We start from the raw sequence: 55,373 nt of genomic DNA, 5'->3' as shown, positions 1-55,373 counted from the left end.
ACGGCCGACGACATCCTGTACGGCGAGGCGGGCGCGGATCAGCTGATCGGCGGCACCGGCGACGACCAGCTGTCCGGCGGCGACGACAACGACAGCCTCGACGGCGGGACGGGCAATGACACGCTCGACGGCGGCGCCGGCGCCGACGTTCTCATCGGCGGCACAGGCAACGACATCCTGCTGGCCGGAGACGGCGACGACGCCCTCGACGGCGGCACCGGCAACGACACGCTCAACGCCGGCGCCGGGGCCGACAGCCTCGTCGGCGGCACGGGCAACGACCTGCTCCTCGGCGGCGCGGACAACGACTCGCTCTTCGGCGACACGGGCAATGACACCCTGGTCGGCGGGGCGGGGGACGACGTCCTCACCGGCGGTCTCGGCAATGACGCCTTCATCATCGGACCCTCGTCCGGCGATGACCGCATCACCGACTTCCGCAACGGCGACGTCGTCGACTGGTCGGCCATGACCGCCGCCGGCTACGACGCCACGATCACGTACTCGGGCGCCGGCGTCCTCATCAGCTTCGAGGACGGTTCCTCGGTCCTCCTGGAAGGCCTCGCCCTGCGCGACCTTCGCGGCGCCTGGTACGAGGACGACGCCTCCGCCGCGACCGACTACGGCCTGTTGGCCGCCCGCAACCAGGGCGACTGGATACTGGCGGCCTGAACGCCCCGTCAGGTTCGAAACCATGGAAGGCGGTCGCTCCGGCGGCCGCCTTTTCCATGAGCGCCGCGCGCAGCAAAAAGGGCCGCCTCCCGAAGGAGACGGCCCCGCATTGCCGGCCAGGGCTTCAGCTCAGGCCTGGTACGTCCCGTGAGGGGCCGCACCCATGCGCATAGCCTCGCCCGGCTTGTGACAATGAGACATTCGACCACCTCCTTTTCGCTGTTGAACAGGACGCCGGAGATGGGGATCGAGGGGGCGTGATCAAGATGCGGGGACTTGTTCGACGCGCGGGGACGCGTCCAGATGACCGCGCCTGAGTCTCGCCGCGGACGCCCGCCGCCGTCGCCCTGACTTCACCGGAGTGCTAACGCCCGTCCCCATGCGCCGCTTCCTCGACTTCATCCTCAACATGGAGGCCCGCCGCTGGAAGGCGGCGCTGGCGACCGCGCTGCTGCTCGGCGCGACCCTCGGCCTGCTGGCCGTCGGCAAGACCCAGCTCGGTCTCGACGCCGAGGAGCGGCTCGAGGCGTGGCTGCAGGGCTATTCCGGCAGCCCGTGGGCGTTCGCGGCGACCGTCGTCCTGTTCGTCGCCTCGGCCTTCATCGGCGTGCCCCAGTTCATCCTCATCGCCGCCTGCGTCGTCGCCTTCGGGCCGAACCTGGGCTTCCTCTACAGCTGGGCGGCGACGATCGCCTCGGCCGGCGTCACCTACTGGCTGGGCCGCGGGCCCACGGCCCGGCTCATCGACCGTTTCGACAGCCGCACCCTCGACCGCCTCAAGCGCTTCGTCGGCAAGAACGCCTTCTACGCCAGCTTCATGATCCGCAACGTGCCCTCGGCGCCGTTCATCGTCGTCAACATGGCCTTCGGCGCCACCCGGGCCAATTTCTGGACCTACCTGGCCGGCTGCGCCCTCGGCGTCCTGCCCAAGACGGCCCTGGTCGCCTTCTTCGGCGGGGCGGTGGTTTCGGCGGTCAGCGGCGACGGCGTCTGGACTTCCCTGATCCTCGCCGGCGTCGCCGTGGTCTGGCTGGGCCTCATGCTGGCCGTCCGCGAGTTCGTGAAGCGCCGCGAGAAGGCCGCCGGGGTTCCGGACGACGACTGAGCGGCCGGATTAATCGCCGCATGGGCGGAAAGGGGAGGGGCGCCCGCGCGTTTCGGGAGCAGCCGCCCCCGTCTCAGGAGACGTCCCATGCTCAAGCTCTATTATTCGCCCGGCGCCTGCGCCATGGCCTCCCACATCGCGCTGGAAGAGGCCCATGCCGAATACGAACTGGTGAAGATCGACCTGCGAAAGGGCGAGCAGAAGACGCCGGACTATCTCGCCATCAACCCGGCCGGCGTCACGCCGGCCCTCGTGACCGAACTGGGCGTTCTGACCGAGAACGCCGCCATCATGGCCTGGCTGGCCCGCACCCACCCCGAAGCGAACCTCGCCGACCTCGATTCGCCGTTCCAGTTCGCCCGCATGCAGGCCTTCAACGGCTTCCTCGCCGCCTCCCTGCACCCCGCCATCGGCAAGGCGATCTTCAGCCATCCGGCGCTGGAAGGGGCGGCGAAGGTCCAGGCGGAAACCGCCGCGCTCGCCAAATACGACCTGGTCGAACACCATCTGCTCAAGGGCCCCTGGGCCATGGGCGAGCAATACACCGTCGCCGACGGCTATCTGTCGGTCTTCACCCGCTGGGCCCGCCTTAACGATCTTCTGGACCGGGAACGCTTCCCCAAGCTCAACGCCCACCTGAACCTGGTCCAGTCGCGGCCCGCGGTGATCAAGGTTCTGCACCTTGAAGGGCTGCAGCCGGCCCTGGCCTCGCACGAACCGTTGGTCGCTCATTAAGGTTTACGGCCCACGGTCCTCATCAAAGTTGGGGATGAGTGGCGTATGGATCTGCTTTCGATGGCCCGGGAACACCGCGAGCTTGTGGCCGGCGCGGCGAGTCTCAGCGGGCTGGCCTCCGCTTTGAAGACCCCCGAGGACGCGGATCAGGCGGTCGTCCAGCTGGCCGCCTTCGGCCGCCGGCTGACCGATCACCTCATCGCCGAGGACCGGGACGTCTATTCCGTCCTGATGAGTGACCCGGATCCGGGCATTCGGTCCCTCGCAGCTGACGCCTTCGGCGACGTCGGAGGCCTCGTCAGCGCTTGGCGGATGTTAAGCGCCCACTGGACCCGAACCGCCATTCTGGCGGACCCGGCGCGCTTTGCTGACGCCATGTCGAGCACCCTCGACGCCCTTATGTTGAGGATCGAACTGGAGGAGAATCTTCTCTATCCGGCGGCTCAGGCAGCGGCCCACGGGCGCAGGGCGGAGATGGCGGACGCCTGAGCCTCATCACGGGTTCGCCAGCCAAGCTTTCGAGGGCTTGTAATCGCCTTCTTACACGGGCAAACGAGCCTACGGTCAGTCAGGCGAAGACGATCAGGAGGCGGCGCGTATGGGGATGCGCGCGGCCGGGGCGTCGCCGAAACGGATCAATTTGACGCACGCCCTCAAGGCCCGAACGAACGGTATCCCGAACCCATGTTCTCCCACGTTTTCGGCGCGATCTCGAACGATATCGCCATCGACCTCGGCACCGCCAACACCCTCATCTATATGAAGGGTAAAGGCATTGTGCTGAACGAGCCGTCGGTCGTCGCCCTGCGCAACGTCGGCGGACGCAAGATCGTCCACGCCGTGGGCATCGAGGCCAAGCAGATGCTCGGCCGTACTCCGGGCCACATGGAAGCCATCCGCCCGATGCGCGACGGGGTCATCGCCGACTTCGAAGTCGCCGAAGAGATGATCAAGCACTTCATCCGCAAGGTTCATAACCGCAAGGGCTTCGTGAACCCGAAGGTCATCGTGTGCGTGCCGTCGGGCGCCACCGCCGTCGAACGCCGCGCCATCAACGATTCCTGCCTCAACGCCTCGGCCCGCCGCGTCGGCCTGATCGACGAGCCGATGGCCGCCGCGATCGGCGCCGGCCTGCCGATCCACGAGCCGACCGGCTCCATGGTCGTCGACATCGGCGGCGGCACCACCGAGGTGGCTGTCCTGTCGCTGTCGGGCATCGTCTATTCGCGTTCGGTCCGCGTCGGCGGCGACAAGATGGACGAGGCGATCATCTCGTACATGCGCCGCAACCATAACCTTCTGATCGGCGAAACCACCGCCGAGCGCATCAAGAAGGACATCGGCACCGCCCGCATCCCGGCCGACGGCGAAGGCCTGTCGATCGACGTCAAGGGCCGCGACCTCATGCAGGGCGTGCCCCGCGAGGTCCGCATCTCGGAACGTCAGGCCGCCGAAGCCCTGGCCGAGCCGGTCTCGCAGATCGTTGAGGCCGTGAAGGTCGCTCTGGAAGCCACCCCGCCGGAACTGGCCGCCGACATCGCCGACAAGGGCATCATGCTCACCGGCGGCGGCGCGCTGCTGCGCGGTCTGGACGCTGAAATCCGCGATCACACCGGCCTGCCGGTGTCGGTGGCGGACGATCCGCTGTCTTGCGTGGCCATCGGCTGCGGCCGTGTGCTCGAGCATCCGCGCTGGATGAAGGGCGTCCTCGACTCGGCTCTGTAAGGCTCAGGTCGAAAGACCGCCTCAAATCCCTGTCATTACGGCGGACCGGCCAGTTCCCAACTGGCCCGGTTTTTGCGATAGGCTCGGCGTATCGGCAGGGGGGTCCCGCTGATTCCGTTTTTAAGGAAGGCGCGCCGTGGCGTTTCGCGACGGACCGTTTGAGAACCTGAAGGTGCCGCTGGTCTGGACCTCAGCGGTGGCTGTGGTTGTGTGCGCGGTCGGCGCCATCCTCCTGCTCATCAGCGATGCGCGGGCGCAGGCCTCGCCGTACCAGCCGGCCCGCGCCGCGGTGGAGACCGTGGCCGGCCCCGTCGGCGGCGTCTTCGCCGCCCCGGTGCGCTGGTTCGGCCACGTCAGCGACTACGTCGGCGGCTATTTCTTCGCCGTCTCCGAGAACCGGCGCCTCAAGCGCGAACTGGCCGAGCTGCAGCCGTGGCGCGACCAGGCCATCGCCCTCAAGAACATCAACGCCCGCTACGAGGCCATGCTCGGCCTGCGCGCCGAGCCTGACGTCCCGATGCGCACGGCCCGTTCGGTGTCGGACTCGCGCGGTCCGTTCTCGAACGCCCGCCTGCTCGACATCGGCGCGCGCCAGGGCATCAAGGTCGGCAACCCCGTCATCAACGAGCACGGCCTCGTCGGCCGCGTCGTCGGCACGTCGGGCAGCGTCAGCCGCATGCTGCTGCTCACCGACGTCGCCAGCCGCACCCCGGTCCTCGTCGACCGCACCGACGCCCGCGCCATCCTGACCGGCGACGGCTCGGGCAATCCGCGTCTCGAGTTCGTGCGCGGCGTCGGCTCGGTTCAGCCCGGCGACCGCATCCTGACCTCGGGCGACGGCGGCGGCTTCCCGCGCGGCGTGCCCATCGGCGTCGCCGCCAAGGGCATCGACGGCACCTGGCGCGTGAAACTGTTCAGCGACCGCGGCGCCATCGACTTCGTCAAGATTCTCCTGTTCGAGGACTTCGGCCAGCTGATCGGCGCCGACGACCTGAACGCCGCGCCGCTCGCCGCGCTCGACACCCTGCCGGAAGCCACGGGCGCCCAGGCCTCGGCCATCGACGACGCCGCCGCCCGCCGCGACAGCGCCGCCCGCGCCGCCGCCGAACGCGCCCGCGCCGCCGCCGCCGCGCCGCCGCCGGTTCCGACGCCCGCGCCGGCCCAGCCGCGTCCGCAGGCCGCGCCGCCTCCGGCCCAGCCCGCCGCCTCCCCGCCGGGAGGGACCGAATGAGACGCCCCGTCGCGGTCCGCGTCGTGGGACCGACGCAGTGGATCGTCTATCCGGCCCTGATCACGGCCGCCGTCACCTTCATCCTGGCCACTCCGGTGAAGCTGTTCGGCTTCAGCCTGCCCGAGCCGGTCATCCCGATGGTGCTGGCCTTCGCCTGGCCGCTGATCCGTCCGTCGGTCATCGCGCCGCTGGTGCTGGCTACGCTGGGCCTGTTCCTCGACATCTTCTGGGGCGGCCAGATGGGCATGTGGCCCCTGTCCCTGCTGGCCATCTACGCCGTCGTGCTCGGCTCGCGCAGCTTCCTGATCGGCCAGGACACCGTCGTCCTGTTCGTCTGGTACGCCGCCTGCTGCGGCCTGGCCTTCCTGATCGCCTATCTGATCAAGACCGTCAGCGCCGGCAACGCGCCCAGCATCCTGGCCCTGATCGGCCAGGTCGTGCCGACCCTTCTGCTCTTCCCGTTCGCCGATCGCATGATCGAGCGCTTCGAGGACGGGGACGTGAGGTTCCGATGATCCTTCTTCGCCAAGGCTACGAAGGACAGGTCCCGATGTGCGCGGGGACGAAGTCCTCCGAAGCTCCCGCAGGGAGCGCAGGAGGATGAGCGCGGAACCGTCCATCATCTTCTCGGATCCTAACGAGCGTCAGGGCTCGTTCCTGCGCCGCACCTTCGTGCTGGGCGGGCTGACGACGCTCGGCGGTCTCGCCCTGACCGGCCGTCTGGCCCAGCTGCAGGTGTTCCAGGCCCAGGAATACGCGACCCTCGCCTCGAACAACCAGTTCAACTTCCGCCTCGTGCCGCCGCCGCGCGGGCGCATCCTCGACCGCCACGGCGTGGTCATCGCCGGCAACCGCCCCAGCTTCCGGGTGCTGGTCGTCCGCGACGAGACCAAGGATCTGGACCAGACGCTGGACCTGCTGGGCCGCCTGCTGCCCGACACGCTCGAGCGCCGCCGCTCCATCATCCGCGACGTAAACGCCGCCCCGCGCTTCTCGCCGGTCCCGGTCAAGAGCGACCTGACCTGGGAGGAGTTCGCCCGGGTCAACCTCTACGCCAACGAACTGCCCGGCGTGATGGCCGACATGAACGAGGCGCGCTTCTACCCGTTCGGCGGCTCGTTCGCCCACGTCATCGGCTATGTCGCCAAGCCCAACGACCGCGACATCAAGGCCATCGAGGAGCGCGGCGAGGACGTGCCGCAGATCCTCTACAACCCCGGCTTCCGCATCGGTCGTCAGGGCGTCGAAAAGGCTTTCGACAGCGACCTGCGCGGCGAGGCCGGCGGCAACCGGGTCGAGGTCGACGCCCGCGGCCGCGTCGTGGCCGAGGACATCGGCGGCTCGCGTCCCGCGATCCCCGGCAAGGACGTCGTCCTGACCCTCGACGCCGACGTCCAGAACCGCGCGCTCGAGGTCTTCGGCGACGAGTCCGGCGCCTGCGTGGTCATGGACATCCGCAACGGCGACATCCTGTGCATGGTCTCGGCGCCGTCCTTCGACGCCAACCTGTTCGTCGGCGGCGTGCCGTCCAAGGTCTACCGCGCCCTCTCGGACTACGAGCGCAAGCCGCTGCTGGACAAGACGCTGAACGGCGTCTTCCACCCAGGCTCAACGTTCAAGATGACCACCGCCCTGGCCATCCTCGACGCCGGCGTCGATCCGACCGAGCGGGTGGTCTGCACCGGCGGCTATCGCTACGGCAGCCGCGTCTTCCGTTGCTGGGAGCACGGCGGTCACGGCGCGCAGGACATGCACAACGCCATCAAGAACTCCTGCGACGTCTATTTCTACCACATGGCCAATCGCGCCGGCGTCGACCGCATTCAGGAGACGGCCAAGAAGATCGGCTTCATGCAGACCTTCGACATCGGCGTCGGCAACCAGAAGCCCGGCTCCGTGCCCAGCCGCGCCTGGAAGGCCCACTACAACCGGAACAATCCGAATCCCGAGTCGCGGGTCTGGTTCCCGGGCGAGACCCTGTCGGTCGCCATCGGCCAGGGCGACGTCAACGTCACGGCGCTGCAGCTCGCCGTCATGACCTCGCGCATCGCCAACGCCCAGAAGGCCGTGGTGCCGCGTCTGATCAAGTCCGTCGGCGGCGTCGAGCGGCCCTCGGGCGCCGCGGTCGCAGACCTGCCGTTCCCGCGCGAGCACCTCGAGATCGTCCGTCAGGGCATGATCGCCGTGGCCAACGACCGCTCCGGCACCGCCTATCGCCAGTCCCAGCTGGGCCTCGGCGACATCCAGATGGCCGGCAAGACCGGCACGGCCCAGGTCAGCAGCTATGACCGCCGCAAGTCCCGCAAGAGCGATGTCTGGGCCCTCAAGGACCACAACCTCTTCGTCGCCTTCGCCCCGATCGATGCGCCGCGCTACGCCGTGGCCGTCATCGTCGAGCACGGCGGCAAGGGCGGCGCCACCGCCGGCGCTCCGCGCGCCCGCGAGGTCATGCGCACGACCCTGCTGAAGGATCCCGAGATGCTGGCCCGCATCCAGCGTCCGCTGCCGCCCGAAGCCCTCGCGCCCGAGGCGCCCGAAGGCGTCGAGGCCGGGGCCGCGCCCGAGGATCCCGTCGCCGCCACGGCCGTCCCGGCGCCCGAGCCCGCCGCTGCGGCCCCCGCGCCGGCCGGTCCGCAACCCTATCTGCAGGCGCCGCCGCAATGACCGCCTCCGCCCTGACCCGTCCCGGCGAGCGCGACCGGCTCTCGACCAAGATCGCCGAGCTGGACTGGCGTCTGATCGGCCTGCTGTGCGTCGTCGCCGGCGTCGGCACGGCCATGCTCTATTCGATCACGGGCGGGCACTGGCAGCCGTGGGCGGCCAAGCACATCATCCGTTTCGGCGCCCTGCTGATCGTCATGCTCGGCCTGGCCATGGTCCACCCGAAATGGTGGTTCCGCGCGGCCTATCCGCTCTACGGCGTGCTGCTCTTCCTCGTCCTGCTCATCGAGTTCACCCCGCTGGGCTACACCGCCGGCGGGGCCAAGAACTGGCTGAACCTCGGCTTCATCCGCATCCAGCCGGCCGAGTTCATGAAGATCGGCCTCGTCCTGGCCCTGGCCCGCTGGTACCACAGCCACACCGCCAAGGAGGCCAGCTGGTCGTGGAAGCTGGTCTTCCCCGCCGCCATGGTCGGTCTGCCGTTCATCCTCGTCGCCAAACAGCCCGACCTCGGCTCGGCCATGGTCATCGGCCTGACCGGCGCCGTGGTCATGTTCATGGCCGGCCTCAGCTGGCGCATCATCGCCGCCTGCGGCGCGGCGGCCGTGGCCATCATCCCGCCCTTCGTCATGTTCGGCATGCACGAGTACCAGCGGAACCGCGTGCTGACCTTCCTCAGTCCGGAATCCGACCCCTCGGGTACGGGCTACAACATCATCCAGTCCAAGATCGCGCTGGGCTCCGGCGGCCTCATGGGCAAGGGCTACGGCCTCGGCAGCCAGAGCCAGCTGGAATTCCTGCCCGAGCGGCACACCGACTTCATCTTCTCCACCGTGGCCGAGGAATTCGGCTTCGTCGGCTCCTTCGCCCTGCTGGCCTGCTACGTCGCCATCATCCTCATCGCCCTGCGCATCGCCTCGCTCTCGCACAGCCATTTCGGCCGCCTCGCCGCCGCCGGCATGACCGCCTATTTCGCCCTGTTCGTGCTGATCAACGGCGCCATGGTCATGGGTCTGGCGCCGGTCGTGGGCGTGCCGATGCCGCTGCTGTCGTACGGCGGCTCGTCGATGATGACGGTCATGTTCGGCTTCGCCCTGGTGCTCGCCACCCGCGTCCACCGCTACGCCGAACTGCCCAAGGGCCACAGCCTGTTCTGATCGCGGCTCTGGCGCGTTAGGGTCGGGTCATGACCGATCAGAAGACCGCCCCCGACGTCGCGCCGAAACCCGCTCCCGAACCCGCGCCCGACGCCCCCGTCGTCGCGCCGGCGTCCATGTTCTCGGACTGTGGCGAGAAGCCCTGTCCCGAACCCGTCCTGCCCACCCATACGGCCCAGCAGGCCGCCGCCCTGACCGACGGCGTGCGCATGCGCGAAAACCCCGCCGAATGGGCCTTCGTGCGCCTGTCCAAGCTGATCGAGGACTATGAGAAGGGCCTCGACAAGGACGAGGAGGTCGGCGCCCGCATCGTCGGCCTGCCCGGCGACGGCACCATGCAGATCGAGGACGTCGGCTTCTGGGGCCCGGACTTCATCATGTTCCTCGGCAAGAATTCCGAGGGCAAGCCGGTCCGCCTGATCCAGCACTACGCCCAGATCAACGTCCTCCTCGACGCCCGCCGCAAACCCGAGGAACGCCCCGCCCGCCGCATCGGCTTCCAGCTGTCCGAGATGGTCGAAAAGACCAACCCGAAATAGGGCAGGGGGGCTGATCCTGACCCTCTCCCGATCGGAGAGGGCTTGAGCGCCCGCGAACGAAGCGATCGAACGCCGCCACTCACCTCCCCATCGCAGATGGGGAGGGGGACCATCCGAAGCCCGCAGGGCGAAGGATGGTGGAGGGGGCGTCGCCGGCGGATGTGATTTGAGCTCAACCGGACCAGGCCGGCGTCGCCCCCACCTGACCGCTTACGCGGTCTGTCCTCCCCATCGCCTCGGGGGGCGATGGGGAGGTGAATCTGTCGGCTATTTCCGGATTCTTTTCGCCAACCCGCTGACTTCCCCCGCCAAAATTCCCTCTACGCAGCGAGGTATCCGCCCGCCGCATAATCTCCGCATCCCGTCGATGGGGAAGGCGTCGGATCCACGCTTCTCGACGACGACGGGCTGTGGTCGAGCGATGAAGCCCGGGCGAAGGGTAGTCCGGGGGGCCTCGTCGGACAGCGATGGATGCTGTCCGCTTGCTCGCCGCGCATCGAAGGTGCGGACCGCTGGCTCAGCCGATGTCCCACCCACGTCGGGTCCAGCAATGGCGGCGGCGGAGATCCGTCAAGGCTCTAACAGGGCCGCCAGCCGGAGGGCGCGCGAAACCAACGACCACGCGGGGCGTCCACCTCGTCGAAACGGTAAAACACAAAGCATTCCGGGCGAGGCCCGGACGCCCCGCGCCTTCCCCTCTCTTCCAGCGGTTCCCGCCGGAAGAGGCTTCAGCGTGCGCGGTCTTTGAAATCTAGAGCGAAGCCGCCCAGTCGGTCGCCCGCACCAGGCTGTCGACGATGCCAGGCTCGCTCGAGGCGTGGCCGGCGTCCTTGACGATGTCCAGTTTCGCTTCCGGCCAGGCGCGGTGCAGGGCCCAGGCGCTGGTGATCGGGGTCACGACGTCGAAACGGCCCTGGGCGATCCAGCACGGGATGTGGCGGATGCGGCTCACGTTGTTCAGCAGCCAGCCTTCCTCGGGGAAGAAGCCGCCGTTCATGAAGTACCAGCACTCGATGCGGGCGAAGGCGACGGCGAACTCGGGCTCGGCGAATTTCTCGGGGCGGGCGTCCGGCCCCAGCACGCTGACGGTCTCGCCTTCCCAGCTCGACCAGGCCACGGCGCAGCGCTCCCGCTCCGCCTTGTCGTCGCCGGTCAGCCGCTTGTAGTAGGCGCCCATCAGGTCGTGACGCTCGGCCTCGGGGATCGGCTCCACGAACCGCTCCCAGGCGTCCGGGAAGATCTGCGAGGCGCCGTCCTGGTAGAACCAGTGCAGTTCCGGCTTGGTCAGCAGGAAGATGCCGCGCAGCAGCAGGGCGGTGACGCGGTCCGGGTGGGTGATCGCATAGGCCAGCGACAGGGTTGAACCCCAGCTGCCGCCGAACACCGCCCACCTGTCGATGCCCAGCATCTCCCGCAGGCGTTCGATGTCCTCGATCAGCGTCCAGGTGGTGTTCTCTTCCAGCGAGGCGTTCGGGCGGCTGTTGCCGCAGCCGCGCTGGTCGAACAGGACGATGCGGTATTTCGACGGGTCGAAATAGCGGCGCATGCCCGGGTTCACCGCGCCGCCGGGACCGCCGTGCAGCACGACGACCGGCAGACCCTCGGGGTTGCCGCATTCCTCGTAATAAACCTCGTGGATCCCGCCCGTTTGCATGAAGCCGGTGTTGAACGGCTCGATCTCGGGGAACAGGTCGCGGCGGGGCGTTTCGGGCGCGGGGAAGGCCATACTCAATCGGGTCTTTTCTGCGGGACGGTCAGGCGTTGTCAGGTCGTGTCCGCAATGCGGCAAAGGCGAGCAAAAGCCAAGCCGCGATCATCAGAACGCCGCCGATCGGCGCCACCGCTCCCATCGCCCTCAGCCCCAGAAGCCCGATCGACGACAGCGCCAGCGCGAAGATCAGCCCGCCGATAGATCCCAGCCAGCCCGCGACGGTCACCAGCTTCCCCCGCGCCGGCCACAGGGCGCAGGCCAGGGCCAGCAGGGCGTGGGTGATCTGGTAGTGAGCCCCCGTCGTCAGCAGGGTCTTGATCGCCGGACCCGCGCCATGGGCGGCGAAGGCGCCGACGGCGACGGCCATGGCCCCGTTCAGGGCGGCGAAGGCGGCGAGGGAGCGATTCACGGTCATCCGGCCACGCTAGCCGACAGAATCCCCGCCGTCTGCTATGGGCCGCCATGAACTCCGCCCGGCGCATGGCCCTGCAGTACATCCTGCTCTTCGGAGCCAGCGGCGTGTCCCTGCCGTTCGCCGGATTGTGGTTCCGGGCCCAGGGTCTCAGCGGCGCCCAGATCGGCGTCCTGCTCGCCGCGCCCATGCTCGGCCGCATCGTCACCGGCCCGCTGCTCGCGGTCTGGGCCGACGGCTTCCGCACCCGTCGCGCCCCCATCGCCCTGCTGGGCCTGGTCATGGCGTTCGGCTACGGCGGGGCGGGACTGACGGACCTCTTCGCCGTCCAGGCTGTCTGCTGGTTCGTCGGCGCCACCGCCGCCGCCGCCCTGATCCCGCTGACCGACGTCATGACCATGCGTCTGGCCGCCCGCGACGGTTTCACCTTCGCCCTGCCGCGCGGCTTCGGCTCCGCCGCCTTCGTCGCCGTCAACGTCGGCATGGGGGCCTGGCTGCTGACCGCGCCGATCGACGTCATCGTCGTCTGGCTCACGGTCATGGGCGCTCTCATCGGCGTCGTCGCCGCCCTGGCCCTGCCGCGCGAGCCCGTCGGCGACGGCGCGCCGCTCAGGAAACGCGATCGCTTCCGCGGCCTCGGCCGGCTGGTCGTCGATCCGGTCTTCATGACCGCCATCTTCGCCGTCGGCGCGGTCCAGGCCGCCCACGCCTTCCAGTACGGCTTCTCCGCCATCCTCTGGAAGACGCAAGGCATCTCCGAAGCCGTCACCGGCCAGCTCTGGGCCTTCGGCGTCGTCGTCGAGATCGGCCTGATGTGGCTGTTCGAGCCGTGGCGCCGCCGCGTCGGCATCGGTCCATGGAGCATGCTCGTCGTCGGCTCCATCGCCGCCGTGATCCGCTGGACCGCCATGGCCTTCGCCCCGCCGCTCTGGCTGCTCTGGCCGCTGCAGGCGCTCCACGCCCTGACCTTCGCCGCCACCTTCCTGGCCGGGGTCCAGATCGTCGAGAAGCTCGCCCCCCGCGACAGCCAGACGGCCGCCCAGACGCTCAGCTCGGTCCTCTCGGCCGGCGCTCTGATCGGTCTGGCCACGGCGGCGTCGGGTCCGCTCTACGACCGCTTCGGCGCCGGCGGCTATGCGGCGATGGCGGTCATGTCGGCCGTGGGCCTGCTGGCCGCGCTGCCGCTGCGGTCGCGTCTGGCCTAGACGGCGCGCGAGCGGGGCAGGGGCGCCATCTGCCGCGCCATCGCCTGGGCCGCGGTCTTCACCGCCCGCTGCACGGCGGCGTCCGGCTCATTCTCCGGTGCCCGCAACAGGCCGATGGCCGGCGTATCGGCGCCGTCCGGCAGATTGGCCAGGATGCGATACAGCAGATAGCTGCCGGCATCCTCCTCGGCGTCGGACGTCGCCCCGGCGGCCATTCCGGCCTCCCGCAAAGCGCGCACCATCTCGGCGACCGGGGCGGTGGCGCGGGCCACGCCCGGCCCGTCCTCGGTCTGGCGATGCTCGCCGTCCAGCGACCGGTTCTCGGCCCGCATCTGCAGACGGAAGCCGTCGCTGCGCCGCGTCCGTCCGACCAGCAACAGCGCCCGGCAGCGCTGGTCGCGCAAATGGTCGGTCAGGGTCGATGCGAGGGCTTCGGGATCGGCTGACGCCACCGCCACGGTGCGGGCCCCGTTCGGGCTCCACGGCTCGCCGGACAGGTCCTCGATCGGGTCCCAGCCGGTCTCGCCCGCGTCCCAGGCGCAGATCACGATCCCGGGGCGAGCGTCGGAAGGCGACGGAGCGATGTCAGCCATGGCTCGGACCTCACGTGTGACGGTTACATGACGAGAGCGGCGAACGGTGTCGCCATCCCCCGCGGCGCGTCAAGCTGAATCGCGATCAGGAACCGCGATTCACCCGGTGCGCGAACGCCTCAGGACAGATCGCCGATGGCGGCGTCCAGCAGCATGAACGCCCGTCCGCCGTCGGAGGTCAGCCGGCCCAGCACCGCCGGTCCGTCGCCCGAGCTCGCATGGGCGGCCAGCTCCCGGCCGAACGCCCGCACATAGCTCTCGGCGTCGGCGCGCAGGGCCGGATCGGTCAGCACCCGGCGCGAAACGCTGCGCACGGCCGCCGGGGCGACGCGACGCACGATCTGGCGCGCCCGGTCCGGATCGCGGTCGGTCACCGCCTGGGCGGCCTCCTCGACCCGCGAGCGGGGCAGCAGGGCGTTCGGATCCACGCCCATCCGACGGATGGCCGCGACTACGCGCTGGCCCAGCTCCTCGGTCGCGGCGGGATCGGCGGCCGGCATCACCGGGGTGTCGAGATCCAGCGGCGGTTCGCCCGGGCCGCCGTCGTCGACCAGGTCGGCCCAGTCCAGTCCGGCCGGAGGCGGCGTCGGTCCGCCGGGCGCCGGCTCCAGCTTCAGCCGGCCACGCAGGCCGAAGCCGCGCGGCTCGTCCGAACGTCCTGCCCGCGGCGCTTCCGGCTCGGGGGGCGGGGTCGCGATCGGTTCCCGGCGACGCGTCGTCGTCGGCGTATCGCCCGACACCACGCCCATCAGGCGTACTGCCTCGGTCAGCATGTCGTAGTTGCGGCGCACCCGCTCCTGGAAGCCGGCGTCCAGCGCCTCGGTGTCCGCTGCGGCCTTCTGCGACGCGGCCGACAAGGCGGCCAGGCCTTCCTCGACCGAGCTGCGCACCGCATCGACCCGCTTGCGGGCCTCCTCCGGCAGGCGGGCGGAGCGTTCGTCCAGATCGCCGATGTTCTCGTCGATCCGGGACAGGGCGGCGTCCATGCGCTCGACCATCAGCTCGAGACGTTCCAGCGCGCGTTCGCCGGCCTCGTCGATCAGGCCGCCTGTCTCCTGGACGATGCGGCGGGCGCTGTCGACGCGGGCGTCGGCGGCCTGGTCAGCCTTCTGCGCGGCGTCGAACAGGGACTCGCCCAGCCGGTCGGCGCGCACCTGCGCCTGCTCCGTGGCCTCGGCGGCGGCGATGCGGGATTCCTCGGCGGTGGCCTGCAGGGCGCTGAGCGCGCGGCGGGTCTCCTCCACCAGGGCGTCGCGCGCCTCGGCGGCCAGCGCCTCGAACCGGTCCAGCGCCACCTTGGTCGCCGCGTCGAAGCCGTCGGCCTCGCGTTGGGACATTTCGACGAGGGCGCGGAACTGGTCGGTGGCGGCCTCGACCAGATCCTTCACGGTCTCGGTCGTGCGGTTGGAGGTCTCGCCCAGTTCGCCCGCGGCGGTGCGGGCGGCGGACAGTTGCTCGCTCAACTGCGCACGCTGGCTCTCGACCTGGGCGGAGAAGTCCTCCTGGTCGGTGCGCAGGGCGTAGGCGGCGGTGACCAGGGCGGCGCGCTGCTGGCCCAGGCCTTCCTCGACCGACTGGATCTGCTCGGCGACGCCCGATCCGGCGTTCTCAAGCCGCAGCGTCTGCCGCGACAGGTCGTCGGCGGCGACGCGGGCGGCGTCCTGCGCCTCGCCGGCGGCGGCGGCCAGGTCGGCGGCGCGGGCGGCCAGGGCGGCCTCGGCTTCGCGCAACTGCGTCTGGGCCAGGTCGGAGGCGTCGACCACCATGCGCGACTGACGCTCCACGGCGTCGATCACGCCGGTGGCCTGATCGTCCAGCTGGGCGCCCAGCACGGTCATCTGCTCGCGCTCGCTGCCCAGCTGTTCGGCCAGACGGCGGGCGGTGCGGCCGGCGTTTTCCGCGGCCTCGTTAAGGCGGGTGGTCTCCTGCGCCAGCGCCTCGCGCAGCAGGGCCATGTCGTTGCGGGCGCGCTCGGCCGCCAGCGACGCCTGGTCGATGTCGACCCGCAGGCTCTGCAGCACCTCTCCGGTCTGCTGGGCGGCCAGGGCGGTCGGGGCGATCAGCGCTTCCGACAGCTCACGGGCCCGTCGGGTCTCGGCGGCAAGGCCGGCCCCCTGACGCACCGCATGCGCCAGCATGATCGCCAGACCGGCCGGGGCCAGGGCGATCAGCGCGTAGACGGCCAGCCGCAGCGGATCCAGCTCCATCGATCCCGCGCCGAACTCGAACGCGGCCCAGGCGGCGACGCCGGCGATCCACAGTGTCGCGGCCATGCCGGCCAGCAGATAGGCGTGCCGGCCGGACGGAGGGGGCGTGGCGCTGCGCGAACGCACGGCGGGTGCGGGCGGTGGCGAATAAGGAGCGGGCGACGTGTCTGCAGTCTCGGCCAGGGGCGCGGGCTGTGCGACCGGGGTCTCCATCACGGCGTGGATGCGGAGGGTGTCACCCGCGGCGGCGCGCTCGGCGGCCATGCGCTGCTCCTCGGCGAGGCGCCGACGGCGGCGTTCGGACATTGGACGCTCGGTCGAAGGCGCGGACTCCGGGTCGACCTCGGGGGCGACCTCAGACGGGGTCCCGATCTCTTCGGCCAGCGTTACCGGCGGCTCCGGAGCGGGCTCGGTCAGATCCAGAGGGGGCCGTTGGCGGGGAGGCTTCATCAGGCGGCGATCTCGTCTCGGAACGGCGTCATTTGGCGCACGCGTAGGGGCATGACGACCCTAGCGGCTCAATCGCGACGCGCAAAGGCGATCCGGACGATTCACGGTGGACGTCCCCGAAGGGATCAGCAGTCCTGCTTGCGCTCGGACGTCACGGCCAGCATCGACGCGGAGGCGTTGTCGCCGCCGCAATCGCGGACGCGGTGAATCTCACGCTGGGGCTTCTGCGGCGCGTCCATGTCCAGGCCGAACTGCGACAGGGCCGCAGCGGCGAGCATGGCTACAAAGCCGGCGATGATTTCGATCAGCGCCTGCATTCGCCGATCACTCCCCTGTCCATATGACGGCGGACATAATGCGCCGAAACCCGGTGCATAACAATGCGCCGCCGCATGAAGAAAGCGTCACCATTGACCGTCACGTGCAACGCATGGAACGGAAAGGGGCGGCGCGCGTCTCCTGAACGGGGAGGCGCATGTCGTCGTCACGCGAATCGGTCAGGCCGGACGGCATGAAAGACCAGAGCGATAATCTGTTTGCGCCCGGCCGGAACTGCTGGCGGGTCGAAACCGCGGGCCGGTTCGCCGTGCTCATGGAGAACGCAGCCTATTTCGCCGCCTTGCGGTCGGCCCTCGACAAGGCGCAGCAGTCGGTCGTCGTGCTCGGCTGGCAATTCGATCCGCGCACCCGCCTGCACCCCGAGGCCCCCGGCTACGGCCCCGCCGACGAGATCGGCCACCTGCTGCGCATGATGGTGAAGACCCGGCCAGAGCTGGACGTCCGCCTGCTGATCTGGAAATCGCCGCTGCTGATCGCCGCGTCCCAGGGCTTCTTCCCCCAGCGCGCCCAGGGCTGGTTCCGCAAGCGGATGGTCGAGTTCCGGCTCGACTCCCCCGCCGCGATGGGCGCCTGCCACCATCAGAAGGTGGTCATCATCGACGACGCCGTCGCCTTCTGCGGCGGCGGCGACATCTCGGTCGATCGCTGGGACTCGCCAGAGCACCACAGCGACGACCCCCGTCGCTGCATGCCCTCGGGCCTGATCGCGTCGCCCCGGCACGAGGTCATGTGCGTGATGGACGGCCCCGCCGCCCGGGCGCTGGGCGATCTGGCGCGCGAGCGCTGGTACCGCGCCACCGGCGAGCGCACGGTCGTCGAGACGGCGCCAGGCGACCCGTGGCCCGACGACGTCCCGCCGGATCTTCTCGACACCCCTGTGGCCATCGCCCGCACCGAGCCGAGGGAGGGCGCCCGCGCGGACATCCGCGAGAACGAGGCCCTGCATCTGGATGCGATCCGCCGTGCGAAGCGGCTGATCTATCTTGAGAACCAGTATTTCACCTCGCCGGTGATCGCCGCCGCCCTGGCCGAACGTCTCGGCGAGGAGGACGGGCCGGAGATCGTTCTGGTGTCCACCGGCGCCAGCCCCAGCTGGTTCGACAAGATGGCCATGGACACGGCCCGGTCCGAGGTCCTGTTTCGGCTGGAGCAGGCTGACCGGCACAATCGCTTCTTCGCCTTCGCCCCGCATACGCGATCGGGCGAGCGCATCATCGTCCACGCCAAGATGTCGATCTACGACGACGAAATCCTGCGCATCGGCTCGACCAATCTGAACAACCGGTCGCTGGGCTTCGACACCGAGTGCGATATCGCCGCCGAGCCGGGAACCGAGGCGGGGCGCGAGGCGATCCGCCGCTTCCGCCATCGGACCATCGGTCACTGGATCGGCGTGTCGGCGGAAAGTTACGCCGCCGCCGAGGCCCTCAGCGGATCGGTCGGCGAGGCGATCCAGCGTTTCGACAGCGGCCGGATGCAGGTTCTGGGCGCGACGCCGCCGTCGCACATCGAACAGCTGATCGCCGAGTTCCAGCTGGGCGACCCGATCTCTCCGGACGATGCGTTCCGTCCATGGAAGCGGCGGCTGACGTCGCACCGCCGCAGGGCGCTCACGCCCCCCTGACCTCGAAGTCCACGATCAGGGGCAGGTGGTCAGACGCCATCCGGGCCAGGGGCGAGAACGGCGCCTTCACCCCCGTCACGACCACTTCGGGGCTGGTGAAGCAGTGATCGATGCGGATGGCGGGGAAGCTGGACGGGAAGGTCTTCACCGACGGCTTCAGCCCGAGCGTGCGCTGACAATCGGCCAGCTTCCGGACGAGTGTCTGATACGGCCGGGTCACCGAGGTGGCGTTGAAGTCGCCGGTCAGCAGGGTCGGTCCCGTGCAGTCGGGATGGCCCAGCCACTGGTCGCCGACCAGCGCCGCCGCCTGCAGCCGCTGCTCACGGGGAACGAGCCCCAGGTGGGTGTTGAAGACGTTCAGCTTCGCCGCGCCGATCTCGATCTCCACCCACAGGGCGCCGCGCGGCTCCAGACCGGGCACGCCGCGCACGGACGGCAGGGGGCCTGAGCGAACCAGACGCTCGGGAAGGTGGGTCAGGATAGCGTCGCCGTACAGCTCCGCCTCGACCTGCATGGCCGCGTGGAAGTGGAAGGTCATCGACAGCTGTTTGGCGATCGAGCTGGCCTGATCCACGAACCCTGTTCGCGCGCGACCGACGTCCAGCTCCTGCAGACAGACGATATCCGGCTCATGCTCGGCGATGACGCCGGCGATGCGCGCGACATCGACGCGACGGTCCATGCCTGCGCATCGGTGCACGTTATAGGTAAGCAGGCGTGGCATGGGGCTCCGGGCGGCCGCGGGGGCGTGCAGGTCTTTCGTCCCTGAATGCGACCCCAAAGGGGCGCGGACCGGGCGCTCAGATGATGACCAGCTTGTCCTCGATCTCGTTGACGTCGCGTTCAGCGGGCGGGAAATGCTCGGCCAGCACTGCGCCGCACAGGGCGACGGCGGCCTCGAACCCGGCGGCGGAATCGCCCCGCTTCATGCCGCGCGACAGCGCCTCGACCGCATCCCCCCACACGGACTGGTCGACCCGCGAATGGATGCCCTTGTCGGCGATCACCTCCACCTGGTGATCGGCCAGCGAAGCGAACAGCAACACGCCGGTCCTGGCCTCGGTCACATGCAGGCCATGCGCCAGGAACTGCCGCATGGCCGCCTTGCGGACCCGGGCTCGTCGCACGCTGCGTGGCGTCACCATCCGCTGGATCGGCGGGATCGAGGTCAGCAGGAAGACGACTACGAATATCGCCGCCTGGATCAGGGCGTAGGCCGTCAGTGCATGGCCGATCGTGGCTTCGCGCGCCGCCAGATGCGCCGCCTCCCAGCCGGCGCCCAGGCCCGGAATCCAGCCCGGCTCGAAGCCCAGCGGGATCAGGGCCATCGGCAGGATCAACGCCGCCGCGGCGGCCCAGGCCAGCGACACGTCGCGATAGGGCGACACCTTCTTGGCCAGGACGCAGAAGATCTCGCCCGAGGTCCGGGTTTCCGCCTCGGCGATCGCCTTGGCGATGCGGGCGTGGGCGTTGGAATCGTGCCGTATCACCATCCGCCCGATGCGCCTCCGCCGCCGAAACTTCCGCCGCCGCCGCCGAAGCCGCCGCCACCCCCGCCGCCCCACGACGAGCCGCCTCCGCGCCCGCTGTTACGCAGCGCCTCGGAGGCCGCCCAGATCAGGATGGGAGCCACGCCATCGCCGCGCCGACGTCGTCCGCCGGCGATCCGCCCCATCAGGCCCAGGGCCAGGAAGACGAAGACCGCGATGATCAGCAGGGCTGGGCCTATCGGAGCTTCCGCCTGCGGCTGTTCGGCGGCCACGGCGCGCGCCTGCGCCTCGGCGGGATCCAGCCTCAGCTGCTCCTCGATGGCTGTGACGCCCTGTTCGATGCCCTGGTCATACCGGCCTTCGCGGAAGGGCGGCAGGATCTGATTGTGAATGATCACGGCGGACAGGGCGTCCGTCAGAACGCCCTCCAGGCCGTAGCCGACCTCGATCCGCACCTTTCGCTCGGTGGGCGCGACGATCAGCAGGGCGCCGTTGTTCTTGCCGGCCTGCCCGATGCCCCACGCCCGACCCAGCTGGTAGCCGTATTCCTCGATCTCGTACCCCTGCAGGTCCGGCACGGTGACGACGACCAACTGGTTCGTCGTGTCACGCTCCAGCGTCTCCAGCCGCGTGTTCAGCGCGGCCTCCTGGTCCGGGGTGAGCAGGTTGGCCTGATCCACCACGCGACCGGTCAGCTGCGGGAAGATCGGGGCGGCCATCGCCGGCGTCGCCGCCAGCCAGACGGCCGTCAGCAGCACGACGATCAGCGCCGCCGCGCGGCTTCCGAGGCTTGCCTGGGAGTGACGGATCACTGGGCCGGCGCGGCCGGCGGTGCGGAACCGGGCGCGGCCGATGGGGCCACCCCGCCCGGAGCAGCGCCGGGGGCAGCGGGGTTCAGGGCGTCGAAATTGACGTTCGGAGCGGTCTGGGCGGCCTCGGTGGCGCTGAACAGCTGCATCGGCTGCGAGCCGCCGTGGATCGTCTTGGCCCAGATCACCGTCGGGAAGGTCCGCAGCGAGGTGTTGTAGTCGCGAACGGCCTCATTGTAGTCGCGGCGCGCCACGGCGATGCGGTTCTCGGTCCCCTCCAGCTGCGACTGCAGGGCGAGGAAATTCTGGTTGGACTGCAGCTGCGGATAGTTCTCGACCACCATCAGCAGGCGGGACAAGGCCTGGGAAAGCTCGCCCTGCGCGGCCTGGAAGCGTTGGAAGGCCTGAGGATCGTTCAGCGTTTCAGGGGTGACCTGCACGCTGGTGGCGCGGGCGCGGGCCTCGACCACGGCGGTCAGGGTGGTGCGTTCCTGGATCGCCGCGCCCTGCACGGTCTGCACCAGGTTCGGAATCAGGTCCGAGCGCCGCTGGTACTGCGACTGTACGTCGGCCCAGCGGGCCTTTGCGGCCTCTTCCTTGGTGGGAATGCTGTTGATCCCGCAGCCGGCGACGGCGGGGGTCATCACAAGCACGGTGGCGAATGCCGCGGCGCGGGGCGAGAACCGGATCATGGACGTCTCCTGACAGCGTTACCCGACTATTGGGCGCGGACGCCCAACGGTTCAAGCGTCCAACGGTTCAGGTTCGATTCCGGCGGCGCGGCAGGCGGCCGTGTAGGTGTTGGCCAGCAGGCAGGCGATGGTCATCGGACCGACCCCCCCCGGCACCGGCGTGATGCGTCCGGCGACGGCCGCGGCCTCCTCGAAGGCCACATCGCCGACCACGCGGGTCTTGCCCTCGGCGGCCTTGACCGGATCGCGGGACGGCACGCGGTTGATGCCCACGTCGATCACGGTCGCACCCGGCTTCACCCAGTCGCCGCGGATCATCTCCGGTCGACCCACCGCCGCCACCAGAATATCGGCCGTCCGGAACAGGGACGGCAGGTCGCGGGTGCGCGAATGGGCGATCGTCACGGTGCAGCTTTCGCCGAGCAGCAGTTGCGCCATCGGCTTGCCGACGATGTTCGAGCGGCCGACGACCACGGCGTTCAGGCCGGACAGGTCGCCCAACTCGGCCTTCAGCAGCATCAGGCAGCCCAGCGGCGTGCACGGGACCATGCCCGGAACCCCGACCGACAGGCGGCCGACGTTGACCACGTGGAACCCGTCCACGTCCTTGTCCGGATCGATCGCGGCCAGGACGGCGGCGCTGTCGATGTGGGCGGGCAGGGGCAGCTGGACCAGAATCCCGTGAATGCCTGAGTCGGCGTTCAGGGCGGCGATCAGCGCCAGCAGTTCGGCCTCGCTCGTATTGTCGGACAGTCGATGGGTGTCGGACCGCATGCCGGCGCGCTGGGTCGTCTCGCCCTTGTTGCGCACGTAAATCTGGCTCGCAGGGTCCTCGCCGACGATCACGACCGCCAGTCCCGGCTTCACGCCGTGGGCGGCTTCCAGCCGGCCGGAGGCGGCGGCGACGCGGTCTACAAGGCCGGCGGCGAAGGCCTTGCCGTCGATTATGGTCGCGCGTGGGGGGGCGGCCGTCATGGTTTCGGCTCCGGTCGTCAGGAATCGTGCGGTCCGCGCGATTTACAGAGGGCGGGGTTCGGCGTCTATGATCCCTGTCGACTCCAGGGGATCCGCATGCGCCGTCAGACCGTACTCGCCGCCGTCAGCAGTCTGGCGCTTGTCGCCGCAGCGGCGGGACCCGTTCTGGCCCAGGAGGCGACGCCTCTCGCCGTCGGAGACAGCGTCGAGGGCGAAATCGCCGACGGTGATTCCACGGCCGCCGACAACGCCTGGCGCTTCGACAGCTACGCCGTCAGCGCCGTGGCCGGGCAGCGGCTGGAAGCCGTGATGCGCTCTGACGCCTTCGATACGGTGCTCGAGGTTCTGACAACCGCCGACGGCGAGCCGATCGCCACCGACGATGACGGCCTGGGCGACGGCACCAACTCGCGCCTGCGCTTCACTGCCGACCACGACGGCGTCTACATCCTGCGCGCCCGCAATCTGTCGGGGCTGGAAGGCGGGGCCTATACGCTCAGCCTCGCCCAGCGCGACGCCGCGCCCGCCGCGCCACAGCCGTCGTCGATTCGCCTCGGGCAGACCGTCCAGGGCGAACTCGGCGCCGACGACGCCGAGGCCGACGACGGCCGTCCGTACGATGCCTGGACCTTCACCGCCCGGCGGGGCGATCGCGTTTCGATCTCGCTCGACAGCGAGGCTTTCGACCCCGTGCTGCGCGTCGGCCGGATGGAAGGCGACGTGTTCACGGAGCTGGAGACCAATGACGACGGCGATGGCGCGGGTCTGAACTCCCGTCTGGTCTTCACCGCCGCTGACGGCGGCGACTACGTGATCCGCGCCACGGCGCTGAACACCGCTTCGGCCGGCGCCTATTCGCTGTCGCTCGGGGAAGGCCCCGCGCCCGTGGCCGCCCGCTCGATCCGAATCGGCGACACGGTCGAGGGCGAACTGACCGACGGCGACGGCAAGAGCGCCGCCGGCATGCCGGCGGACGCCTACCGCTTCACGGGCCGTGAAGGTCAGCGTGTCCGGATCGACATGAGCTCGGACGACTTCGACACCTTCCTGGAGCTGTTCGACGACAACCGGACCAGCCTCGCCAATGACGATGACGGCGGGCCCGAAGGCACCGACTCGCGCCTGATCTTCACCCTGCCGCGCGACGGCTCCTATGTGATCGAGGCCCGGGCCTTCGCGACGGCGACCGGCGATTATTCGCTGTCGGTCAGCGAGGTCGCGCCCGAGAAGCCGCCGGTGGCCATCCCGTTCGGCCGTCTGGTCCAGGGCGAGATCGCCGAGGCCGACAGCCGCGACAACGACGACCGCGGCTTCGACGGCTACGTCTTCACCGGCGTCGAGGGCCAGCGCGTCCAGGCCATCATGCGCTCGGGCGATTTCGACACCTATCTGCAGGTCGGCCGGGTCGGAACGGAGTTCACGGCCCTGGGCTCCGACGACGACGGCCTCGGCGAGGGCACGGACTCGCGCCTGAACTTCACCCTGCCCGAAAGCGGTCAGTACGTGCTGCGCGCCTCGCCCCTGGCGTCTGAAGGCAAGGGCCTCTACTCGCTGGAACTCATCGACCGCGGCCCTCAGCCCCGTCCGGGCAGCCTGCTGGTCGGCTCCACCGCCCGCGGGACCCTGACCGAGTCCGACGCCGCCGCCGACGACAACAGCTTCTACGACGCCTACCGGGTCACGCTGAAGGAAGACGAGAAGCTGGTGATCATCATGGTCTCCAACGAGGTCGACAGCTTCCTGAGCGTCGGGCGCGAGAAGGACGAGGGCGAGTTCGAGGCGCTGGCCTCGGACGACGACAGCCTGTCGGACACCCACGCCCGCCTCGAATGGACCGCGCCGTCGGACGGCGTGTACGAAATCCGCGCAGGCACGTTCCAGCAAGGCCAGACCGGGGCCTACGCCCTGATCGTCGAGAAGCAACCGTAGGACAGCGATGGCCGACATTGTCTCCCGCAAGGACCAGCATCTGGATGTGATCCTGGCGGGCAAGGCGCGGCACGGCCTCGACAGCGGTTTCGACGCGGTGCGCTTCGTCCACGAGGCGCTGCCGGACCTGGACTACGGCAAGATCGATCTCGGCGCCGATTTCCTCGGCCGGCGGCTCAAGGCCCCGATGCTGATCAGCGCCATGACCGGCGGTCCGGCGCGGGCCGAAGCGATCAACGCCCGCCTGGCCGAGGCGGCCCAGCATCTGGGCATAGCGCTCGCCGTCGGTTCGCAGCGCGCGGCGCTGGAGCAGGGCGGGGCGCCCGGCCTCGACATGGCCCTGCGCCTGCGCGCGCCGGACACGCCGATCCTCGCCAATATCGGCGCCGCCCAGCTGACCCGCGGCTTCGGCGTCGACGAGGCGCGGCGGATCATCGACATGGTCGCGGCCGACGCCCTGGTCGTGCACCTGAACCCGCTCCAGGAAGCCTGTCAGCCCGAGGGCGATCGCGACTGGTGGGGCGTCGGCGCGTCGCTGGAGGCGCTGGTGAAGGCCCTCGATGCCCCTGTGGTGGTCAAGGAGACCGGCGCAGGCATCTCCGGCCCGACCGCGCGGCGGCTGGCCGACATGGGCGTCGCCGCCATCGACGTCGCCGGCGCGGGAGGCTCCAACTGGGCCCTGGTCGAGGGCGAACGCTCCGAAAGCGAGCTCGACAAGGTTCACGCCTCGGCCTTCGGCGACTGGGGCCTGTCGACGGCCCGCGCCATCGTTGAGGCCCGCGCCGCCTGTCCGCGCACCCTGATCATCGGTTCGGGCGGCGTCCGCGACGGCATCGACGTCGCCCGCGCCCTGCGGCTGGGCGCCGACATGGTCGGTCAGGCGGCGGGCGTGCTGACCGCCGCCACGGTCTCGACCGAAGCCGTCGTGGCCCACTTCCAGACCGTCATCCGCCAGCTGCGCACCGTCTGCTTCTGCACCGGCTCGGCCAATCTGACGGCGCTGAGACGGGCCCCGCTACAGAGCTGAACCTCAGGCCGAGGGCAGAAGATCCTTCGCGAACGCCCGATACCGCCCGGCGCGCACGCCAGCCGTGGCCTTCTCGATGTCCGGCGCGAAATAGTGGTCCGAAGTGTAGGGGGCGGCGGCCTCGCGCACGATGGCGAAGACCTTCTCCAGATCGTCCGAGGTCTTCATCGGGCGGTGGAACTCTATCCCCTGGGCGGCGGCCAGCAGTTCGATGCCGACCACGGCGGCCGTGTTCTCGGCCATGTCCAGCAGACGGCGGGCGCCGTGGGTGGCCATGGAGACGTGGTCTTCCTGGTTGGCGCTGGTCGGCACAGTGTCGATGACGCACGGATGGGCCACCATCCGGTTTTCGGCGACGAGGGCGGCGGCGGTCACCTGGGCGATCATGAAGCCGGAGTTCAGACCGCTCTCCTTCACGAGGAAGGCGGGCAGCTCGCTCATCTTCGGGTCGACCAGGATCGAGGTGCGGCGCTCGGAGATATTGCCGATCTCGCACAGGGTCATGGCGATCTGATCTGCTGCATAAGCAACGGGTTCGGCGTGGAAGTTGCCGCCCGAGATGACATCGCCGTCGTCGATGAAGACCAGCGGATTGTCGGTCACGGCGTTGGCTTCGCGCTCCAGCGTCGCGGCGGCGTTGCGCAGCACGTCCAGGGTCGCGCCCATGACCTGCGGCTGGCAGCGCAGGGAGTAGGGGTCCTGCACCTTGGCGCAGTCCTCGCGGTGGCTCTCGCGGATCGCGGACCCGGCGATCAGGCCGCGCAGGCGGGCGGCGACATCGATCTGGCCGGGCTGGCCGCGCAGGGCGTGGATGCGGTGGTCGAACGGGGCGTCGGAGCCTTTCAGCGCGTCCACCGACAGGGCGCCGGCGGCGACGGCGGCGGCGAACACGGCCTCGCTCGCGAACAGGCCGGCCAGGGCCAGCGCCGTCGAGCACTGGGTGCCGTTCAGCAGGGCGAGGCCTTCCTTGGGCCCCAGCACCAGCGGCTTCAGGCCGATCCCGGCCAGCGCGGCCTCGGCGGCCAGCGTCTCACCCTTCGCCCGGGCCTCGCCGACGCCGATCAGGACGCAGGACATGTGCGCCAGCGGGGCCAGATCGCCCGAGGCCCCGACCGAACCCTTGGACGGGATGCACGGCAGGACTTCGTTATTCACCAGCGCGATCAGCGTCTCCAGCGTCTCGCGGCGGATGCCCGAGGCGCCCTTCGACAGCGAGGCGATCTTCAGCACCATCAGCAGGCGGGTGACGTCCTCGGACAGCAGAGCGCCGACGCCGCAGGCGTGGCTGAGCACCAGGTTCTTCTGAAGGGTTTCAAGGTCTTCCGGCGCAATGCTGGTGTTGGCCAGCAGGCCGAAGCCGGTGTTGATGCCATAGACCGTGCGGCCCTCGGCGAGGATGGCGGCGACGACGGCGGCGCCCTTCTCGACATTGGCCCAGGCGGCCTCGGTCAGGGAGACGGTGACCGGTCCTTCAAGAACGGCGCGCAGCTGGGCGAGCGTGAGCGGGGCGGCCCCGATGGTGATCGTGGTCATCTTCAGTCTTCCATGCTCGGCAGGTTGAGGCCGTTCGCGCGCGCGGCCTCCTTCGCGATCTCATAGCCGGCGTCGGCGTGGCGCATGACGCCGGTGGCGGGGTCGTTCCACAGCACGCGCTCGAGGCGGGCCGCGGCTTCCGGCGTGCCGTCGGCGACGATGACCACGCCCGAGTGTTGGCTGTAGCCCATGCCGACGCCGCCGCCGTGGTGCAGCGACACCCAGCTGGCGCCCGAGGCGGTGTTCAGCAGGGCGTTCAGCAGCGGCCAGTCCGACACGGCGTCCGAGCCGTCCATCATGGCCTCGGTTTCGCGGTTGGGGCTGGCGACCGAACCCGAGTCGAGGTGGTCGCGGCCGATGACTATCGGGCCGGACAGTTCGCCCGAGGCGACCATCTCATTGAACATCAGGCCGGCGCGGTGGCGATCGCCCAGGCCGATCCAGCAGATGCGGGCGGGCAGGCCCTGGAAGGCGATGCGCTCGCCGGCCATGTCCAGCCAGCGATGCAGGCCGGCGTTGTCCGGGAACAGCTTTTTCATCGCCGCGTCGGTCTTGCGGATGTCCTCCGGATCGCCGGTCAGCGAGGCCCAGCGGAACGGGCCGACGCCGCGGCAGAACAGCGGGCGGATGTAGGCCGGGACGAAGCCGGGGAAGTCGAAGGCGTTGGCCACGCCCTGGTCGAAGGCGACCTGGCGGATGTTGTTGCCGTAGTCGGTGACCGGGATGCCCATCTTCTGGAAATCGAGCATGGCCTGGACGTGGACGGCGCACGACTGACGGGCCGCGGCCTCGACGGCGGCGGGGTCGGAGACGCGCTTGTCCTCCCATTCGGCGACGGTCCAGCCCTGGGGCAGGTAGCCGTTGATCAGGTCGTGGGCGCTGGTCTGGTCGGTGACCAGATCGGGCCGCACGCCGCGCTTGACCAGTTCAGGCAGAACATCCGCCGCATTGCCCAACAGGCCGACAGAAATAGGTTTTTTGTCCGCATTGGCCTTCTCGATCAGGGCCAGGGCCTCGTCGAGAGTTTCGGCCATGACGTCGAGGTAGCGGGTCTTCAGGCGCATCTCGATGCGGCTGCGCTGGCACTCGACCGCGAGGCAGGAGGCGCCCGCCATGGTCGCCGCCAGGGTCTGGGCCCCGCCCATGCCGCCGAGGCCGGCGGTCACGATCCATTTGCCCGACCAGTCGCCGCCGTAGTGCTGGCGCCCGGCCTCCATGAAGGTCTCGTAGGTGCCCTGAACGATGCCCTGGGTGCCGATGTAGATCCACGAGCCGGCCGTCATCTGGCCGTACATCATGAGACCCTTGCGATCGAGCTCGTTGAAATGCTCCCAGGTCGCCCATTTGGGCACCAGGTTGGAGTTGGCGATCAGCACGCGCGGGGCGTCGGCGTGGGTGCGGAAGACGCCGACCGGCTTGCCCGACTGAACCAGCAGGGTCTCGTCGGCTTCCAGCTTGCGCAGCTCCTCGACGATGCGATCGAAGGCCTGCCAGTTGCGGGCCGCCTTGCCGATGCCGCCGTAGACGACGAGGTCCTCGGGACGCTCGGCGACCTCGGGGTCGAGGTTGTTCATCAGCATGCGCAGCGCCGCCTCGGCGGCCCAGGTCTTCGCGGTCATTTCCGTTCCGCGGGGGCTGCGGACGACGCGTGTGTTGGGGGTGGTGCTCATGAGGGACCTCGCGACGGATGCGGTTCAGCGAGCGGCATCATTATGTCTAGACATAAGTCGAGGCAAGCGGGATAGTTCGGCATGGACATGGTCATCCACCGGCGCATCGAGAGCGACATCGAGCGGCGCATCCTGTCGGGCGAATGGCGTCCGGGGCATCGCCTGCCGACCGAGAGCGAGCTGATGGCCGAGTACGGCTGCGCCCGCATGACGGCGTCAAAGGCCATGTCCGGCCTGGCTGCGCGCGGTCTGGTGACGCGACGCCGCAGGGCAGGGACCATCGTCGCCCATCCGCCGCTGCATTCGGCCGCCCTGGTCGCCATCCCCGACATCCAGACCGAGGTCGAGGGACGGGGGCACGCCTATGAGCATCGCCTGCTGGCGCGGCGGGTGCGCCCCGCGGAAGATGTCGAGGCCTGGCTGGCCGGGGCGGGTCGGGTGATCCAGCTGGAGACCGTCCACCTCGCCGACGGCGCGCCCTTCGCCCACGAACGGCGGGTGATCTCGCTGGACGCGGCGCCCGAGGCCGAAGCCGCTGACTTCGCCGCCCAGCCCGCGGGCAGCTGGCTGCTGGCCCATACGCCGTGGACCGAGGCCGAGCACCGGATCTCGGCTGTGGGCGCCGACGTCGTCATGGCCCGTCATCTGCTGTTGCCGCCGGGCGCGGCATGCCTGAGGCTGGAGCGCCGCACCTGGCGCGACGGGCAGGGCGTGACCTGGGCCTTCCAGACCTTCCCCGGCGACGCCTACGATCTGGTCGCCCGCTTCCAGCCGACGAAAGCCTGAGCATGAGCACCCCTCCTTCGGAAGCGCTGTCCTGGCGCTCGATCGCCGACCTGGTCGGAAACCGTCCGGACGCGCCGGTCGCCATCGTCGGCGCCGGGGTCAACGAGCGCTCGCTGACGCCGGGTCGCTGCGACCTTGGACCGAAGGCGTTTCGCGCCGTCCTGCCGCGCTTCTCGACCTATGACGTGGAGACGGGCAGCGAGCTGTCGACCCTGGTCCACGACGCCGGCGATGTCGCGGTGAAGGCCCTGTCGCCCGCCGCCGCCTTCCAGCCGATCCGCGACGCCGTGGCGGCCCAGGCGAAGCGTGGCCTGACCGTCCTGATCGGCGGCAGCAACGCCATCACCCGGCCGGGCGTGCACGCCCTGGGGCTTGAACGGGTCGGCGTACTGACCCTCGACGCCCATTTCGATCTGCGCGACACCGATCAGGGCCTGACCAACGGCAATCCGATCCAGGCGCTGCTGGACGACGGCATGGACGGCAAGCGGATCAGCCAGGTCGGCCTGGCGCCCTTCGCCAACACGAAGCGCGCCCACGACAAGGCGAAGGCGGCGGGCATCTCGGTCCGCACCGCCCGCGAATGCCGCCAGCAGGGCCTGGCCGCCGTGGTGGCCGAGGAACTCGCGCGGCTCTCGGCCCTTGCGGACGTCATCTACGTCGACTTCGACATCGACGTCATCGACCGCAGCCAGTGGCCCGCCTCGCCAGGCGCGCGCCCGGGCGGCGTATCGGCCGAAGCCTTCTTCGACGCCACGCGTGTGATCGGCGCCCATCCGAAGGTGAAGGCCGTCGACCTGACCGAATACGACCCGTCGCTTGAAATCGGCGACCTTGGTTCCCTGACGGCGGGGCGGTGGTTCTGCGAACTGCTGGCCGGGTTCGAGAGCAGGTGAACTCCCCCTTCCGCTCATCCCCGCGAAAGCGGGGACCCAGTGATTTCGGGGAAACACTGGCGGGCGGGATGACTGTTAACGCGTGCTCGGTTGCACCGATCACCCAAAGGACTGGGTCCCCGCTTTCGCGGGGATGAGCGGATAAAATGATTCAGGCCGACAAACTCATCACCGACTGCCGCCTGGCCACCATGGTCGAGGGCGGAGAGCCGTACGGCGCCATCGAGGATGGGGCGATCCTGATCGCCGACGGCCGCATCGTCTGGGCCGGCGCGCGCGCCGATTTGCCTCCGCATGAGGCCATAGAGGCCGATCGCCTCGACGGCCGCTGGGTCACGCCGGGGCTGGTCGACTGCCACACCCACCTCGTCTTCGGCGGCGACCGTTCGGGCGAGTTCGAACAGCGGCTACAGGGCGTGACGTATGAAGAGATCGCCCGCGCCGGCGGCGGCATCGTCTCGACCATGGCGGCCACCCGGACGGCGTCGGAAGACGACCTCTACGCCTCGGCCATCGCGCGTCTCGCGGGCCTGAAGGCCACGGGCGTCACGACGGTCGAGATCAAGTCGGGCTACGGCCTCGACCGCGACAGCGAACTGAAGATGCTGCGCGTCGCCCGGCGCATAGGGCGTGAGGCGGGTGTGCGCGTGCGCACCAGCTATCTGGGCCTGCATGCCGTCCCGCCCGAGCATCGGGCGGAGCGCGGCGCCTATGTCGATCTGGCCATCGACGACATCCTGCCCGCCGCGGCATCCGACGGCCTGGTCGATGCCGTCGACGCCTATTGCGAGCCCATCGCCTTCTCGGGCGACGAGGTCTCCCGTCTGTTCGAGCGGGCGGAAGCGCTGGGCCTGCCGGTCAAACTGCACGCCGACCAGCTTTCGGACGGCGGCGGCGCGGCGCTCGCGGCGAAATACGGCGCCCTTTCGGCGGACCATGTCGAACACACGACCGAGGCCGGGGCCCGGGCGATGGGCGAGGCGGGCGTCGTCGCCGTTCTGCTGCCGGGCGCCTTCCTGATGCTGCGCGAGACCACCCCGCCGCCGATCGCGATGTTCCGCAAGCACGGGGTGGCCATGGCCGTGGCGACCGACTGCAACCCCGGCACCTCGCCGGTGGCGTCGATGACCGCCGCGCTGAACCTCGCCTGCGTGCAGTTCCGCCTCACGCCGGAGGAGGCCCTGGCCGGAGCCACGCGCATCGCGGCGAAGGCCCTGGGTCTGCAGGACGAGGTCGGGACCATCGAGGTCGGCAAGGTCGCCGATCTGGCGGTCTGGGACATCCAGCGCCCGGCCGAGCTCTGCTACTGGCTGGGCAAGCCGCTGCTGGCGCGGCGCTATGTCGGCGGTCGGGCGGCTTAATCGTCAGATAACGCGAATCTGCGCATCCTCACGGGCATGCGTCAGACCCATGACCTGATCGACGACCTGTTCATCGCCGCCATCGTGCTGGTGAGCCTGGCGTTCGTCGTCGCTGTCGGCTTCCAGATCGAGGCGATCCTGACTCAGGGCCGGTAGGTCGTCAGGCCGGCCAGGTCCGGCCGCGGCCGCTCCAGCGGCGCCTCTGCCAGACTGCCGATGTGGATGAAGCCCGCCACCCGCTCGTCCTCGCCGACCTCATACATCGCCAGCGCCTTGCGGTCGTAGCTGTACCAGTCGGTGATCCAGCTGGAGGCGTAGCCCAGCGCCGCCGCCGCGTGCTCGATGTTCATGCACACCGCGCCGGCGGACAGCCGCTGCTCCCACTTCGGGACCTTGTGGCCGGCGATGGGCGTCGAGACGACCAGAATGGTCACCGGCGCGGCGGTCAGCTTGGACAGCACCTTGTCCGCCTTGCCGGGGTCGGGCTGGTGCTTCGCCAGCACGGCCAGGTCTTCGGCGAGCCTTGCGCGCGATTGCGGCCCCATGACCACGAACCGCCACGGGAACAGCTTGCCGTGATCCGGCGTGCGCGCGCCCAGCTCCAGGATGCGTTCGATCTCCGCCTTCGACGGACCTGGCTCCGTCAGCGCCTGGGCGGGCGCCGAGCGGCGGGTGGCGAGGCGATGCTGCAGCTCGGCGGAGGCGGTCGGGAGGGGGAGGGCGGATCCCAGGTCGGCGTCGGTCATGCAGCCTAGCTAGTCGTCCGATCCCTCCGGCGCCATACCCGACGCATGACCGACTCCCGCGCTGACTTCGACGCCGACCGCCCGCTGCCCTCATGGGACGACGGAAGCAACCGCCCGCCGCCGTGGCAGGACGCCGGCCACAGCGTCTTCTTCGAAAGCCCGTGGATGCGCCTGACGCGCCACGACGCCACCGCCCCGACCGGGCACAAGGCGGACTACATGGTCATGCGGCCGCAGAACATGTCGGTCGGCGTCCTGCCCCTGCACGCCGACGGAACCGTCACCCTGGTCGGCCAGCAGCGCTTCGCCCTGATGAACTGGTCGTGGGAGATGCCCGAAGGCGGCGCCCCTTTCAACGAAGACCCGCTGGACGGCGCCAAGCGCGAACTGGCCGAGGAGGCCGGTCTGGCCGCGGCGCAATGGCGGTTGGCCTACAAGGCCGAGATGTCGAACTCGATCACCGACGAGCGCGCCATCGCCTGGCTGGCGTGGGACTTCACCCAGGTTCCGATCGCGCCGGACGAGACCGAGATCATCCGCGTCATCCGCGTGCCGTTCGGCGATCTGCTGCGCGAGGTCGCGCGCGGATCGATCCGGGACATGTTCACCCTGGCGACGGTTCTGCGCGCCTACCATATGGCGAAGGAGGGCGAACTGCCCGCCGATCTGTCCAAAGCCATGCTGGCGGGCGTATGATCGCCGCCTGATGGAGCCCTTGATGCCCAAGCTCGAAGTCGTCGCCGCTGAACCCGCCCCGGACCTGGGCGCCTGGTCGCTGTTGCGCGCCGCCGCCGAGGAGGCCGCGCGGGCCGAGCCGCATCTGGCCACCCAGATGAATGCGGTGATCCTGTCGCACAACGATCTGGCCTCGGCCCTCAGCTTCCAGCTGGCCCGCAAGCTGGGCGACGCCGAGCTGGGCGCCATGTCGGTGCGCGAGATCTGCCGCGACGCCTACGACGCCGATCCCGCCATCGTCGCGGCCGCCGAAGCGGACCTGCATGCGGTGTCGGAGCGTGATCCCGCCATCCGTTCGCTGTTGCAGCCCTTCCTCTACTTCAAGGGCTACCAGGCGCTGCAGGGCCATCGCGTGGCCCACTGGCTGTGGACGCAAGGGCGCGAGACCCTGGCCTTCCATCTGCAGAGTCGCATGTCGGAGCTGTTCCAGATCGACATCCACCCGGCCGCCCGGATGGGCTCGGGCCTGTTCCTCGACCACGGCACCGGCATCGTCATCGGCGAGACGGCGGTGGTCGGCGACGGCGTCTCCATGCTGCACGGCGTCACCCTGGGCGGCACCGGCGCTGATCGCGGCGACCGCCATCCCAAGATCGGCAACGGCGTCCTGCTGGGCGCGGGCGCCAAGGTGCTGGGCAACATCAAGGTCGGCGACTTCGCCAAGGTGGCCTCAGGCTCCGTCGTGCTGAAGGCCGTTCCCGCCGGTTGCACCGTCGCCGGCGTCCCGGCGCGCCTGGTCAACTGCCCGACCGAGCCCGCTCCGGCCCGCACGATGGATCATACCCTCGCTGACATCGTGTACGACTTCGTCATCTAGGGTTCCCCTGGCGGCGCCGTTTCTCTAGGGTCCGCCGCGAAATTCAGCCTGAGGTCCCCCCAATGAACACCGCCGACATGAAGCGCGTCGAGACGCACCTGAAGCGCACTTTCAACACCGGCGGCATCATCCTGAAGCCGCGCGGCAAGCCCAGCGACTCGGCTGAGGTCTACGTCGGCGACGAGTTCATCGGCGTCGTCTTCGAGGACGAGGATGAGGCGGGCAGCTTCATGTTCGAGATGGCGATCCTGGCCGAAGATCTGCCGGAATAGTTTTGCTGTAGAGCGCGCATGAGAAAGCCCCGGAGGAACGATCCTCCGGGGCTTCTTCATTTCAGGTCTGGTCGGACCCGGTGCTTACTTCTTGCCGAAGATCGCGCGGTCGAGCCAGGCGAAGAAGCCCTTGCTCTCGGCCGGCTTGGCGGCGGCGGGAGCCGGCGCGGGAGCCACGGCGGGCTTCGGCGCAGCGACCGGAGCGGCGGCGACCGGAGCCACGACCGGCTTCGGAGCCACGACCGGCGCGGCGGCCTTCGGAGCAGCAGCCTTCGGAGCGGCCTTGGGAGCCGCGGCCTTCGGAGCAACCTTGGGGGCGGCCGGTTTGGCGGCGGCCTTCGGAGCGGCCTTGGCGGCGGGCTTCGCAGCCGCCTTCGGAGCAGCCTTGGGAGCCGCGGTCTTCGCAGCGGCCGGCTTGGCGGCGGCCTTCGGAGCAGCGGCCTTCTTCGGAGCCGCAGCCTTCGGCGCGGCGGCCTTGGCGGGGGCGACGACCTTGGTCGCGGGCTTGGCGGCGGCCTTGGGAGCCACAGCCTTCACAGCAGGTTTTGCAGTCGCGGTCTTCGCGGCGCTCGACTTCGGCGCTGCTTTAGGCTTGGAAGCGGCGGTGGCCGCTTTCGGCTTTGCGGTACTCGACTTGGATGGTGCTTTAGCCATGAATTCCCCGACCCCTCGGATGATAAGTTTGCTGGCGAAAGAGAGCACGCCAGCGCGTGTCTCGATTCGTGATCTTAGCGGTGTTTGAGAAATGTCCGAGTCCGCTGTTCAAATAATCGCGCGTGGCCCGCGCTTTATCGCCGAGACCGCCGCCGAGGCCCTCGACGCCGACCCCATGCTGGAGGGTGCGACCTACTCGATCCTCGAGGAAGACGAGGATCGCGGCATCTGGCGCATCGACGCCTTCCCGACCACGGACGAGGAAGCCGAGGGGGTCGAGGCGACCCTGAAGGCGCACGACGGTCTGTCCGTCACCGTCGAGAAACTGGCCGACGCTGACTGGCTGGCCATGTCCCTGTCGGGCCTGCCGCCGGTGCGCGCCGGCCGCTTCTTCGTCTACGGCGCCCACGACCAGGGCCGGGTCCCGCGCAACACCGTGAACCTGAAGATCGACGCCGGCGCCGCCTTCGGCACCGGCCACCACGGCACCACGGTCGGTTGCCTGCAGGCCTTCGACGAACTGCTGAAGCGCGAACGTTTCGAGCGCGTGCTCGACGTCGGCTGCGGTACGGGCATCCTCGCCATCGCCGCGGCGAAGAGCGGATCGAAGGTCGCCGTCGGCACCGACATCGACGCGCCCTCGGTCCGCATCGCCAACGAGAACGCGAAGCTGAACATGGCCGACGCCCGCTTCGTCCACGCCTCGGGCCTGAACGATCGCAAGGTGCGCGGGCAGGGGCCCTACGATCTGGTGTTCGCCAACATCCTCGCTCCGCCGCTGGTCAGCCTGTCCCAGGACATCAAGGAGGCGCTGCACATCGGCGGCGTCGCCATCCTGTCCGGCCTGCTGCGCACCCAGGAGCGCCGCGTCACCGCCGCCTATCTGTCGCGCGGCTTCGTGCTGGAGCGCCGCATCCACCGCGACGCCTGGAGCGCCCTGGTTCTGAGACGGATGGGCTAGGCGGAACGGCGCGCGAGCGGGGCCGTTCCTAAGGGGTAACCCGGAGGAGCCCGCAGTGACGTACGATCCCAATATCGATCCCCAACGCCCGCATGTAACGACGACCGAGACGGTCGAGACCGTCGTCGTGCGCGAATCCAACACCGGATGGTGGATCGCCGGCATCCTCGGGGGACTGGCGCTGATCGCCGTCCTCTGGATTCTGTTCGCGCGCGGCTCCGGCCCGCAGACCGACGAGGCGCTGCTGCAGGCCCAGGCCGATGCGGCCGCCGCCCAGGCCCAGGCCGACCAGGCGGTGATCGCCGGCCAGGTCGCCGGCGCCCAGGCCAGCGTCGACATCGCCCGCGCCGACGCCGCCCGCTCCCAGGCCGACGCCGTCCGCGCCGCCAGCGAGGCCCGCGCCGCCGAGGCCAGGGCGGTTCAGCCCAGCCCGATCGTGATCGAACGCGAGGTCCAGCCGCCGCCGCGTCCCGCGCCGGGCGAAACGGTTTCACCGACGCCGCCGCAGGGCTGACGCGCTTCCTTCTCCCGATGGGAGAAGGTGGCGGGGCGGAGCCCCGTCGGATGAGGGTCGGGTGGCGATGATTTACGCGCTGCCGACCCTCACCCTTTCGCGCCAGGACGAGCGCGATGCGCTCGTGCGCTCAAGCCCTCTCCCATCGGGAGAGGGATGCTCTCCACAAGGCGGTCGTGGGGATGCTAAGCCTCCCCCATGCGCCAGACCTACGACGAAACCACCGATCCGTCCTTCGGGGCCAAACACCTTCCCCGCGTCCGCGCGAAGATGGCCGAGCAGGGCCTCGACGGCCTGCTGGTCCCTCACGAGGACGAGCACCAGAACGAATATCTTCCCGCCGCCAATGACCGGCTGGCCTGGGTCAGCGGCTTCACCGGCTCGGCCGGCGCCGGGGTGGTGATGAAGGACCGCGCAGCGGTCTTCGCCGATGGCCGCTACACGGTTCAGGTCCGCGCCCAGGTCGACCCGGCGCAGTTCGAGATTCTCGATCTCGTCGAGGGCGGCGTCCCCGCCTACCTCGAGCGCGCGCCGAAGGGCTCGGTCATCGGCTACGACCCCCGCCTGCACAGCCCCGATGCGCTCGCGACGTTGAAGCGCGCGGCGAAGAAGGCCGGCGCCGAACTGAAGCCCGTCGACGTCAATCCGCTGGACCTGGCCTGGGCCGAGGATCGTCCCGGCCAGCCGACCGCGCCCGTCGTGCCGCACGAGGATCGCTACACGGGCGAGACCAGCGCCGCGAAACGCGCCCGCATCGGCGAGGCGGTGGCCAAGGCCGGCGCCGACGCCACCGTCCTGACTGCCCCGGCCTCGATCGCCTGGCTGTTCAACATTCGCGGCGGCGACGTCATCCGCACGCCCTTGCCGCTGGCCCAGGCCGTCGTGAAGAGCGACGGTTCGGCGCGGCTGTTCCTCGACCCGCGCAAGGTCACCAACGAGCTGCCCGCCTGGCTGGGCGATGCGGTGACCCTGGAGTCGCCGGACGCTCTCGAAGGCGCCCTCGACGCCCTGTCCGGTCAGAAGGTGCTGGTCGACCCGGGCCAGTCCTCGGCCTGGTATTTCGACCGCCTCCAGAACGCCGGCGCCGCCGTCGTTCGCGGCATGGACCCCTGCACCCTGCCGCGCGCGTCCAAGAACCCGGTCGAGATCGAGGGCACGCGCCAGGCCCACATCCGCGACGGCGCGGCCCTGACCCGTTTCCTGCACTGGGTCGACACCGTCGCCCAGGAGACCCTGCCCAGCGAGCGTGAGGTCGCCGAGGCGCTGGAGCGTTTCCGCGAGGAGACCGGCGCGCTCAAGGACCTCAGCTTCGACACCATCGCCGGCGCCGGTCCGAACGGGGCCCTGCCGCACTACAAGCCGGTGACGCGCACCATCCGCCGCATCGAGAAGGGCTCGCTGCTGCTCGTCGACGGCGGCGGCCAGTATCTGGACGGCACCACCGACGTCACCCGCACCATGGCCGTCGGCGAGGCCACCGCCGACCAGCGCCGCATGTTCACCCTCGTGCTCAAGGGCCACATCGCCATGGCGACCGTGCGCTTCCCGGCCGGCACGACCGGGCACCAGCTGGACGCGCTGGCGCGCCTGCCGCTGTGGATGCAGGGCTTCGACTACGACCACGGCACCGGCCACGGCGTCGGCAGCTACCTCGGCGTCCACGAGGGCCCGCAGCGCATCGCCAAGGCGGTGAACACCCAGCCGCTGCTGACCGGCATGATTCTGTCCAACGAGCCCGGCTACTACCGTGAGGGCCACTGGGGCATCCGCATCGAGACCCTGCAGGTGGTTACCGCGCCGACCGCCATCCCGGGCGGCGAGCGCCCCATGCATGGCTTCGAACAGCTGACCTTCGCGCCGCTGGACCGCAAACTGATCGACGTCGATCTGCTGACCCCGGACGAGCGCGCCTACGTCGACGCCTACCACGCCGAGACCTGGGCCAAGGTCGGTCCGCTGCTGGACGGCGAGTCGAAGGCCTGGCTGGAGACCGCCTGCGCGCCCTTGAAATAAGGCGGAACGGCGCCCATCTCCTGTGAGCCGGCGGGACGACCGCCGGCTTCCTCACATTTCAGGAGACGCGCAGATGAAGACGCGCAAGCTGGGTCGTTCGGGCCCTGAGGTTTCGGCCATCGGTCTCGGCTGCATGGGCATGAGCGCCTTCTATGGCGACAAGCTCGACATGGCGGGCGGCGCCGAGGTCATCCATCGCGCCCTCGATCTGGGCGTCACCTTCCTCGACACGGCCGAGATGTACGGCCCCCACACCAACGAGGAACTGCTCGGCGAGGCGCTCAAGGGCCGTCGCGACCAGGCCTTCATCGCCACCAAATTCGGCATCGGCTACAACGCCGAGCGCACCGCCCTGACCGTCGATGGTTCGCCCGCCAATGTGCGTCGCGCCATCGAGGGCAGCCTGAAGCGGCTGCAGGTCGACCACGTCGATCTCTATTATCTGCACCGCGTCGACCCGAACACGCCGATCGAGGAGACGGTCGGGGCGATGGGCGAGCTGGTGAAGGAGGGCAAGGTCCGCTTCCTCGGCCTGTCGGAAGCCGCGCCGGAGACCCTGCGTCGCGGCCACGCCACCCATCCGATCACCGCCCTGCAGACCGAGTACTCCCTGTGGAGCCGCGAGCCGGAGGACGAACTGCTGGCCACCTGTGAGGAACTGGGCATCGGCTTCGTGCCCTACAGCCCGTTGGGCCGCGGCTTCCTGTCGGGCGAGATCCGCTCCATCGACGACCTCGCCGCCGACGACTTCCGCCGCACCAACCCGCGCTTCACCGGCGAGAATTTCCAGAAGAACCTCGACCTGGTCGAGGCGGTCACGGCCATCGCCGATGACAAGGGCGTCACTGCGGCCCAACTCGCGCTGGCCTGGGTGCTGGCGCAGGGTGAACACTTGGTCCCGATCCCCGGCACCCGCCGTATCCGCACTCTGGAAGACAATGCCGCCGCCGCCGACATCATGCTGACGGCCGACGACCTCGCGCGTATCGAGGCGGTCTTCCCCAAGGGCGCCGCGTCGGGTCACCGCTATGCGGAAACCGCCCGGGCGGCGCTGAACCGCTAGGCCTTGGCGCGCTCACGGTTCTCCCGCGCCCTGACCTTCGCCATGTCGGAGATCAGGGCGTAGGGGACCGGCCGGTTCTTCGGGAACTGCGCGGCCGATTTCGACACCCTGTACGACGCCAGTTCGTTCCTGAAGCCGTCGAAAAACGGCGGCGGGCAGGACAGGCTGTAGTGGTTCGCGTGCGCCGAAATGTAGAACAGCCAGCCATCCGATTTGTAGGCCGGGATCTGGTAGCTGATCACGGACTCCGCGCCCGGAACGGCGTCCAGGATCGCCGCCTGCATCGCCAGCAGGACTTCGCGCTCCTCCGGCGAACGCGAGGCGAAATAATCCTCGACGGTGCGGAAGTCGGTCTTCGCCATCGCCCTAGGGCACGCGCGTCCAGGTCTGGGTCCGGCACAGCGGCGCGACCACGCAGCCGCGCAGTTGCAGGGTGTTGTCGCCCTGCATGGTGATGGTCCCGCGATAGGTCCGGCCGTCGGCGGGGTTGTAGACGCTGCCGCCGGTCCATTCCGTCGGCCCGCCGGTGAAGCCGCGCAGCAGGGGCAGGTTGCGCAGCGGCCGGGTGCGCAGGGAACGGTCCTGATTGTTCACGTCCAGCTCGCCCGGATTGGCGCGGATGGTGGCCGAGGTCACCAGCACGCCGCACAGCGCCTGGCCGCATCGGCTGATGCGCACCTGTCCGCCGTTGGTCGGGGTCTGCCACAAGCCGGTCGGATCGCCGGCGAGGGCGGGGGCGGCGAGGGCGGCGACGGCCGTTACGACGGCGGCGAAAAGGGCGGGACGCATCGATTGCTCCGGTCTGGATATCAGCCGCCGATCAGGGCCAGCCATTCGTCTTCAGTCAAAATCACAACGCCGTGCTTCTGCGCATCGGCCATCTTCGATCCCGCGCCCGGACCGGCGACCAGATAGTCGGTCTTCTTCGAAACCGATCCCGACACCTTGGCGCCCAGGCTCTCCGCCCGCGCCTTGGCCTCGTCGCGGGTGAACCGCTCCAGCGCGCCGGTGAAGACCACAGTCTTGCCGGCCACGGCGGTGTCGGTCTTCGGCCGTTCGGCGTCCTCGACCCTGTCCAGCTGTTCGATCAGCGCGTCGACGACCGCGCGGTTGTGCGGCTCGTGGAAGAACTGGGCCAGCGCCCGCGCCGCCACTGGCCCCACGCCCGCGATGCCCGCGATCTCGCCCAGCGTCATGGACGGCCCTTCCTCGCGCGCCACCTGCGCCAGCCGCACGATCGCCGGCCAGTCCGGGGCCAGCAGCGCCAGGGCCCGGCGGGCAGGGGAGGCGACGCCCGGGAAGGCCAGCGCCAGCTTCTGGTCCAGCGGTGCCTCGGGCCACGGATCGTCGGCGGGCGGCGTGGCGGCGGCGAGCACGGACAGGGTGCGCTCGGACACCCCATGCCCCTCGGCCAGCTGCGTCCACTCCGCCGAGGGAATTCCTTCCGCGGCGTCGAGGCATGCCGCATGGAAGGCGGCCCAAGTCCCGAAATGCCGCGACAGCAGGATCGAGGTCTGCTCGCCGATCTCGCGGATGCCGAGGGCGAAGATCAGCCGGTCCAGCGCGATCGTCCGCCGCGCGTCGATCCCGGCGACCAGGTTGCGCACGCTGGCTTCGCCATAGCCTTCCTCGGTCCGCAGCTCGGACAGCCGCGTTTCGTCGCGCGCCAGACGGAAGATATCCGCCGGCTCTTTCAGCCAGCCGCGTTCGTGGAAGGCGGTCAGCTGCTTCTCGCCCAGGCCTTCGATATCGAAGGCGCGGCGGCCGACGAAATGCTTCAGCCGCTCGACCAGCTGGGCGTTGCAGATCAGCCCCCCGGTGCAGCGCCGCCGCACCTCGCCGTCCTCGCGCACGGCCTCGGAGTCGCACACCGGGCAGCGCGTCGGAAACACATACGGCGCCGCATCCGCCGGCCGCTTCTCCGGCACGATGCCGAGGATCTGGGGGATCACGTCGCCGGCGCGCTGCAGGATCACCGTGTCGCCGATGCGCACGTCCTTGCGGGCGATCTCATCCTCGTTGTGCAGGGTCGCGTTGCGCACCACCACGCCGCCGACCGTCACCGGATGCAGCCGCGCCACCGGCGTCAGCGAGCCCGTCCGGCCGACCTGGATGTCGATCCCCTCCAGCACCGTCTGCGCCTGCTGCGCCGGGAATTTGTGCGCGATGGCCCAGCGCGGGGTGCGGGCGACGAAGCCCAGCCGCGCCTGCCAGTCCAGTCGGTCGACCTTGTAGACCACGCCGTCGATATCGTAGCCGAGCCCCGCCCGGTCGGTCTGCAGCCCGTCGTAGAGGGCGATCAGCCCCGCCGCATCCTCGACCCGCTTGGACCGCGCATTGACCTTGAAGCCCCAGGCCTTCAGCGCATCCAGCGCATGCGCCTGGGTGTCCGCGAACGGCGCCGACACCTCGCCCCACGCATAGGCGAAGAACCGCAGCGGCCGCGTCGCCGTGATCGCCGGATCCTTCTGCCGCAGCGACCCAGCCGCGAAATTGCGCGGGTTGGCGTAGGTGCGTCCGCCCTCGGCCTCCGCTGCGGCGTTGAAGGCGTCGAACTCGTCGTTGGGCGCATAGACCTCGCCCCGCACCTCGATCACCTCGGGCCAGCCCGAGCCGGACAGGGTCTGCGGAATGTCGGCGATGGTGCGCAGGTTGGCGGTGACGTCCTCGCCGGTCCGCCCGTCGCCGCGCGTCGCGCCGCGCACCAGCACGCCGTTTTCGTAGCGCAGGCTGGCCGACAGGCCGTCGATCTTGGGCTCGGCGACGAAGGCGACATGCTCGTCCGCCGGCAGTTTCAGGAAGCGCCGGATCCGCGCCTCGAAGTCAGTCACCTCGTCCGTCGAGAAGGCGTTGTCCAGCGACAGCATCGGCACGCCGTGGCGCACCGGCGCGAACTGGCTGGACGCCGCTGATCCGACGACCTGAGACGGCGACTCCGGGGAAGTCAGGTCGGGGAACGTGTCCTCAATCTCCAGCGCCCGGCGCTTCAGCGCATCGTAGTCGGCGTCCGAAATCTCCGGCGCGTCCTGCTGGTGATACAGGGCGTCGTGCCGCGCCAGTTCGGCCGCCAGCCGGTCCAGCTCGGCGCGGGCGTCGCTTTCGCTCAGCTGATCGACGGGAAGGTCGGACATGGGGGACTCCGGAATCGGTCCGCCGTTCTAGCATCCCGGCCGCGCGCCGCGAGCCGCCCATGACACAGAGTTAAACTGACGCCGCCGCAACGACCCGCTAGCGTCGCCGCGAATCCCGAGGAAGCTCCCATGATCCCGTTCCGCCGCCTGGCCCTGTCGTCCGCCGCCGCCGGCCTGCTGCTGTCCGCCTGCGTCACCGACGGCGCGACGCCCGTCGCAACGCCCGTGGCGCAACCGCCCGCCGCCTTCCAGGCCCAACTGCTGGAAGATGTCCGCATCCTCGCTTCCGACGAGATGCAGGGCCGCGACACCGGCGCCCCCGGCGGCGAGATGGCGCGCAACTACATCGTCGGCCGTCTGGACGCGCTGGGCGTCGGCGCCCCCATGATGGGCCGGCTGCAGCCGTGGGAGATGACCGGCCGCACCCGCGAGGGGCCCAAGACCTTCAACGGCGTCAACATCATCGGCGTCATCCCCGGCACGCGGGTCAGCGACAAATACATCGTCGTCACCGCCCACTACGACCACGTCGGCGTTTCGAACGGCCAGATCTACAACGGCGCCGACGACAACGCCTCGGGCGTCGCCACCATGCTGGCCCTGGCCGCCGATCTGAAGCGCCAGGCTCCCGAACACAGCGTCCTGATCGTCGCCCTCGACGGCGAGGAGCGCGGTCTGCTGGGCGCCAAGCATTTCGTCGAGGCCCCGCCGGTGCCGCTCGAATCCATCGCCATGAACCTCAATTTCGACATGACCGCCCGCGCCGAGACCGACGGCAAGCTGTGGGTCACCGGCACCTGGCAGAACCCGCAGTTCCGCCCGGTCCTCGACCGCATTCCGGCTGACGGCGCGGTCGCCCTGGCCTTCGGCAAGGACACCCCGCAGGACATCGGCGAGGACAACTGGGTCGAGTCCTCCGACCACGCCGCCTTCTACAAGGCGCAGATTCCGTTCCTGTATCTCGGCGTGAACTACCACCCCGACTATCACCGCCCCTCGGATGATTTCGAGCGCATCACGCCCTCGGTCTTCGTCAGCGCCACCAATCTTTCGATCGCCTCATTCCGGGCGTTGGATCAGTCGCTGGATCGCTAGGGCGGGCGCGCAAACAAACCGGTTGCAACGGGGCGCGACGCGGACGATCCATTCGTCGTCCGGAGTTCAGTCATGACCACAGCCAGTTTCGATCTGCAGCGCGTTCAGAAGATCCGCAAAGCCGTCATGGGAGTCGGCATCCTCGCCGTCGTCACCGTGGCCGTCCTGACCCGTTCCGCCTGGGGTACGGGCGAGTTGCACGAAGGGCTTGAGGCGTTGGGCCTCGGCATGATCGCGCTGTGCATCGTCGGTCGGGCGTGGTGCTCGCTCTACATCGGCGGGCGCAAGAAGGCCGAGATCGTCGACCGCGGACCGTATTCGGTCAGCCGCAATCCGCTGTATGTGTTCAGCTTCATCGGTGCCTTCGGCGTCGGCGCCCAGACGGGCAGCCTCTCGCTGGCGCTCCTGTTCCTCGCGCTGACTGTCGTGGTCTTCTGGTTCACGGTTCGCCGTGAAGAGGCCTGGTTGAACGAGGCCTTCGGAGCGGAATACGCTTCCTATCGCGCGCGCACCCCGCGTTTCGGTCTGGACTTTTCGAAATGGCGCGATGACGGCATGCTCGAGGTTCGTCCCCGCTTCTTCCTGACCACCATTCGTGATGGTCTGGTCTTCCTGCTGGCTGTTCCGCTGTTCGAATCCGTGGAGCATCTCCAGAACATCGGTTGGCTGGCCCCGCTCCTTCACCTTCCCTGAGGTTGCCCATGCGTCGTCGCGTTCTCGCCACCGCCTTCGCGGCGCTCGCCGTCTTCGGCCTGTCTTCCTGCGATGGTCCTTCAGAGCCGTCGAAAGGCGCCGACGCGCCGCCGGCCGCCGCCGCGTCCGTCTACGCCGCCAGCGGCGATCTCTCCGGCTACTACATGCCGCTGGATCCGGTCCGCGTCGGCAACTGGTCGCTCGACCATCTCTTCATCGGCCAGGCGGCCGAGTTCCAGTCCTGGCAGGGCGGCGAGCGCAGCGCGACCTTCGGCCCGGTCATGCTGCAGTTCGACGACGTCAACAGCCCGATGGTCAGGACCGAGATCGGCGAGGCCCACAGCATCACGGCCCGCGTGCTGCCGACCTCGTACACCGTCAACGACGCCCAGGTCCGCTTCGAGGGCCGTTCGCCGGAGCTGGGTCGTGTGATCTTCGACGGCCGTCTGGATCAGGGCGCGCTGGCCACGTCGCGGCGCAATCTCGGCGACGAGGGCGTGGTCCTGACCGGCTCGCTCAAGGTCGGCGACGCCCCGGCCCAGGCCGTGCGCCTGCGCTGGTGGATGGGCGACTGAGCTCACGCCACGGCATTTGATCCGCTCATCCCCGCGAAAGCGGGGACCCAGTTCTGTCGCTTGAGCGCCGGCGTTTCCGGGCAGCGGACGGGCCATCACGGCTTGCACCGATCACCCAAAGTACTTGGTCCCCGCTTTCGCGGGGATGAGCGGTGGAGGACGTCACTCCCGTCCCGCGATCTCCAGCTTCAGCCCCATCGCCTCGGCCAGCGCCTTGCCGCGCCGGCGGGTCTGTTCGCCCAGCAGCACGTCCGCATAGCCCTCGGCCGCGGTCAGCCCCAGCACGCCGTCCTTCACCGACGCCCGGGCGTTGACCAGCAACTGCGGCGACCGGCCCGACAGATCGCAGGCCAGGCGGATCGCCAGCCCCAGGGCGCGTCCACCCTTGCGCTGCTCCTCGGTTAGCAGCCGGCTGATGGTCGCGGGCTCGGGCGTGGCCGACGAGCCGCCGTAGCGCGCGTTCACCGCTGTCGCCAGATAGGCCCGCTCGGCGTGGGTCTGCCCCGCCACCGGCGCGCGCAGCACCTGGTCGAACGCCAGCTCGATGCGGTGATCCGGATGTAGACGCGCGCCCAGATCGGCCAGCCGGCAGGCGGCGTCGGCCAGCACGGCGTCGCGCTCCTTGCCGAACGAGGCGGGCAGGGCGCCGACCACCGGATCGATCCACGCCCTGAGCGCCCCGGGAAGCGTCGGTGAAATGCCCTGGCGCGCCCCCAGTGCGGAGCTGCCCGCCAGCAGGGGGTCGGTGATCGCCGTCTCGGCGTCCAGCGCCTCATAGACCAGGCCCTCGCGCACGCCCCAGGCCGACAGCATGACCCGCTTCAGGCCCAGCCGTTCGATCAGGCCCTCCAGCACCAGGGCCGCGTGCGGCAGGGTCTCGGCGCGCTTCTTCGACAGGCCGGGCCATTTCTCCAGCGAGGCCTTCGACTGCCGCGCGATCAGCCGGGCCGTCTCGCGCACATCGGCTGCGCTCATTGCGTACTGGTGCACCACGTGCAGGGGATAGCCGGTGACATCCATATGCACCTGCGCCAGCGTCCGCCAGGCGCCGCCGACGGCGTACAGGGTGTCGGTCCGGTAGGCGTTCGCCGGTTCCAGTCGGCTGGCGATGGCGGCCCGCCGGCGGTCGGTGTCGTCGCCCTTCTGGTCGCCCATGGCGAACGGACCCAGCGGCAGGGTCACGCCCCGCCCGACCGTACCGCCCTCGACGCGCGTCAGCTCCAGGCTGGAGCCGCCCAGGTCGGCCACCACGCCTTCGGCGTCGGGAATGCCGGCCAGCACGCCCAGCGCCGCGTACCGGGCCTCTTCCTCGCCCGACAGGATGCGGATGCGCAGTCCGGTCTCCGCCGCCACGCGGTCGCAGAAGGCTCGACCGTCTTCGGCCTCCCGCACGGCGGCGGTGGCGGCGACGAAGGTGTGCGCCGGCTGCACGCCGTCGATCACCGCCGCGAACCGCTTCAGGGCGGTCAGCGCCTGCGCCGCGCCTTCGACGGACAGTTTGCCGGTCGCGGCCAGATCGCGGCCCAGACCGGCCAGGACCTTCTCGTTGAACACGGTCCAGATCGCCCGGCCTTCCAGCCGGTACAGCACCAGACGCACGGAGTTTGAGCCGATATCGATCGCCGCGACGTCGCGTGGCGCGCCGATCGCAGACAGCAGGGCCTCGGGCATCAGTGCTTTTTCCGCTCGGGGCGATCGTAGCTGAGGTGACCGGGCAGGGTTTTCACCTTGCGGCCGCGGCCGGACAGACTCGGGTTGGTCATGAAGTAGCGGTGCGCCGAGAACGGCCGTTCGGCGTCGGCGGGCGCGACGCGGCGATAGCCGCCGTCCGCCGCCAGCACCCAGCTCTGGGCGTCGTCCTTGAGATTGGCGACCATGATCTGGTCCAGCACCTGGTCGTGCACCGTCGCGTTGCGCACCGGGGTCATCAACTCGACCCGGCGATCAAGGTTGCGCGGCATCCAGTCGGCCGAGGAAATGAACAGTTTCGCCTTGTTGTTGGGCAGGTCATGGCCGTTGGCGAAGGCCACGATCCGGCTGTGTTCCAGGAAGCGGCCGACGATCGACTTGACCCGGATGTTCTCGCTCAGCCCGGGCACGCCCGGACGCAGGCAGCAGATGCCGCGGATAACCAGCTCGATGCGCACGCCCCACTGGCTGGCGCGATACAGGGCGTCGATGATCTCCGGGTCGACCAGGGCGTTCATCTTGGCCCAGATCGCCGCCGGCTTGCCCTGGGCCGCCGCCGTCATCTCCTTGCCGATCAGGTCGATCAGCGTCCGCTTCATGTTCAGCGGCGAAACGACCAGCGCCTCCAACTCGTCGGGCTGGGCATAGCCGGTGATGTAGTTGAACACGCGCGAAGCGTCCCGGGCCAGCACGGGGTCGCAGCTGAACAGGCTCAGGTCCGTGTAGATGCGCGCGGTGAACGGATGATAGTTGCCGGTGCCGAAATGGCAGTAGGTCTTCAGCCCGTCGCCCTCGCGCCGCACCACGACGCTGAGCTTCGCGTGGGTCTTCCACTCGACGAAGCCGAACACGACATGGACCCCGGCGCGCTCCATGGCGCGGGCCCATTTCAGGTTTGCCTCCTCGTCGAAGCGCGCCTTGATCTCGACCAGGGCGGTGACGTTCTTGCCGTTCTCGGCCGCCTCGATCAGGGCGGCCACGATCGGACTGTCCTTCGACGTCCGGTACAGCGTCTGCTTGATGGCGATGACGTTCGGATCGCGCGCCGCCTGGCGCAGGAACTGGACCACCACGTCGAAGCTCTCGAACGGGTGGTGGATCAGCATGTCCTTCTCGCGGACCGCCGCGAAGATGTCGCCGCCGTTGTCGCGCACCCGCTCGGGATAGCGCGGCTCGTAGCCGGGGAATTTCAGCTCCGGGTGGCCGGTGGGGATCAGTTCGGCCACCTGCGCCAGACCCAGCATGCCGTCGATCAGAACCGTGTCCTGCGGCGCGGCGTCCAGCTCGTCGGTGATGAAGGTGCGCAGATCGTCGGGCATCGACGCCTCGATCTTGATGCGCACCACCGAGCCCAGGCGACGCTGCTTCAGCGCCTCCTCGAACTCCATGACCAGGTCCTCGGCCTCTTCCTCGATCTCGATGTCGGAGTCGCGGATCAGGCGGAACACGCCGCGCTCCATCACCTCGCACCCGGGGAACAGGTGGTCGATGAAGAGCATCAGCAGGCTCTCCAGCGTGATGTAGCGCTTCCGCCCCGGCGAGGAGCGGCCGTCGGTCGCCAGCGGCCAGAACCGCTTCACCTGCGTCGGCACGGGCACCAGGGCGTACAGCGTCCGCCGGTCGGACTTCCGCTTCAGCTTCAGCGCCAGCGAGAAGCCCAGGTTGGGCAGGAAGGGGAAGGGGTGGGCCGGGTCGATCGCCATCGGCGTCAGCACGGCGAACAGCTGGTTCAGGAACTCGGGCTCCAGCCGCTCGCGCTCGGTCTTGGTGATCTTCGACGGATCGACGACCTCGATCCCGGCGACCGCCAGCTCCTTGCGCAGCTTGCGCCAGCGGCGCTGCTGCTCGGCCATCAGGCCGCCGGCGGCGACATTGACCCGCTCCAGCGTCTCGGCGGGCGTCAGGCCGTCGGCCGACACCACCCGCACCCGCTCGCGCACCTGGCCCTTCAGGCCGGCGACGCGGGTCATGAAGAACTCATCCAGGTTGTTGGCCGAGATCGACAGGAAGCGCAGGCGCTCCAGCAGCGGGTGGGCCGGGTTGGCGGCTTCCTCCAGCACTCGCCCGTTGAAGGCCAGCCACGAGGTCTCGCGGTTGAAGAACCGTTCGGGCGAGGCCATCAGCTCTTCGGACAACTGCAGCTGGGGCGCGCGGGAGGAGGAGATCTCCTCGCCGGTGGTGCTGTCGCTGATTACCGGATCCGTCATCCTCCGGTTCTGGCCCGACCCGGCGGCGGCTGCAACCTCGCCTTTGCGACAGCGAAACGCCGGCCGCTGCGTACAGCGACCGGCGTCAGGCATTTCAGACGTTCGGACCTACCAGGACCAGGCGTCGTAGATGACCTCGATGATGTAGCCGTCGTAGGCGTCGATCAGATAGATCTGGTTGTCGACAAGCACCCAGCGCGTCCCGGCCGGCGGATAGCCGAGGCCGAAGGTGCGCCAGTCGTTCAGCTGGTAGCGCCAGAAGATCGACGGCAGGTACTCGCCCACTTGCCAGCGCTGACCCCAGTAGTTGCGGGGAACGCTGTAGTAGCCGTAGCCGGGCGCGAAATAGAAGCCGATCCGCACGCCGCTGTAGTCCCGGAAGCGCCGGTCATGACGCCACCAGCCGTCGCCGTGGCGGCGGTTCCAGTCGCGTCTCCATTGCTCGCCGTTGAAGCGCCGGCGGAAGTCGTCGCGATCTCGGTCGCGGTCACGATCCCGTCCGCGATAGTCGCCCCGGTCACCGCGATCCCCACGGTCACCCCGGTCACCACGATCACCCCGGTCTCCGCGATCACCACGGTCTCCGGTCCAGCCGCCCGGCCGGCCGGGCGTGCCCGGACGATCAGGGCGGCCGCCACCGTCGGGACGACCAGGCCGATCGGGTCGGCCGGGCTGATCAGGACGGCCCGGCTGGTCGGGACGATCGCCGCCGCCGGGACGCCCGGGACGATCCGGCCGCTCGCCGCCGGGGCGATCCGGGCGGTTCGGCTGATCCGATCCGCCTGGCCGGTCCGGACGATCCGGCCGGTTGGGGCGCGGGGTCGTCGGCGTGTCCGGACGGTCGGAGTCCGACGTCTCCGGGCGCGGCTGGTTCGGCCGCGACGGACGCGGCGTGTCCGGCCGCGGCCGTTCGACGCGGGGCGTGTCGGAACTGCTGGAGCCGCTGTTCGAGCTGGAGCCGCCGCTGCTTGAGCCGCTCCGGCCGGATCCCCCCCGGGACCCTTCATTGCTCTCGGGTCGCGAGGCTCCCGGACGGCGCCGGCTTTCCGACACCCCGTCCTGCGCCGCCGCCACGACCGGCGCGACGGCCGGCACGACGAAGGACGCCACCGCGACCGCGACCATAAATGATCGTTTCATTCTCGTTTCTCTCCGCACGCCCCTGTCAGGCGGCTTGTCGGCAAGGTCGCGCCGTTAACCTGAACCGTGACTGAACGAACGACGTCTCACGTTTTGCGATTTTGCGCCCATGAAAAACGCCCTGCAAACCGAAGTCCGCAGGGCGTCGTTCACATCTGAAGCGCCGGATCAGAACACGTCGTACAGCACGCTCGCGATCAGGCCCGTGGCGACGGCGATCATGACGATGTCGTCGCCGGCGTAGACATAGCGATAGCCGCGCGGGGCAGGGCGCAGGCCGTACACGTACGGATCACGGACGTAGTAGCTGCGATAGGCGTACGGCAGATATCCGCCCCGCTGCCAGCGATAGCCGGAGTAGCGCGGCTCGACCCGGTAGTAGCCGTAGCTCGGCGCATACCAGTAGCCGCTGCGGTATCCGCGATAGTCGTTGAAGTCGTCCCGGCCGCGCCACCAGTCGCGGTTGCTGCGGCTCCAGCGTTGGGGGCGATAGTTGTCACTGCGCTCCGAACGATAGTCGCGGCGGTCGTCCCGATAGTCACGACGGTCGTCGCGGCGGTCACGGTCACGGCGGTAGTCCCGGTCGTCGTCGCGGCGGTCCTGGCGGTACTCCCGGCCCCGGTCGTCGCGGCGGTCGCCCCGGCTCTGCGCCTCGGCGGCCAGCGGCGCGGCCGTCGCGGCCAGCACCAGGCCCATCAAGGCGGCTTTGGTGAAGCGGTTCATGTTCAGTCTCCCTGCTCCCGGCGACGCCCTGTCCGCGTCCCGTTAAACATGCGGCCACGCTCAACCCTGGTGCATGAACCGCTTCTGAACATTCCTGTCAGGTTCGCCGTTGCGCGAGGACGTCGGCGGGGCCACCTGCCATGAAGCGTCGCAGGAGCCCGCATGACCCGCCCGATCGAACTCTGGTACTGGCCCACGCCCAACGGCTGGAAGATCTCCATCGCGCTGGAGGAGATGGGCCTGCCCTATGAGATGAAGCCGGTGAACATCGGCGTCGGCGAGCAATTCACGCCCGCCTTCCAGGCCATCAGCCCCAACGGCCGCATGCCCGCCATCGTCGATCCGGACGGCCCCGACGGCATGCCCCTGTCGATCTTCGAGTCCGGCGCCATCCTGCAGTACCTCGGCGCCAAGACCGGCAAATTCTATCCGCACGACCTGCGCGGCAAGGCCGAGGTCGACCAGTGGCTGTTCTGGCAGGTCGGCGGCCTCGGCCCCATGGCCGGGCAGACGCACCACTTCCGCCAGTACGCGCCCGCCCTCACGAAGGACCAGCGCCACCTGGCCTATGGCGTGCGCCGCTACACCAATGAGACAAACCGCCTGTACGGCGTCATGGACCGCCGCCTGGCCGACCGTCCCTACCTCGCCGGCGACTATTCCATCGCCGACATGGCCGCCTGGCCCTGGGTCCTGCCCGAGCATCAGGGACAGGACCTCGCCGACTTCCCGCACCTCAAGGCCTGGCATGAGCGGGTAGGGAGCAGGCCCGCCGTCATCGCCGGCCGCGCCCTCGGCGACGACCTGCGCCGCAACCTGGCCGCCTCTGGCAAGGAGGCCGAAGAAGCGCGCAAGGTGCTGTTCGGACAACGCGCCCGGTAACCGTTCGTAAGCTTCCGGGTGAGGTTTCGTTAGTCCCTCTGAATCAGGGATTTCCAAACTATTTCAGAGGTCTGAAGGAAGGTCCGAAAGTTCATCGGGCCTTTACACAAAAGGTCTTCCGGGCCCTCTGCTGTTAACTTTAACTTCAAACCGCGGGTATTTCATTCGGGTCAGAGAGCGGGGCCAGAAAGGCTCCGGATCCGGGAGATACGGTGATGAACGCGCAAGAAATGGCGCCTGACATGGTCGAGGAGGCTCTGCCCCTGCCGACCGCTGACATGGACGGCTCGGACCTGTTCCGCCTCGGCATGTCCTATTCGACCGGGCAGAACGGCTGCCCGATGGACCGGGTCTCGGCCCACATGATCTTCAACCTGGCCGCCATGAAGGGCTCCATTGAGGCGCGCGTCTATCGCCGCGAAATGAGCCAGGAGATGGATCAGGACGAAATCTGCGAAGCCCAGAAGGCCGCCCGCCGCTGGATCGACGCCGGCGTGGTCAAGCTCGCGGCGTAGGAGATCGGACGCCGCCTTCGGATATCGAGCGTGGCAAGTGATTAGTGGCTAGTGACTAGTGGTTGCCTGGGGCGCCGTTCCTGCGACGGGTCAGCGACCCGGAGAGCGCCACCAGCATCCGGCTGATGTCTCGCGAGGCGGTGAGAAGAGCGGTCGCGTCGGCCGCGGGCAAATAGCCCAGTCGCTGGGACAGAATGAGCTGGGTTTCGGCTTCGGCGAGAGATCCGCGAGCCATTCCCACGAACTGAAGAAATTCCCCCGTGCTGCGGCGAGCCGCTCCCTCGGCGATGTTTGAGGCGACAGAGACGGCGGCCCGTAGGATTTGCGCTATGAGGCCAAACCGCTCATCGCGTGGCCAATGCGCCGTCGCTTCGTAGATGGCCTCTGCCCAGTCGAGGGCCTGGCGCCAGACCTGAAGGTCTCGATAGTTCGTAACGCCCTCGGTCATAGGCTGCCCCCTGCGACCCAGCTCCGGTGCAATCACTAACCACTAGCCACTAATCACTTCGCAGGCAGGGCGCCTCCGACGACGCGCCGCTAGAACGACTGATACTGCCCGCCAATGGCGTAGCTGAAGCCGATCGGCAGGGCCAACCGGAACTGGGTCACCCATTCCGCGACCTCGCCGATGACCGTCAGCGGCACGAAGACGATGTCGCCCCGCCGCAGGGCCACGATCTCGCGGTCGTTGGGGCTCAGGTCCACCGCCCGCAGCATGCGCGAACCGCCCGGACCGCGCCGGACCAGCGCCACCTGGTCGCGCTTGGCTGACGGCGTGAAGCCGCCCGCCTGGATCACCGCCTGCCAGGCATCGATGTCGCCCGGCATGTCGTAGACGCCCGGCGTCCGCACCTGGCCGTCGACCCATACCTTCAGCGGTCCGGCCGTCTTCAGCGTCACCTCGACCACGGGCCGGCGCAGCTGGCTGGCGTAGGCGGCCGAGGCGTCGGCCTCCAGCTCCGCGATGGTCCGGTCCGCCGCCATGATCTGTCCGACCAGCGGCAGCGAGATACGCCCGTCCGGGCCGATCTTCTGGGTCCGCGTCAGTTCGCTGGCGGTCGGGGTGGCGATCTCGATCTCGTCGCCGGGGTACAGCACATATTCCGGCTCGGCGTCGCTCCAGTCCGAGAAGCCGATGTCCTGGAAATACTGCGGCGGCACGGTCTGGATCCGTCCGGGACCCGCCTCCGTGATTCTGAGGTTCCGGGCCTCACGGTCGCCGTTGGCGCAGCCGCTGGCCATGGCGCCGCCGATCCCGCACAGACCCAGCAGCATCAGGCGACGGTCGATGGACATGGCGGAATCGTTCCCGGAAGCGGTTTCGAGAGCAGGGTGGGGGCTTATGGGTAACCCATGGTTAACGCGGGCGCCCCAAGGCTGAGCTGGTTAGTCCTGTTCGATGGAATCACCCCGCCCGCATGCGCACGACGGCGTACACGACAGTCCGACCGCGCTACGGCTTCTTCGATGTCGTCGGCCTGCTGTTCCGCGAACTGGTGCTGATGATCGTCATCTTCCTGGCGGTGTTCGCCATCGGCGCGGCCGCCGTGCTGATGCTCCAGAAATCCTACACCGCCACCGCCAGCGTCTATGCCGGCGTCGGGCAGGAGTACGTCTACCAGCCCCGCGTCGGCGTCACTGACCGCAGCGGCCAGCCGCTTGAGGCCGACGCCGTCGCTCAATCCGAAGCCGCCATCCTCGGCAGCCTCGAGGTCAAGCGCCGCACCGTCGACGCCCTCGGCCCCGACGCCATCCTCGGTCCCGGCCGCGGCACGGCCGGCGAGCGCAAGACCGCCGCCCTCAAGGCTTTGGACGCCGGTCTCGGCGTCGGCGTGACGCCGGGCAGCGCCATCATCTCCGTCTCCTTCCAGTCGAATGACCCGCAGCGCGCCGCCAAGGTGCTGAACGCCGTCGTCGACCAGTATCTGATCCAGCGCCGCGCCGTGTTCCGCGACCGCGCCAGTCCGGCCTTCGCCGCCCAGCGCCTCGCCTTCGAGAACGAACTGGCCCAGGCCGACGACGCCTATGAGGCCTTCCTGCAGTCGAACAACCTTGGCGACTTCGCCACCGCCAAGGCGACTTTGGCGGCCACCTACCAGACCGTCTTCACCGAAACCCTGTCCGTCCGCGCCCAGCTGAACCAGGCCAGCCAGCGCCTCGCCACGCTCGAGGCCCAGCTGGCGCAACAGCCTGCCGAGGTCGTCCTCCAGCAGGACCTCAACATCTCCGCCCAGGACCAGATCCTGCAACTGCGCACCGAGCGCGAGAACCTGCTGTCCCGCTACACCGAGGACGCCCAGCCGATCCGCGACATCGACGAACGCATCGCCGCCCTCCAGGCCTTCGTCGCCACCGGCACCGCCGTCGGCGCCAAGGAGGTCCGCACCGGCCCCAGCACCATCTTCACCGAGATCGAGACCGCGCGCATCAACGCCGCCGCCGACCGCGACGCCCTGGCCGCCCGCCTGTCGGTGCTCGAAGGCCAGCTGAACCAGCTGCGCAGCCGTCAGGCCGAACTGACCCGTCTGGAATCGACCAACGCCACCCTGGCCGGCAATCGCGAGAACCTCACCGCCGCCGTCCGTGAGTTCCAGCAGCGCGAAAGCCAGTCGCGCGCCGACAGCGCCCTGGTCGCCGCCGGCGCCGACAACGTCACCGTCATCGAGCGGGCCGAGGCCCCCACGCGCGGCAAGAGCCTGAAGGCGCCGCTTCTGGCGGCCGTCTTCCTGTTCGCCGGCTTCACCGCCCTGTGCATCGGCCTGTTGCGGGTCTTCACGCGCCGCGGCTTCGTCACCCCGGCCTCCACCGGCCGCACCCTCGACATGCCCGTGCTCGCCGTCGCCCCCATGAAGGGGCGGTGAGCGGCCCGTGTTAGCGTACGCCCTGGTGATTGGCGCGTAGCGATTCGATGGTCGATCTGACGTCCGAAATGGCAGCCCTCTGGGCGGCGCTGGGTCCAGCGCCGGGCCATCGCGGCCGCGTGGTCCAGATCGCCGCCGCCAATACGGGGGAGGGGGTCTCCACCGTCGCCCGCGAGTACGCCCGTCTGGCTGCCGTCCGCGCCCGCCGCCCCGTCTGGCTGATCGACGCCGACCTCGCCCAGCAGGGGCAGTTCGACGCCGCTGCGGCCGAGCCCGAGCGCTTCGGCGGCGTCGGCAAGGCCGCCATGGCCACGCCCGACGGCTCCATCTTCTTCGCCGTCACTCCGCGCGTGCTCGATCGTCAGGGCAACCCGGTGCATCCGGCCCGCCTGATCACCGCCCGGCCATTCCTCGGCGGCCGCCTGTGGGTCACGCGTTTCGCCGGTGAAAGTCTGCGTTCAGGCCAGCGCGCCGAGGTCGTCGGCGACGCCCGCTACTGGGACGTCCTGCGCCGCCACGCGGATACTGTGGTCATCGACTCGCCCGCGGCCGA

The 55,373-nt window shown here is 69.5% G+C and carries 54 protein-coding genes (2 of these 54 only partly in view); 31 read left to right on the top strand and 23 right to left on the bottom strand.

Going from position 1 to position 55,373, the window contains the following annotated elements; translation table 11 throughout:
- The 10 genes from GGR12_RS11110 to GGR12_RS11065 form a co-directional block, all read left to right on the top strand.
- Positions 1 to 672: the 3' portion of a M10 family metallopeptidase C-terminal domain-containing protein gene (locus GGR12_RS11110; RefSeq protein WP_183204460.1), read on the top strand. It extends 2,028 nt beyond the left edge of the window; only the last 672 of its 2,700 coding nucleotides appear in the window; its start codon lies beyond the left edge, outside the window; it ends in the stop codon at positions 670 to 672.
- Between the two features lie 379 nt (positions 673 to 1,051).
- Positions 1,052 to 1,777, top strand: coding sequence for a TVP38/TMEM64 family protein (locus GGR12_RS11105; protein WP_183204459.1), 726 nt, complete (start codon positions 1,052 to 1,054; stop codon positions 1,775 to 1,777).
- Between the two features lie 87 nt (positions 1,778 to 1,864).
- Entirely contained in the window at positions 1,865 to 2,512 is a 648-nt protein-coding gene (locus GGR12_RS11100) for a glutathione S-transferase family protein (protein ID WP_183204458.1), read from the top strand.
- Positions 2,513 to 2,557: 45 nt separating this feature from the next.
- A complete protein-coding gene (locus GGR12_RS11095) occupies positions 2,558 to 3,001 on the top strand; it encodes a hemerythrin domain-containing protein (protein WP_183204457.1) in 444 nt (147 codons plus the stop codon).
- Positions 3,002 to 3,196: 195 nt separating this feature from the next.
- The gene (locus GGR12_RS11090) at positions 3,197 to 4,237 is read left to right on the top strand and encodes a rod shape-determining protein (protein ID WP_092310269.1); all 1,041 of its coding nucleotides are present in this window, start codon (positions 3,197 to 3,199) and stop codon (positions 4,235 to 4,237) included.
- A 136-nt stretch (positions 4,238 to 4,373) separates the two neighbouring features.
- Complete coding sequence (gene mreC, locus GGR12_RS11085) at positions 4,374 to 5,468, top strand: rod shape-determining protein MreC (protein WP_183204456.1); 1,095 nt, start codon at positions 4,374 to 4,376, stop codon at positions 5,466 to 5,468.
- Entirely contained in the window at positions 5,465 to 5,983 is a 519-nt protein-coding gene (locus GGR12_RS11080) for a hypothetical protein (protein ID WP_183204455.1), read from the top strand. Before mreC ends, GGR12_RS11080 begins: the two co-directional genes overlap by 4 nt.
- 85 nt (positions 5,984 to 6,068) lie before the next feature.
- Entirely contained in the window at positions 6,069 to 8,132 is a 2,064-nt protein-coding gene (gene mrdA, locus GGR12_RS11075; RefSeq protein WP_183204454.1) for a penicillin-binding protein 2, read from the top strand.
- Positions 8,129 to 9,286 carry a rod shape-determining protein RodA gene (gene rodA, locus GGR12_RS11070; protein WP_183204453.1) on the top strand — a complete coding sequence of 386 codons (1,158 nt, stop codon included), beginning with the start codon at positions 8,129 to 8,131 and terminating at the stop codon, positions 9,284 to 9,286. Before mrdA ends, rodA begins: the two co-directional genes overlap by 4 nt.
- Before the next feature lie 29 nt (positions 9,287 to 9,315).
- Positions 9,316 to 9,825 (top strand): DUF6173 family protein, encoded by a 510-nt coding sequence (locus tag GGR12_RS11065; protein ID WP_221212316.1) that lies wholly within the window; start codon positions 9,316 to 9,318, stop codon positions 9,823 to 9,825.
- A gap of 751 nt (positions 9,826 to 10,576) precedes the next feature.
- On the opposite strand, the gene pip is transcribed toward GGR12_RS11065, so the two are convergent.
- Complete coding sequence (gene pip, locus GGR12_RS11060; protein ID WP_183204902.1) at positions 10,577 to 11,551, bottom strand: prolyl aminopeptidase; 975 nt, start codon at positions 11,549 to 11,551, stop codon at positions 10,577 to 10,579.
- Between the two features lie 28 nt (positions 11,552 to 11,579).
- Positions 11,580 to 11,951, bottom strand: coding sequence for a DUF423 domain-containing protein (locus tag GGR12_RS11055; RefSeq protein WP_183204452.1), 372 nt, complete (start codon positions 11,949 to 11,951; stop codon positions 11,580 to 11,582).
- Positions 11,952 to 11,998: 47 nt separating this feature from the next.
- Between GGR12_RS11055 and GGR12_RS11050 the strand changes: the two genes are divergently transcribed.
- Positions 11,999 to 13,153, top strand: a complete 1,155-nt coding sequence (locus GGR12_RS11050) for an MFS transporter (protein WP_183204451.1) — start codon at positions 11,999 to 12,001, stop codon at positions 13,151 to 13,153.
- Here GGR12_RS11050 and GGR12_RS11045 read toward each other — a convergent pair.
- From GGR12_RS11045 to GGR12_RS11035, 3 genes are all read right to left on the bottom strand, one after another.
- Positions 13,150 to 13,746 carry a C15 family peptidase gene (locus GGR12_RS11045; RefSeq protein ID WP_183204450.1) on the bottom strand — a complete coding sequence of 199 codons (597 nt, stop codon included), beginning with the start codon at positions 13,744 to 13,746 and terminating at the stop codon, positions 13,150 to 13,152. The genes GGR12_RS11050 and GGR12_RS11045 overlap by 4 nt on opposite strands.
- A 119-nt stretch (positions 13,747 to 13,865) precedes the next feature.
- Positions 13,866 to 16,259 (bottom strand): coiled-coil domain-containing protein, encoded by a 2,394-nt coding sequence (locus GGR12_RS11040; protein WP_246328853.1) that lies wholly within the window; start codon positions 16,257 to 16,259, stop codon positions 13,866 to 13,868.
- 269 nt (positions 16,260 to 16,528) lie between these two features.
- Complete coding sequence (locus GGR12_RS11035; RefSeq protein ID WP_183204448.1) at positions 16,529 to 16,720, bottom strand: hypothetical protein; 192 nt, start codon at positions 16,718 to 16,720, stop codon at positions 16,529 to 16,531.
- A gap of 194 nt (positions 16,721 to 16,914) precedes the next feature.
- Between GGR12_RS11035 and GGR12_RS11030 the strand changes: the two genes are divergently transcribed.
- Entirely contained in the window at positions 16,915 to 18,366 is a 1,452-nt protein-coding gene (locus tag GGR12_RS11030; RefSeq protein ID WP_246328852.1) for a phospholipase D-like domain-containing protein, read from the top strand.
- Here GGR12_RS11030 and GGR12_RS11025 read toward each other — a convergent pair.
- From GGR12_RS11025 to folD, 5 genes are all read right to left on the bottom strand, one after another.
- On the bottom strand, positions 18,353 to 19,048 hold the full coding sequence (locus GGR12_RS11025; RefSeq protein WP_425486217.1) for an endonuclease/exonuclease/phosphatase family protein: 696 nt from the start codon (positions 19,046 to 19,048) through the stop codon (positions 18,353 to 18,355). The genes GGR12_RS11030 and GGR12_RS11025 overlap by 14 nt on opposite strands.
- Positions 19,049 to 19,166: 118 nt before the next feature.
- Positions 19,167 to 19,859, bottom strand: coding sequence for a TPM domain-containing protein (locus tag GGR12_RS11020; protein ID WP_183204446.1), 693 nt, complete (start codon positions 19,857 to 19,859; stop codon positions 19,167 to 19,169).
- Positions 19,853 to 20,668, bottom strand: coding sequence for a TPM domain-containing protein (locus GGR12_RS11015; RefSeq protein WP_343053217.1), 816 nt, complete (start codon positions 20,666 to 20,668; stop codon positions 19,853 to 19,855). The genes GGR12_RS11020 and GGR12_RS11015 overlap by 7 nt, the downstream gene beginning before the upstream one ends.
- Complete coding sequence (locus tag GGR12_RS11010) at positions 20,665 to 21,357, bottom strand: LemA family protein (RefSeq protein WP_183204445.1); 693 nt, start codon at positions 21,355 to 21,357, stop codon at positions 20,665 to 20,667. The genes GGR12_RS11015 and GGR12_RS11010 overlap by 4 nt, the downstream gene beginning before the upstream one ends.
- A gap of 51 nt (positions 21,358 to 21,408) precedes the next feature.
- A complete protein-coding gene (gene folD / locus GGR12_RS11005; protein ID WP_183204444.1) occupies positions 21,409 to 22,332 on the bottom strand; it encodes a bifunctional methylenetetrahydrofolate dehydrogenase/methenyltetrahydrofolate cyclohydrolase FolD in 924 nt (307 codons plus the stop codon).
- Positions 22,333 to 22,428: 96 nt separating this feature from the next.
- On the opposite strand from folD, the gene GGR12_RS11000 reads away from it, so the two are divergent.
- Together GGR12_RS11000 and fni are read left to right on the top strand one after the other, a co-directional pair.
- Positions 22,429 to 24,261, top strand: a complete 1,833-nt coding sequence (locus tag GGR12_RS11000) for a PPC domain-containing protein (RefSeq protein WP_183204443.1) — start codon at positions 22,429 to 22,431, stop codon at positions 24,259 to 24,261.
- Between the two features lie 7 nt (positions 24,262 to 24,268).
- Complete coding sequence (fni, locus tag GGR12_RS10995; protein WP_183204442.1) at positions 24,269 to 25,288, top strand: type 2 isopentenyl-diphosphate Delta-isomerase; 1,020 nt, start codon at positions 24,269 to 24,271, stop codon at positions 25,286 to 25,288.
- Positions 25,289 to 25,291: 3 nt separating this feature from the next.
- Here fni and hutH read toward each other — a convergent pair whose 3' ends face one another.
- Entirely contained in the window at positions 25,292 to 26,821 is a 1,530-nt protein-coding gene (gene hutH, locus GGR12_RS10990) for a histidine ammonia-lyase (RefSeq protein ID WP_183204441.1), read from the bottom strand.
- A gap of 2 nt (positions 26,822 to 26,823) precedes the next feature.
- Positions 26,824 to 28,491, bottom strand: a complete 1,668-nt coding sequence (gene hutU, locus GGR12_RS10985) for a urocanate hydratase (RefSeq protein ID WP_183204440.1) — start codon at positions 28,489 to 28,491, stop codon at positions 26,824 to 26,826.
- A gap of 81 nt (positions 28,492 to 28,572) precedes the next feature.
- Here hutU and GGR12_RS10980 point away from each other — a divergent pair, with 81 nt between their 5' ends.
- From GGR12_RS10980 to hutI, 3 genes are all read left to right on the top strand, one after another.
- On the top strand, positions 28,573 to 29,277 hold the full coding sequence (locus tag GGR12_RS10980) for a histidine utilization transcriptional repressor HutC (protein WP_183204439.1): 705 nt from the start codon (positions 28,573 to 28,575) through the stop codon (positions 29,275 to 29,277).
- A gap of 2 nt (positions 29,278 to 29,279) precedes the next feature.
- The gene (locus tag GGR12_RS10975) at positions 29,280 to 30,173 is read left to right on the top strand and encodes an agmatinase family protein (protein WP_246328851.1); all 894 of its coding nucleotides are present in this window, start codon (positions 29,280 to 29,282) and stop codon (positions 30,171 to 30,173) included.
- Between the two features lie 149 nt (positions 30,174 to 30,322).
- Positions 30,323 to 31,534 (top strand): imidazolonepropionase, encoded by a 1,212-nt coding sequence (gene hutI, locus GGR12_RS10970; protein ID WP_343053250.1) that lies wholly within the window; start codon positions 30,323 to 30,325, stop codon positions 31,532 to 31,534.
- Between the two features lie 143 nt (positions 31,535 to 31,677).
- On the opposite strand, the gene GGR12_RS10965 is transcribed toward hutI, so the two are convergent.
- A complete protein-coding gene (locus GGR12_RS10965) occupies positions 31,678 to 32,280 on the bottom strand; it encodes a nitroreductase family protein (RefSeq protein WP_183204437.1) in 603 nt (200 codons plus the stop codon).
- Positions 32,281 to 32,325: 45 nt separating this feature from the next.
- Between GGR12_RS10965 and GGR12_RS10960 the strand changes: the two genes are divergently transcribed.
- From GGR12_RS10960 to GGR12_RS10950, 3 genes are all read left to right on the top strand, one after another.
- On the top strand, positions 32,326 to 32,976 hold the full coding sequence (locus GGR12_RS10960) for an NUDIX domain-containing protein (RefSeq protein WP_183204436.1): 651 nt from the start codon (positions 32,326 to 32,328) through the stop codon (positions 32,974 to 32,976).
- A gap of 22 nt (positions 32,977 to 32,998) precedes the next feature.
- Positions 32,999 to 33,832 (top strand): serine O-acetyltransferase, encoded by an 834-nt coding sequence (gene cysE / locus GGR12_RS10955; RefSeq protein WP_183204435.1) that lies wholly within the window; start codon positions 32,999 to 33,001, stop codon positions 33,830 to 33,832.
- A gap of 62 nt (positions 33,833 to 33,894) precedes the next feature.
- Entirely contained in the window at positions 33,895 to 34,104 is a 210-nt protein-coding gene (locus tag GGR12_RS10950; protein WP_056449995.1) for a DUF3126 family protein, read from the top strand.
- 84 nt (positions 34,105 to 34,188) lie between these two features.
- Here GGR12_RS10950 and GGR12_RS10945 read toward each other — a convergent pair whose 3' ends face one another.
- Entirely contained in the window at positions 34,189 to 34,632 is a 444-nt protein-coding gene (locus GGR12_RS10945; RefSeq protein ID WP_183204434.1) for a hypothetical protein, read from the bottom strand.
- A 217-nt stretch (positions 34,633 to 34,849) separates the two neighbouring features.
- Here GGR12_RS10945 and GGR12_RS10940 point away from each other — a divergent pair, with 217 nt between their 5' ends.
- The 4 genes from GGR12_RS10940 (at position 34,850) to GGR12_RS10925 (ending at position 39,309) form a co-directional block, all read left to right on the top strand.
- Positions 34,850 to 35,719, top strand: a complete 870-nt coding sequence (locus tag GGR12_RS10940) for a 50S ribosomal protein L11 methyltransferase (RefSeq protein ID WP_183204433.1) — start codon at positions 34,850 to 34,852, stop codon at positions 35,717 to 35,719.
- A gap of 55 nt (positions 35,720 to 35,774) precedes the next feature.
- Positions 35,775 to 36,233 (top strand): hypothetical protein, encoded by a 459-nt coding sequence (locus GGR12_RS10935; protein ID WP_183204432.1) that lies wholly within the window; start codon positions 35,775 to 35,777, stop codon positions 36,231 to 36,233.
- A 198-nt stretch (positions 36,234 to 36,431) separates the two neighbouring features.
- On the top strand, positions 36,432 to 38,246 hold the full coding sequence (locus GGR12_RS10930) for an aminopeptidase P family protein (protein WP_183204431.1): 1,815 nt from the start codon (positions 36,432 to 36,434) through the stop codon (positions 38,244 to 38,246).
- Positions 38,247 to 38,319: 73 nt separating this feature from the next.
- On the top strand, positions 38,320 to 39,309 hold the full coding sequence (locus GGR12_RS10925) for an aldo/keto reductase (RefSeq protein WP_183204430.1): 990 nt from the start codon (positions 38,320 to 38,322) through the stop codon (positions 39,307 to 39,309).
- Here GGR12_RS10925 and GGR12_RS10920 read toward each other — a convergent pair.
- Genes GGR12_RS10920 through ligA form a run of 3 tightly spaced genes read right to left on the bottom strand, consistent with a single transcriptional unit; the run spans position 39,306 to position 42,440 of the window.
- Positions 39,306 to 39,671, bottom strand: coding sequence for an iron chaperone (locus GGR12_RS10920; RefSeq protein WP_183204429.1), 366 nt, complete (start codon positions 39,669 to 39,671; stop codon positions 39,306 to 39,308). The two genes, GGR12_RS10925 and GGR12_RS10920, sit on opposite strands and share 4 nt — an antisense overlap.
- 4 nt (positions 39,672 to 39,675) lie before the next feature.
- The gene (locus GGR12_RS10915) at positions 39,676 to 40,098 is read right to left on the bottom strand and encodes a DUF2147 domain-containing protein (protein ID WP_183204428.1); all 423 of its coding nucleotides are present in this window, start codon (positions 40,096 to 40,098) and stop codon (positions 39,676 to 39,678) included.
- 20 nt (positions 40,099 to 40,118) lie between these two features.
- Positions 40,119 to 42,440, bottom strand: coding sequence for an NAD-dependent DNA ligase LigA (gene ligA / locus GGR12_RS10910; RefSeq protein ID WP_183204427.1), 2,322 nt, complete (start codon positions 42,438 to 42,440; stop codon positions 40,119 to 40,121).
- Positions 42,441 to 42,569: 129 nt separating this feature from the next.
- Here ligA and GGR12_RS10905 point away from each other — a divergent pair, with 129 nt between their 5' ends.
- The 3 genes from GGR12_RS10905 to GGR12_RS10895 all read left to right on the top strand — a co-directional run bounded on the left by GGR12_RS10905 (position 42,570) and on the right by GGR12_RS10895 (position 44,803).
- Positions 42,570 to 43,535 carry a M28 family peptidase gene (locus tag GGR12_RS10905; RefSeq protein ID WP_183204426.1) on the top strand — a complete coding sequence of 322 codons (966 nt, stop codon included), beginning with the start codon at positions 42,570 to 42,572 and terminating at the stop codon, positions 43,533 to 43,535.
- Between the two features lie 72 nt (positions 43,536 to 43,607).
- The gene (locus tag GGR12_RS10900; RefSeq protein WP_183204425.1) at positions 43,608 to 44,228 is read left to right on the top strand and encodes a methyltransferase family protein; all 621 of its coding nucleotides are present in this window, start codon (positions 43,608 to 43,610) and stop codon (positions 44,226 to 44,228) included.
- Positions 44,229 to 44,236: 8 nt separating this feature from the next.
- A complete protein-coding gene (locus GGR12_RS10895; protein ID WP_183204424.1) occupies positions 44,237 to 44,803 on the top strand; it encodes a hypothetical protein in 567 nt (188 codons plus the stop codon).
- A gap of 162 nt (positions 44,804 to 44,965) precedes the next feature.
- On the opposite strand, the gene GGR12_RS10890 is transcribed toward GGR12_RS10895, so the two are convergent.
- The 4 genes from GGR12_RS10890 to GGR12_RS10875 all read right to left on the bottom strand — a co-directional run bounded on the left by GGR12_RS10890 (position 44,966) and on the right by GGR12_RS10875 (position 50,562).
- Complete coding sequence (locus tag GGR12_RS10890) at positions 44,966 to 46,474, bottom strand: Ppx/GppA family phosphatase (protein WP_183204423.1); 1,509 nt, start codon at positions 46,472 to 46,474, stop codon at positions 44,966 to 44,968.
- Positions 46,474 to 48,699: an RNA degradosome polyphosphate kinase gene (locus GGR12_RS10885; RefSeq protein ID WP_183204422.1), complete on the bottom strand. Its 2,226-nt coding sequence runs from the start codon at positions 48,697 to 48,699 to the stop codon at positions 46,474 to 46,476. Before GGR12_RS10885 ends, GGR12_RS10890 begins: the two co-directional genes overlap by 1 nt.
- Before the next feature lie 108 nt (positions 48,700 to 48,807).
- Positions 48,808 to 49,839 (bottom strand): RcnB family protein, encoded by a 1,032-nt coding sequence (locus tag GGR12_RS16605; protein WP_246328850.1) that lies wholly within the window; start codon positions 49,837 to 49,839, stop codon positions 48,808 to 48,810.
- Positions 49,840 to 50,007: 168 nt separating this feature from the next.
- On the bottom strand, positions 50,008 to 50,562 hold the full coding sequence (locus tag GGR12_RS10875) for an RcnB family protein (RefSeq protein WP_183204421.1): 555 nt from the start codon (positions 50,560 to 50,562) through the stop codon (positions 50,008 to 50,010).
- A gap of 162 nt (positions 50,563 to 50,724) precedes the next feature.
- On the opposite strand from GGR12_RS10875, the gene GGR12_RS10870 reads away from it, so the two are divergent.
- Both GGR12_RS10870 and GGR12_RS10865 read left to right on the top strand, forming a co-directional pair.
- On the top strand, positions 50,725 to 51,444 hold the full coding sequence (locus GGR12_RS10870; protein WP_183204420.1) for a glutathione S-transferase N-terminal domain-containing protein: 720 nt from the start codon (positions 50,725 to 50,727) through the stop codon (positions 51,442 to 51,444).
- A gap of 215 nt (positions 51,445 to 51,659) precedes the next feature.
- Positions 51,660 to 51,959, top strand: coding sequence for a sel1 repeat family protein (locus tag GGR12_RS10865; RefSeq protein WP_183204419.1), 300 nt, complete (start codon positions 51,660 to 51,662; stop codon positions 51,957 to 51,959).
- A 55-nt stretch (positions 51,960 to 52,014) separates the two neighbouring features.
- Here GGR12_RS10865 and GGR12_RS10860 read toward each other — a convergent pair whose 3' ends face one another.
- A complete protein-coding gene (locus GGR12_RS10860; protein ID WP_183204418.1) occupies positions 52,015 to 52,407 on the bottom strand; it encodes a four helix bundle protein in 393 nt (130 codons plus the stop codon).
- 89 nt (positions 52,408 to 52,496) lie between these two features.
- On the bottom strand, positions 52,497 to 53,255 hold the full coding sequence (locus GGR12_RS10855; protein WP_183204417.1) for a polysaccharide biosynthesis/export family protein: 759 nt from the start codon (positions 53,253 to 53,255) through the stop codon (positions 52,497 to 52,499).
- 122 nt (positions 53,256 to 53,377) lie between these two features.
- On the opposite strand from GGR12_RS10855, the gene GGR12_RS10850 reads away from it, so the two are divergent.
- Positions 53,378 to 54,820, top strand: coding sequence for a GumC family protein (locus tag GGR12_RS10850; protein ID WP_183204416.1), 1,443 nt, complete (start codon positions 53,378 to 53,380; stop codon positions 54,818 to 54,820).
- A 47-nt stretch (positions 54,821 to 54,867) separates the two neighbouring features.
- A protein-coding gene (locus GGR12_RS10845) for a P-loop NTPase family protein (RefSeq protein ID WP_183204415.1) crosses the window boundary here: on the top strand, positions 54,868 to 55,373 show its 5' portion. It continues 196 nt past the right edge of the window; the window shows 506 of its 702 coding nt (coding positions 1-506); it begins with the start codon at positions 54,868 to 54,870; its stop codon lies beyond the right edge, outside the window.

It is taken from the genome of Brevundimonas lenta, from assembly GCF_014196335.1.
GTDB lineage: Bacteria > Pseudomonadota > Alphaproteobacteria > Caulobacterales > Caulobacteraceae > Brevundimonas > Brevundimonas lenta.
Note: the sequence above shows the minus strand (reverse complement) of the source record. Positions and strands in the feature narration are given on the sequence as shown.

Excerpts from the sequence above, each read along its gene's own strand:
- GGR12_RS11105 (WP_183204459.1), top strand. The coding sequence starts at position 1,052 with ATGCGCCGCTTCCTCGACTTCATCCTCAACATGGAGGCCCGCCGCTGG.
- GGR12_RS11100 (WP_183204458.1), top strand. The coding sequence starts at position 1,865 with ATGCTCAAGCTCTATTATTCGCCCGGCGCCTGCGCCATGGCCTCCCAC.
- GGR12_RS11095 (WP_183204457.1), top strand. The coding sequence starts at position 2,558 with ATGGATCTGCTTTCGATGGCCCGGGAACACCGCGAGCTTGTGGCCGGC.
- GGR12_RS11090 (WP_092310269.1), top strand. The coding sequence starts at position 3,197 with ATGTTCTCCCACGTTTTCGGCGCGATCTCGAACGATATCGCCATCGAC.
- GGR12_RS11080 (WP_183204455.1), top strand. The coding sequence starts at position 5,465 with ATGAGACGCCCCGTCGCGGTCCGCGTCGTGGGACCGACGCAGTGGATC.
- mrdA (WP_183204454.1), top strand. The coding sequence starts at position 6,069 with ATGAGCGCGGAACCGTCCATCATCTTCTCGGATCCTAACGAGCGTCAG.
- rodA (WP_183204453.1), top strand. The coding sequence starts at position 8,129 with ATGACCGCCTCCGCCCTGACCCGTCCCGGCGAGCGCGACCGGCTCTCG.
- GGR12_RS11065 (WP_221212316.1), top strand. The coding sequence starts at position 9,316 with ATGACCGATCAGAAGACCGCCCCCGACGTCGCGCCGAAACCCGCTCCC.
- pip (WP_183204902.1), bottom strand. The coding sequence starts at position 11,551 with ATGGCCTTCCCCGCGCCCGAAACGCCCCGCCGCGACCTGTTCCCCGAG.
- GGR12_RS11055 (WP_183204452.1), bottom strand. The coding sequence starts at position 11,951 with ATGACCGTGAATCGCTCCCTCGCCGCCTTCGCCGCCCTGAACGGGGCC.
- GGR12_RS11050 (WP_183204451.1), top strand. The coding sequence starts at position 11,999 with ATGAACTCCGCCCGGCGCATGGCCCTGCAGTACATCCTGCTCTTCGGA.
- GGR12_RS11045 (WP_183204450.1), bottom strand. The coding sequence starts at position 13,746 with ATGGCTGACATCGCTCCGTCGCCTTCCGACGCTCGCCCCGGGATCGTG.
- GGR12_RS11040 (WP_246328853.1), bottom strand. The coding sequence starts at position 16,259 with ATGTCCGAACGCCGCCGTCGGCGCCTCGCCGAGGAGCAGCGCATGGCC.
- GGR12_RS11035 (WP_183204448.1), bottom strand. The coding sequence starts at position 16,720 with ATGCAGGCGCTGATCGAAATCATCGCCGGCTTTGTAGCCATGCTCGCC.
- GGR12_RS11030 (WP_246328852.1), top strand. The coding sequence starts at position 16,915 with ATGAAAGACCAGAGCGATAATCTGTTTGCGCCCGGCCGGAACTGCTGG.
- GGR12_RS11025 (WP_425486217.1), bottom strand. The coding sequence starts at position 19,048 with ATGGACCGTCGCGTCGATGTCGCGCGCATCGCCGGCGTCATCGCCGAG.
- GGR12_RS11020 (WP_183204446.1), bottom strand. The coding sequence starts at position 19,859 with ATGGTGATACGGCACGATTCCAACGCCCACGCCCGCATCGCCAAGGCG.
- GGR12_RS11010 (WP_183204445.1), bottom strand. The coding sequence starts at position 21,357 with ATGATCCGGTTCTCGCCCCGCGCCGCGGCATTCGCCACCGTGCTTGTG.
- folD (WP_183204444.1), bottom strand. The coding sequence starts at position 22,332 with ATGACGGCCGCCCCCCCACGCGCGACCATAATCGACGGCAAGGCCTTC.
- GGR12_RS11000 (WP_183204443.1), top strand. The coding sequence starts at position 22,429 with ATGCGCCGTCAGACCGTACTCGCCGCCGTCAGCAGTCTGGCGCTTGTC.
- fni (WP_183204442.1), top strand. The coding sequence starts at position 24,269 with ATGGCCGACATTGTCTCCCGCAAGGACCAGCATCTGGATGTGATCCTG.
- hutH (WP_183204441.1), bottom strand. The coding sequence starts at position 26,821 with ATGACCACGATCACCATCGGGGCCGCCCCGCTCACGCTCGCCCAGCTG.
- hutU (WP_183204440.1), bottom strand. The coding sequence starts at position 28,491 with ATGAGCACCACCCCCAACACACGCGTCGTCCGCAGCCCCCGCGGAACG.
- GGR12_RS10980 (WP_183204439.1), top strand. The coding sequence starts at position 28,573 with ATGGACATGGTCATCCACCGGCGCATCGAGAGCGACATCGAGCGGCGC.
- GGR12_RS10975 (WP_246328851.1), top strand. The coding sequence starts at position 29,280 with ATGAGCACCCCTCCTTCGGAAGCGCTGTCCTGGCGCTCGATCGCCGAC.
- GGR12_RS10965 (WP_183204437.1), bottom strand. The coding sequence starts at position 32,280 with ATGACCGACGCCGACCTGGGATCCGCCCTCCCCCTCCCGACCGCCTCC.
- GGR12_RS10960 (WP_183204436.1), top strand. The coding sequence starts at position 32,326 with ATGACCGACTCCCGCGCTGACTTCGACGCCGACCGCCCGCTGCCCTCA.
- cysE (WP_183204435.1), top strand. The coding sequence starts at position 32,999 with ATGCCCAAGCTCGAAGTCGTCGCCGCTGAACCCGCCCCGGACCTGGGC.
- GGR12_RS10950 (WP_056449995.1), top strand. The coding sequence starts at position 33,895 with ATGAACACCGCCGACATGAAGCGCGTCGAGACGCACCTGAAGCGCACT.
- GGR12_RS10940 (WP_183204433.1), top strand. The coding sequence starts at position 34,850 with ATGTCCGAGTCCGCTGTTCAAATAATCGCGCGTGGCCCGCGCTTTATC.
- GGR12_RS10930 (WP_183204431.1), top strand. The coding sequence starts at position 36,432 with ATGCGCCAGACCTACGACGAAACCACCGATCCGTCCTTCGGGGCCAAA.
- GGR12_RS10925 (WP_183204430.1), top strand. The coding sequence starts at position 38,320 with ATGAAGACGCGCAAGCTGGGTCGTTCGGGCCCTGAGGTTTCGGCCATC.
- GGR12_RS10920 (WP_183204429.1), bottom strand. The coding sequence starts at position 39,671 with ATGGCGAAGACCGACTTCCGCACCGTCGAGGATTATTTCGCCTCGCGT.
- GGR12_RS10915 (WP_183204428.1), bottom strand. The coding sequence starts at position 40,098 with ATGCGTCCCGCCCTTTTCGCCGCCGTCGTAACGGCCGTCGCCGCCCTC.
- ligA (WP_183204427.1), bottom strand. The coding sequence starts at position 42,440 with ATGTCCGACCTTCCCGTCGATCAGCTGAGCGAAAGCGACGCCCGCGCC.
- GGR12_RS10905 (WP_183204426.1), top strand. The coding sequence starts at position 42,570 with ATGATCCCGTTCCGCCGCCTGGCCCTGTCGTCCGCCGCCGCCGGCCTG.
- GGR12_RS10900 (WP_183204425.1), top strand. The coding sequence starts at position 43,608 with ATGACCACAGCCAGTTTCGATCTGCAGCGCGTTCAGAAGATCCGCAAA.
- GGR12_RS10895 (WP_183204424.1), top strand. The coding sequence starts at position 44,237 with ATGCGTCGTCGCGTTCTCGCCACCGCCTTCGCGGCGCTCGCCGTCTTC.
- GGR12_RS10890 (WP_183204423.1), bottom strand. The coding sequence starts at position 46,474 with ATGCCCGAGGCCCTGCTGTCTGCGATCGGCGCGCCACGCGACGTCGCG.
- GGR12_RS10885 (WP_183204422.1), bottom strand. The coding sequence starts at position 48,699 with ATGACGGATCCGGTAATCAGCGACAGCACCACCGGCGAGGAGATCTCC.
- GGR12_RS16605 (WP_246328850.1), bottom strand. The coding sequence starts at position 49,839 with ATGAAACGATCATTTATGGTCGCGGTCGCGGTGGCGTCCTTCGTCGTG.
- GGR12_RS10875 (WP_183204421.1), bottom strand. The coding sequence starts at position 50,562 with ATGAACCGCTTCACCAAAGCCGCCTTGATGGGCCTGGTGCTGGCCGCG.
- GGR12_RS10870 (WP_183204420.1), top strand. The coding sequence starts at position 50,725 with ATGACCCGCCCGATCGAACTCTGGTACTGGCCCACGCCCAACGGCTGG.
- GGR12_RS10865 (WP_183204419.1), top strand. The coding sequence starts at position 51,660 with ATGAACGCGCAAGAAATGGCGCCTGACATGGTCGAGGAGGCTCTGCCC.
- GGR12_RS10860 (WP_183204418.1), bottom strand. The coding sequence starts at position 52,407 with ATGACCGAGGGCGTTACGAACTATCGAGACCTTCAGGTCTGGCGCCAG.
- GGR12_RS10855 (WP_183204417.1), bottom strand. The coding sequence starts at position 53,255 with ATGTCCATCGACCGTCGCCTGATGCTGCTGGGTCTGTGCGGGATCGGC.
- GGR12_RS10850 (WP_183204416.1), top strand. The coding sequence starts at position 53,378 with ATGCGCACGACGGCGTACACGACAGTCCGACCGCGCTACGGCTTCTTC.